Source organism: Ruegeria sp. AH7 (assembly GCF_056541325.1).
This window is the reverse complement of record NZ_JBQFYF010000007.1, coordinates 113,330-171,000: the sequence shown is the minus strand read 5'-3', so window position 1 is coordinate 171,000 and position 57,671 is coordinate 113,330. Positions and strand designations below refer to the sequence as shown.

The following is a 57,671-nucleotide window of genomic DNA, read 5'->3' as shown; positions in this document are numbered from 1 at the left end:
CTACCACACACTTCTATCGTGGGACGCATCCAAAGTGGTGGAATGTCAACATAAAAGCCGACTAGCGGAGCTTTCGCACTGTCGTTTGAGGGTTATATTTGAAACAAATGTGAGTAAAAAACCGGCGCCTGAAGCGCCGGTTTCTAAGCGTTTACTGTAGGCGACTGTGGCGGGATATCAGCCGAACACACGCCCCAATGCGCCATCGACCGCATCGGTGATCTGGTCGATATCATCCGCTGTAGCGATCAGCGCGGGCGAGAAGCACAGCGTGTTGTTCCGACCGGGGACCGAGCGGTTGGTGACGCCGATGATCACGCCCTGCGCCATGCAATCGGCAACCACGGCCTGTGCGAGTTTTTCGTCCACCGGCTCTTTGCTACCACGGTCTGCGACCAACTCGGCGCCCAGGAACAGGCCTTTACCACGGACGTCGCCGATGACCTTGTGCTTCTCCATCAGCGCCTGAAGGTTGCCTGTCATCCGGTCACCCATGGCCGCACAATTGCCCAGTAAGTTCTCATCCTCGATAATCCGCATGTTCTCGATTGCAGCCGCCGGACCAGCGGTGCAGCCCCCGAAGGTTGAGATGTCACGGAAATAGTTCATGGGGTCAGCCGCATCGTCCTTGAACATGTCAAAGACGTCTTCGGTGGTTACGAGGCAAGCAATGGCTGCATAGCCCGAAGCAACACCCTTAGCCATGGTCACAAAATCAGGCTTCACGCCGTATTGCTGGTAGCCAAACCAAGTGCCAGTCCGACCAACGCCGCAGACGACCTCGTCAATGTGCAGCAGCACGTCGTATTTCTTGCAGATCTCTTGTACGCGCTGCCAGTAACCTTCGGGCGCTTCGATCACACCACCTCCGGCGGTCACGGGCTCAAGGCACAGCGCACCGACGGTGTCCGGGCCTTCGCGCAGGATCACCTCTTCAATCTGATCCGCTGCCCATTCACCGAAATTCTCTTCGGGCGCGCCGTCCAGCTCGTGCTTGCGGTACTCCATGCAGTGCGGCACGCGGATGAAATCGGGTGCGAACGGTCCGTATTGCGCGTTGCGCTCATCCTGCCCGCCAGCCGACATCGCAGCCAGGGTCGAGCCGTGATAGTCGCGGTCGCGATACAGAATTTTGGTTTTCTTGCCGCCATAGCGCTTATGCGCAATTTGACGGATCATCTTAAAGGCTTTCTCGTTCGCCTCAGAGCCTGAGTTGGTGTAATACACCCGGCTCATGCCCGGCATCTTTTCAATCAGCTTTTCGGCAAAAAGCGCACCGGGAATCGAGCCCGCCGAATTGGCAAAATAGCATAGCTTCATCAGCTGGTCATAGACGGCCTTGCAGATCGATTCGCGACCATAGCCGACATTCACGGTCCAGACGCCACCGGAGACCGCATCCAGATGCTCTTTGCCTTTCTGGTCCCAGACACGCATGCCCTTGCCTTCGACGATGATGCGGGGATCATTGGTTTCAAAGGGTTTATGCTGGATCAGGTGATGCCAGATATGGGCGCGGTCAGCTTCTACCACGCGGGAAAGATCGTTTTCACTGAACGTTCCGTCCATGACATGTCCTTTCAATCAGGTGCGGTGTGTAGGATGTGGGCTAGGTCCCACAATAGCATGTGTTCAAGATGGCTCAGATCACCGCGAATGACCGATGGAATATAGGGCCAGATCACATGTTAGCATAAAGCCAGAACGCAGGTTTGGCGTATTTCTACGGGTTTGTCAGCGGCGCATGTTTGTGCTCAAGTCAGCCAACACGCGAATGGGGAGGATTGGCGTATGCAAGCGACCAACATATACGAGCGTCACCTGGATAAGACCCGCGCGAACTACACGCCGCTATCCCCGCTCAGTTTCATTCAAAGGACGGCGGCGGTGTATCCGGATTACCCCTCCGTCGTATATGGAGATCGCCGGTATACTTGGGCACAAACCTACAGCCGCTGCCGCAGGTTGGCCTCGGCTTTGGCGGTGCGGGGCGTTGGAAAAGGCGACACAGTATCTATCATCGCCGCGAATATCCCCGAGCTTTATGAGGCGCATTTTGGTGTGCCGATGGCAGGCGCTGTTCTGAACGCGATTAACACGCGGCTGGATGCGCCGATCATTGCCTTTATCCTGGCCCATGCCGAGGCAAAGGTTCTGCTGGTTGATCCAGAGTTCTCAGCGGTGGTCAAAGAGGCGCTGTCGCAGATCGAGCACGACATTCTGGTTGTCGACATCGAAGACCCCAGCTTTGACGGCGGCAAAAGACTGGCGGGTCTAACCTACGAGGCGCTGCTGGCAGAAGGTGACCCGGACTATGATTGGCAGTTGCCTGACGATGAATGGGACGCGATTACGCTGAACTACACATCCGGGACCACGGGTAACCCTAAAGGTGTGGTCTATCACCACCGTGGCGCTGCGTTGAACGCGCAGTCTGATCTACTCGATTGGGACATGCCGCGCCATTCTGTTTATCTGTGGACCCTACCGATGTTTCATTGCAACGGTTGGTGTTTCCCATGGGCGATGGCGGCGAATGCGGGGGTGTCAGTCTGTCTGCGCGCCGTTCGGGCAGAACCGATCTATGCCGCATTCCGGGATGAGAAGGTTACTCATTTTTGCGGGGCGCCGATTGTTTTGAATATGCTGGCACATGCGCCGGACCACCTGAAAGACTTCGACCATCAGATCAAGGTGATGACAGCAGGTGCGCCGCCCCCCGCCGCAGTCATCGAAGCAATGGAGGCGATGGGGGTCGAGGTGACTCATGTTTACGGTCTGACCGAGACATACGGTCCTTCGGTCGTCTGCGCTTGGAAAGAAGAATGGAATGCGCAAAGTCCCGAGGATCGCGCGGCGCTGAAGGTGCGACAGGGCGTACCCTATTCAGCGCTATCTGGGCTGATGGTAGCCAATCCCGAGACGCTGGAGCCTGTACCGGCAGATGGCGAAACCATGGGTGAGATCTTCATGCAAGGCAATGTGGTGATGAAAGGGTATCTGAAGAACGCGGACGCCACCGATGCGGCGTTCAACGGCGGGTGGTTCGCGTCAGGCGATCTGGGTGTGATGCATCCAGACGGCTACATCGCGCTGAAAGACCGATCCAAGGACATCATCATCTCGGGGGGAGAGAATATCTCATCCGTCGAGGTGGAGGACGTTTTGTACAAACACCCTGCGGTAATGGAGGCAGCGGTCGTTGCGCGCCCGGACGAAAAGTGGGGTGAAACACCCTGTGCCTTCGTCGAGCTGAAGCCCGAGGTCAGCACGACCGAAGCGGAACTGATAGCGTTCTGTCGGGACAACATGGCCCATTTCAAAGCGCCCAAAACGGTTGTGTTTGGAGCCTTACCAAAGACGTCTACCGGAAAGATCCAAAAATTTGTCTTGCGTGATCAGGCACGGGCGTTGGAGTAGGTCAATCAAAGAGCGATAGGTCGAACGGAAAAACCTCAGCCATTCACAAGGCGCGATCGCAATGATCGGCAAGGCGACCCCCGCTGTCAGGTTGGGTCAACACTTTCAGCCAATAACGATCTAAGTCGCCCACAGCATAACTCGATCAGACGTGCCGGCGACGAACCCCAATTGGCGGCTCAAGCGCAGGCGGGCAGCGAGGGATAAGCATCTGGCTTAATATTGCGTCACACCGCTCTAATGCTTGCTATCTAGTTGTATTGTTAGGTTTTGGTGGAGCCTAGGGGAGTCGAACCCCTGACCTCTTGCATGCCATGCAAGCGCTCTCCCAACTGAGCTAAGGCCCCATCTAGGTACTGCCGCGGCAGTGGACGGACGTTTATGAGACGGGGGCGGCGAGTGCAAGTCCAAAAATGGAAACGCGCCAAACTTTCCGTCTGGATCCAAGGGATGTCCCGAGGCCGCCTCAAGCCGCCTCGGGGAACAGATCAGTTTTCGTCTTCCGATGACATATCCTTGATGTCATCCAACGACACATCGTCGTTGTTGTCATCGTCATCATCCAGTAGATCGTCGTCAAGATCCACATCGACGTCTTCGTCATCGTCCAGAACCAGATCGTCTTCGGAGGCTTTCTCGCGCGCTTTGGCCGTTGCCGCATCTTCAGCATCGGCGGCGATCATCCGGCTTTTACCGGTTTCAAGCTCCACAACCTCGCCCGTATAGGGGCTGACGATCGGGTCTTTATTCAGGTCATAAAACCGCTTACCAGTGGTCGGGCAAACGCGCTTTACGCCCCATTCTTCCTTGGGCATGTCAAATCCCCTTGATATCAGGTGAGTCGTCTTAAAGATTCAGTTCACCTGCCACAGGCGGCGGGCACTGTCAAAGCCTTTGCGCGGAAGAGGATGGGATATGGGGGAACATGCGTTGCCGGGTACGCCGCCTGTGCCATTGACGCTGCGCAAATCGGCGCGGGCGCGGCGGATCAGCCTGCGGATTTCCCAATTGGATGGGCGGGTTACGCTAACTTATCCGCATGGCGTGCCCGAGACTGAGGCGCTGAGTTTCGCGCGTAGCAAAGAGGACTGGATCCGACAGCATCTGGAAGGTCAACCCGATCCAGAACAAGTGCGCGTTGGCAGCGTCATCCCGGTTGAAGGGCGCGAACATCGAATCGTAAGCACAACCGGCCGACGGGTTTTGTTGAGCGACAAAGAAGTTGCTGTTCCAGCCGGGTCAGAAGAGCGCCGCTTGGCCCGGTTCTTGAAGGAACTGGCGCGGGATCGGTTGACCGAGGCTTGCGATGACTATGCCGCCATGCTGGGACGCTCCTACAACAGCCTGACTCTGCGGGATACACGCTCGCGCTGGGGGTCCTGCAGTTCCGATGGGAGTTTGATGTTCTCGTGGCGGCTAATCCTCTCGCCGCCTGAGGTTCTGCACTATGTCGCGGCGCATGAGGTGGCGCATCTGGTTGAGATGAACCATTCGCCCGCGTTCTGGGCGCAGGTCGACCGCATTTTTGGACCCTATGACACACCACGCCGTTGGCTGCGCGAGTATGGAGCAACCCTGCATCTATACCGTTTTGATTCCGATGCGAGTTGACGCTGCGGTTTTTTGTGATCACATGAAGCCATGTTAGCGACACGTCCCTCAGATTCTCAAATCGCAACGCATGATCGGGTGTACCGTGCCCTGCGGTCCCGAATCTTGCACGGAGAGATTTCACCGGGTGAGGCACTGACCCTGCGGGGGATTGGTAAAGAGTTCGACGTCTCGATCACCCCCGCGCGCGAAGCGGTGCGGCGTTTGGCTGCCGAGGGTGCCTTGATCCTGTCCTCGTCTGGCCGCGTGTCGACACCGGAGCTGACGAATGACCGGATCGAAGAATTGGCGGCACTGCGGGCGTTGCTAGAGGTTGAACTGGCTAGCCGCGCCTTGCCGCGTGCGCATATCGCACTGATCGACCGTTTGCAGAGCATTAATATGACCGTCGCCGAGATGGTGACGAAACGAGATGCGGTGGGATATATCCGGTCCAATCTGGAATTTCACCGCACGCTTTATTTGCGGGCCCAAGCCCCCGCGATGTTGGCTATGGCCGAAACTGTCTGGCTGCAGCTTGGCCCTACGATGCGTGCGCTTTATGGCAGACTGCGCCGTACCGAGCCGCCACATTATCACAAGCTGATCATAGCCGCGCTCAAGGCCGGGGATGAGCCTGGTCTTCGCCTTGCCGTGCGTTCGGACGTGACACAGGGCTTGCGATTGCTGGTCAGTTAAGCGACGAACCGCCTACCTGTCGAATTCGTCCCGGTCCCTGTCTGTCGTTCTGGTTTGCGCGCGTGCTCTGCGCTAGGCTGAGGCAAATCACAAACAAGAGCAGATGTCAGACATGATCAATCGACGGACCTTTTCAATCGGCCTTGGCGCGGCGGTCTTGGCGGGGTGTAGCAGCGGGGTTGCTCCGGCACGGGCGCCCGCATCACGCATGCAATCTGTCCCGAATGCAGGATATGATACCTGGGTTGCTGGTTTCAAAACCCGAGCGTCTTCTCAGGGCATCTCGCAATCCACCCTGAACCGCGCCTTTCAGGGGGCAGGTTATCTGCCCGGCGTGATTGAGCGTGATCGCAATCAGGTCGAATTCAAACGCTCGCTGGAGGATTATCTGGCCATCGCCGCCTCGGATGAACGGATCAGCACCGGCCAGCAGATGCTGCAGCGTTACAACGGCACGCTTTCTCAGATCGAAGCACAATATGGCGTCGACAAAGAGGTGGTCGTGGCCGTTTGGGGACTGGAAAGCCGTTATGGCGCGCGGCGCGGGGATGTGCCGGTGATCTCGGCTACGTCAACGCTGGCCTATGACGGGCGGCGCGGTGCGTTCTTCGAAAAACAGCTGGTGGCAGCGCTGCGGATCATTCAGGAGGGTGATACCTCGCCCTCAAACATGACCGGCAGCTGGGCCGGGGCGATGGGTCATACACAGTTCATCCCGACCTCGTATCTGGCTTATGCGGTTGATTTCACCGGTGACGGACGGCGCGATATCTGGTCCGAGGACCCGACGGATTCGCTAGCCTCAACTGCCGCCTATTTGTCGCGAGCGGGTTGGGTGCGTGGTCAACCCTGGGGCGGAGAGGTCGGCACCGTATCGGGCACGCCCGTCGCGGTTTTACAGCCGCAGGTTCCGGGACCCCAAATCGCCGTGTTCCGCAATTTCAATGTGATCAAGCGGTACAACAACTCGGACAGCTACGCGATTGGCGTCGGGCACTTGTCCGACCGGATCGCCGGGGGGGCGCCGTTCAACGTCTCGTTCGGGCCGGATGCAACGGGTCTGACTCTTGAGGACCGGAAGGACCTGCAACGCCGCCTGACGGTAGCCGGGTACGACACGCAAGGCGCGGATGGGGTGATCGGCAAGAATACCGAGGCCGCGATCAGCGGCTATCAGCGCGCGAATGGCTTGGCCGTAACCGGCATGCCTTCGGTTGAGTTGTTGCGCCGTTTGGGCGGCTGACGAGTTACGCCGCCAGTCCCTTTGAGCCAATATCCAGGAACTTCTGACGGCGGTCTTTGATCAGGGCCGCTGCGTCTTTGCCGTCCAGCTCTTTCAGCATGGCAGCGATTGCCGCGCGCACCGACTCGACCGTCTCGGGGCGACCGCGATGGGCACCGCCCTTGGGTTCGGTGATGATGCGATCGCAGACGCCCAACTTGTAGAGGTCTTGCGCGGTTAAGCGCAGCGCTTCGGCGGCCTCACGCATCTTCTCGGCATCTTTCCACAGGATCGAGGCGCAGCCTTCGGGCGAGATGACCGAATAGACCGAGTGTTCCAACATCGCGACACGGTTTGCAGTGGCAAAGGCTACGGCCCCGCCGGACCCACCTTCGCCGATGATGACCGAGACCAGAGGCACGCCGATTTTAAGGCACATCTCAGTCGACCGGGCTATTGCCTCGGACTGGCCGCGTTCTTCTGCCCCTTTGCCGGGATAAGCGCCCGCAGTGTCGATCAGGGTGATTACCGGCAGGCCAAAGCGACCAGCCATTTCCATCAGGCGCACCGCCTTGCGATACCCCTCGGGGCGGGCCATGCCGAAATTTCGCTCGATCCGCGATTTGGTATCCGAGCCCTTTTCGTGACCGATCACCATCACTGGCTGATCATTGAACCGGGCCAGTCCGCCAATTACGGCCAGATCGTCGGCAAAGTTCCGGTCCCCCGCCAAAGGTGTGAATTCCGTGAACAAGGCATCGACATAGTCTTTGCAATGGGGGCGTTCTGGGTGACGCGCCACCTGACATTTCCTCCAGGGGGTCAGATCCGCATACAGCTCATCCAGCAGCTTGGCGGCCTTGGCGTCCAGTGCTGCGGCTTCTTCGGCCACATCCATCTCTTCATTGGCGCGGGCCAGCGCGCGCAACTCTTCCGCTTTGCCTTCAATCTCGGCCAAGGGTTTTTCGAAATCCAGATACTGGGTCATGCCGCCTCACCTGCGTGAATTTTCCTAGCTATATGCCGTGTGGTTGCCCCGGATGCAACTCAGCAAGATTTGTGGTTCAAGAATATGCAAATTCAGTCGGGCGAGGAAGAAAGGGAAGACACCGATGGTGACCCGCTACGAAGACCGAATGCTGCGCGTTCTGACATATATTCATGACAACCCCGCCGGGGACCTGTCGCTCGATGCGTTGGCCGATGTCGCCGCAATGTCGCGGTTCCACTGGCACCGCGTGTTTCGGGCGCTGACGGGCGAGACCTGCGCGCAAGCGGTGCGACGGTTGCGTTTGCATCGCGCCGCGACCTGGCTGTTACAATCCGACAGGCCGGTGCCACAGATTGCAGCCGAGATTGGGTATCCCAATCTCAAGTCCTTTACGCGGGCATTTTCTCAGGCCTATGGCAGCAGCCCTGCCACCTTTCGCAAAACGGGCCAAGTTCTTCCGTCGCATCCACATTTCAAAACTGGAGAATATCCCATGCATCCTGTGACGACGCGAACAGAACCCACCCGCCGCATTATTGCCCTGCCCCACAAAGGCGCTTACTCCGAAATCGGTAGAAGTTTCGAAGCCTTCGGCGCCCTGTGTGAATCCCGACAATTGTGGCCCCAGATGGGCCCGGTGATCGGAATTTACCTGGATAACCCTGAAGCAGTGCCCGCGGATCAGCTACGCAGCTATGCCGGCGCTGAATACCGGGGCGATGAAACGCCCGAGGGTATGGAAGGTATGAACATACCGGGTGGGAAAACAGCGGTACTGACGTTCAAAGGCCCATATTCCGGCATTCATGCGGCCTATGACAGCCTGTTCGGAAACTGGCTTCCAACCTCGGGCGAGGAACCGGCGGATCAACCATGCTATGAAGTCTACCTCAACGATCCACGCGAGACTGCGCCCGAGGATCTGCTGACGGAAATCTGTCTGCCGTTGAAGTGATCAGTTGGACCAAAGAACTGGATAGAGCGATGCGATCAACAGCGCGGCCATCGTCCAGTTAAACACCACCAACCGGCGCGGATTCGTCAGGAACCGCGCCATTTGTTGCCCCAGTACCGTCCACGTGCTGACCGAGGGCAAGTTGACCGCCCCAAAAACAAGCGCGACGATGAGGATGACATTCAGAGTCTGGCCCGGCGCATAGGCGGTTGTGGCAGTCAGGGCCATTGCCCAAGCCTTTGGGTTGACCCATTGGAACGCGGCCGCTTGCATAAAGGTCATCGGCGTACCGACCTCGGCACTGTTCTCAGTTGGGGCTGCATGCGCGATCTTCCAGGCCAGGTACAGAAGATATACGACCGAGGCGATTTTCAGCACCGTGTAACTGATGGGATACTGATTGAACAGTTGCACCAGGCCAGCGCCCACCAGCAGAACCATAAAGGTAAAGCCCAGACCAATCCCAAGCATATGCGGGATCGTCCGGCGAAATCCGAAATTCGCGCCCGACGCCATCAGCATCAGGTTGTTCGGCCCCGGTGTGATCGAGGAGACGAAAGCAAAGGCAATCATGGCGAGCAGGATATCGTAGGTCATCGGACGAATATTTGCGGCAACTTACGCAAATGAAATTGCGTTCTTGTGCGCTATTGCAATAACTTCACAATTAATGGCGAAAATTGATCAAATAAACCGTGATATATTGCGAGAGCTGACAGCGGATGGGCGCATTAGCAACCTGGAACTGGCGGATCGTGTTGGTCTGTCCCCTTCGGCCTGTTTGCGGCGTGTGCAGGAGCTTGAGAAGGCCGGGGTGATCTCGGGCTATCGCGCGGTCTTGAACCCGGTTGCGCTGGGCAAAGGTTTTGTCGCCTATATCGGCGTCGGATTGGGTGAACATACCAAAGCGGCCCAGGAAGGGTTCGAGCGTGCGCTGCAGCGTGCCCCCGAAGTTGTCGAATGTCACAACATCACCGGCACGATCGAGTATCTGCTGCGCGTAGAATGCGCCGACCTGCCATCCTACAAAACCTTCCATACCGAAGTGCTGGGCACGCTGCCGCACGTAACGTCGATCACCTCTTATGTGGTTATGGGGTCTCCCAAGGATCAGCGCGCTTGAGCTTGATATTGTGATCTATCACTCTCTTGCGAGGTAAAAAATCTCGTCATAGTGTTAACTCAATGACGACGCCGATGGGTCCAGCCCGAAGCAAGGCGCGCACAGGGAGATAAATATGAACTACATTCCAATAGGGGCAATGGCACCTGCCATCGCGCTTCTCGCTGGAGTTGCTGTCGCAGCCCCTTTGAAATTGCAACCCGCTGATCCGCAGCCCAGCCCCAAGGCAGGGCTGGATGTGAAATACGCGTGGGAGGGGAACCCCCCACGAAAAATTCAGAACCTGTCCAAAGTGGACTACCTTTTGAAAAAGGCCAAAGCAGGGCCACCCTTAAAGGGGTTGGACTATCGCGATACTGAAGACGGCGACCCAGTTCTCACGTTTGATAAGGCCTACAACGTTGCTGCCGACATTACTGGATACATCCGTTTTGATTCAGCTGGCGTCTATGAACTGGAAACATGGTCGAACGATGGGCTTGATGCGTGGATCGGTGGGCAGCAGATTGGGTATGTGAACGACCGCCAGCCATGCGAAGCCAATCAACGGACCGAGGTTGAAGTTCCGCAAGCGGGTTGGTACCCATTGAAGATAAAGTATTTCCAGAAATACGGGTCGTCCTGCCTGATGATGAAATGGGGCAAGCAGGGTGAAAGGTTCACCTGGACGCCAGATGATGTATTTGGCCGATAGTCTAATGATCTGTTGGAAAAAGGCGCCGCAATGGGCGCCTTTTTTTGTATTTGCTTAGCCGTTTGCGGCGATCAGTTCGGCCTGAGCCACGATGACTTCGGCCTGCTTGATCGATGCGATGTCGACAAGACGGCCTTTGTAAACGGTGGCTCCTTCTCCATTGGCTTTGGCCTGCTCCATCGCGGCCAGAATCTCACGCGCTTCCGAGACGGCTTCGTCCGATGGTGTAAATACCTCATTGGCCAGCGCGATCTGCTTGGGGTGAATCGCCCATTTGCCGACCATCCCCAGTGTGGCGGAACGTTTGGCCTGAGCGATGTAGCCGTCGTCATCGCTGAAATCGCCGAATGGCCCATCGACTGGCAGAACACCATGTGTGCGGCAGGCGGCGACGATAGCGGCTTGCGCCCAGTGCCAAGGGTCAGACCAGTGCTTCTCACCTTCGCGCAGCATATAGTAGTTCTCTTGCGTGCCGCCGATCCCGGTGGTCTGCATTCCCATCGATGCCGCGAAATCCGCAGCACCCAGGCTCATGGCCTGCATGCGTGGAGATGACGCCGCGATCTCTTCGACATGGGCAATGCCTGCGGCGGATTCGATAATGACCTCGAACGAGATCGGTTTGGTTCGGCCCTGTGCACGCTCGATGGCCGTGACCAGTGCATCAACTGCATAGACATCGGCCGCGCAGCCAACCTTGGGGATCATGATTTGATCCAAGCGGTCACCAGCCTGTTCCAGAACATCCACCACATCGCGGTACCAATAAGGTGTATCCAGTCCGTTGATCCGCACAGACATGTATTTCCCGCCCCAATCGATGGTGTTCAGCGCCTCGATCACATTGGCCCGCGCGACGTCTTTGTCAGAGGGTGCTACGGAATCTTCGAGGTCCAGATTGATCACATCCGCAGCAGACGCGGCCATTTTGGGAAACAGTTTGGTGTTCGAGCCCGGGCCAAACAATTGGCAGCGATTTGGCCGGGCCGGTGCGGCGGGTTGGATGCGAAAACTCATCGGGACCTCGTGCGAGTAAGGAAATTACGATTTTTCTTTAAATTGAGGTATTAAATTACACAGGCTGGCGCAACCGTGATTTTGCACCCGCGGCATTGCATGTGCAGAAACTGCGATTGTGGCGTCCGAAGCAGGTGATTAAAGTTTAATCACTTTAAAAAGTACGAAGATTATTGCATGTGAAATGCATCTTGCGCAAAAAAAACGCGCGGTAACGTGGCCGGGCTGGCGAATACGCGAAACGCTCGTTCGCGGGCTTCTCTAGCTTAAGCCGGAATCAAAGGAGTGCACCGCAATGATCGAGACACCGTATCTATTGTTTTTGGGCGATGCGCCCGACCTGTTGGCCGCAAAGGTTGCGATTGGTATCCGTGATTGGCGGCCGGAAAACGCGGTAGGCCAAATCCGGCTGGAGGGGTGTAAAGCTGACCTTGGATTGACGGAAATGACGCTGGCCGAAGGTAAGGCCGCTGGTGCCAAGACGCTTGTAATCGGGGTTGCAAACCGCGGTGGCATTATCAGCGAAACCTGGAAAGAGGTTCTGATAGCAGCGCTGGAGATGGGTTATGATCTGGCATCGGGCCTGCACAACCTGCTGCGGGATGAGGGTGATCTGGTGGCCGCCGCCCAGACTCATGGCTGCACTTTGCATGATGTACGGGTGCCGACTGTGGGTTATCCGATTGCTAACGGGAGAAAGCGTACTGGCAAGCGCTGCCTTGCTGTTGGAACCGATTGTTCTGCAGGCAAGATGTACACGGCGATGTCGATGGATGCCGAGATGCGCGAGCGCGGCATGAAGTCCACATTCCGGGCCACTGGTCAAACTGGGATTTTGATCACCGGTCAAGGCGTGCCTCTGGACGCGGTCGTTGCAGATTTCATGGCGGGATCGGTGGAATACCTGACGCCTGAGAACGACCCTGATCACTGGGATCATATCGAGGGGCAAGGATCTTTGTTCCATGTCTCCTATTCCGGTGTCACCATGGCGCTAATCCATGGCGGGCAGCCGGACGCATTGATCTTGTGCCATGAACCCACCCGGACCCATATGCGTGGTCTGCCAGAGTATTCTCTGCCGACACTGCAGCAGCTGCGTGACACCGCTTTGCCCTTGGCGCAGGTGGCAAACCCCGATTGTCAGGTGGCAGGTGTGTCGATCAACACACAGCATCTAAGCGAGGATGACGCAAAGGCGTATATCGCAAAGGTTGAGGCAGAATTAGGGCTTCCGACCACTGACCCCTATCGCTTTGGTGCGGGCAAGCTGGTGGACGCGCTGGCCGCTTTGTGATCTGAACATCCCGTCAGTGGCTCCCCACGTCTCTGGCGGGCGTTTTTCGAATAGATGAAGGAGCTTGCGCGTGCAGGTAGAGGTCTCTCGTGATGTGTTCCGACTGGCGCAGGTGTTCACCATCTCGCGCGGGTCGCGGACCGAGGCGAAGGTGCTGACGGTTCGAATTTCGGATGGAACCCATCAGGGCTGGGGCGAATGTGTACCTTACGCGCGCTACGATGAGACGCTGGACTCGGTTGAAGCCGAGATCGCGGGCCTGCCGACAGAATTCACGCGTGAGACGTTGATAGAATTGTTACCGGCAGGCGCCGCGCGGAATGCTGTGGATTGCGCGCTGTGGGATCTGGAGTGCAAACGCGCAGGCAAGCGGGCTTGGGAATTGGCTGGTCTGCCGGTTCCGGGTCCTGAGATCACGGCCTATACGCTGTCGCTGGCAACGCCCGAAGCGATGCAGGTTCAGGCGGCTGAGAATGCGCATCGTCCTTTGCTGAAGATCAAGCTGGGCACGCCCGATGATATGCCCCGGCTAGAGGCCGTACGGGCTGGCGCGCCGAAGTCGACCATCATCATTGATGCCAATGAAGGTTGGTCCGCCGAGGTCTACGCCGACCTCGCACCGCATCTGGTGCGGTTGGGTGTGGCGCTTGTTGAGCAGCCTTTGCCCGCAGGTGAAGATGACGCGCTGATCGGGATGGACAGGCCTGTGCCCGTTTGTGCAGACGAATCCTGCCATGATCGGGCCAGTCTGCCCGGACTGAAGGGTAAGTATGATGTGGTCAATATCAAACTCGACAAGACCGGTGGTCTGACCGAGGCTTTGCTGCTGCGCGAGGCGGCGTTGGCTGAAGGCTACAAAGTCATGGTCGGCTGCATGGTCGGCAGCTCTCTGGCGATGGCGCCTGCGACACTGTTGGCGCAGAATGCAATGGTCACAGACCTTGACGGCCCGCTTCTGTTGGCCGAAGACCGCGACACACCGCTTACTTTTGATGACGCCGGGGTGCATCCGCCGGAAGTGAGCCTCTGGGGCTGAGGAGACAACACATGACCCGCACTGTTTACGTGAATGGCGACTACTTGCCTGAGACCAAGGCCAAGGTATCGATATTCGATCGTGGGTTTCTAATGGCTGATGCGGTGTACGAGGTGACCAGCGTTCTGGACGGCAAGCTGATCGACTTCGAAGGTCATGCGGTGCGCCTGAAACGGTCACTGGACGAATTGCAGATGGCCGAGCCCTGTAGCAAGGACGAACTGCTGGAGATTCATCGTAAACTGGTGGAACTGAACGGTATCGAGGAAGGTTTGGTTTATCTACAAGTCTCACGCGGCAGCGATGGGGATCGGGATTTTGTCTTCCCGCCTGAGGATACCAAGCCGACCATCGTGCTATTCACGCAAAACAAGCCGGGTCTGGCAGACAGCCCTGCCTCGCGCAAAGGTGCAAAGATCATCTCGATCGACGACATCCGCTGGGGTCGCCGCGATATCAAGACCACGCAGTTGCTGTACCCCTCGATGGGCAAGATGATGGCCAAGGCCGCTGGGTGTGATGACGCCTGGATGATCGAAGACGGCTATGTGACCGAGGGCACCAGCAACAACGCCTATTTCGTGAAGAATGGCAAGATTGTCACGCGCCCGTTGTCCAATGACATCCTGCACGGCATCACCCGCAAGGCTGTTCTGCGATTGGCGGCTGAGGCGCAAATGGAAGTTGAAGAACGCCTGTTCACCGTTGATGAAGCCAAAGAGGCGGATGAGGCCTTTACCACCTCGGCCAGCGCCTTCGTCATGCCAGTAGTTGAGATCGATGGTGTCACTTTGGGCGACGGCACGCCGGGGCGTATCGCCAAGCGCTTGCGCGAGATTTATCTGGATGAAAGCCGCAAGGCCGCGATCTAATCAAAAAGACCCGCCAATCTGGCGGGTCTTACTCTATGAGTCTCAGTCTTTTTTGCCCACATTCTCTTCGAAGGCGGTATTGAATGCGGCCTGTTTTTCCGCGCTGGCCTCGGTCTGGTAATTGGCCTTCCACTCATCCATGGTCATGCCGTAGAAAACTTGACGAGCCTCGTCCTTGCCCATCTCGATGCCTTTTTCATTCGCAGCTTCCTGATACCAGCGTGACAGGCAGTTGCGACAGAATCCGGCCAGGTTCATCATGTCGATATTCTGAACGTCGGTCCGGTCTTCCATCAGGTGCTTTTGCAACCGACGGAAAGCCGCGGCCTGAAGTTCGATTTCGGTTTGCTTGTCCATTGTCTGGCTCCGGAATACAGGTTGCGATCTCTTTCTGACCTAGCGTTCTGGCGTCTTTGTTTCAACAAGCTCTGTGTCATGCCAGCTTCAGGGCCAGCCACGGGATGATGCAGAAGATCAAGGTCAGTATCTTGTAGTTGGCCAGAAACCGAAAATAGGCACGTCGCACGTCTGGGCGTTCCATCTGGAATATACGGCCATGAATACCGGCTATCCAGCCCTGCATCAGAACAATCATAAGGGTTGAGAACAGCAAAACCGCGATGTTGAGCAGCGCCATCCAGCCAAAGACAGTTGTCAGAAACTCCTGTGTCATGGTCACCTCCATCTGCCCTGAATATGGGGGCTAAATGGAGGTGTCACAATGACGTGGATCAAAGGTCGCTGGCCACCAAGGCGTCCTGCAGGATCACCGCTAAGCGATCGGCCCAGGCCCGTTGCCCGGTGTGGTCTGCGATCAGATCATTGCGCAGCTCGATCAGGGCGTTTGGCCGATTGTGGGCTGTCCCATGTTTGTCAATTGCATCACCGGGGAGGACGCCGGTGTAAGGTTCGTTTACACCAACGCACAGATCATCTTCGACCCCGAGCCTATCGATCAGTGGGCGCGAAAACCTCTCATCCGGTGTGTGCAAAACGCCGACATGCCAAGGACGCGGCTCGCGACCCCTGAGTTGTCGGGTGAACGAATGCATCGAAATGATGATGGCATCCGGTTTATTGACCAGCTTTTCAAGCGCATCGTGATACGGGCGATAGCATTGGTTCAAACGCCGCTCCCGTTCGGCTATGTCTGCATGACGATTGCCGGGGATGATTGAGCCGTCATAGAGTTTCATCAAAAGGGTCGGATCGTCCTCACCTCGGTTGGGGTCGATCACCAGCCGAGAAAAATTGGCCGCGATCACCGGGGCATTCAGATGCTCCCCCAGATGTTTTGACACCTCATAGGCGCCAACATCATAGGCGATGTGACGCTCCATATCTTCTCTTGGAAGGCCCAGGTCTCCGCCATTGATCTGTGGCGGAACAGTGTTGGTTGCGTGGTCGCAGGTGATCAGCCAACGGGAGGAGCGATCCTCGCCGTGCACAAAGTAAGGAGAATACGTCATAAGCCTGCCATCAAGTTTGCCGCAGGTGTAGGGCAGTTGCGTCAAAAAGGGAATTGCGCAATAAGCATCCCGACGACTGTTTGCGGTAACATTTTGTGACTGCCGAGGGACAAGGAGAGCACAAACAATGCGACGCCTTAGAAATGTAAAAATCGTGGCGACGCTGGGACCGGCGTCCAATGACTATGACACTATTCGCGCTTTGCACGAGGCCGGGGCAGATGTGTTCCGCCTGAACATGAGCCATGGCAGCCACGATGAGATTCGTGAACGGCACCGGATCATACGGCAGGTGGAAAAGGATCTGGACAGCCCGATTGCCATTCTTGCTGATCTTCAAGGCCCCAAGCTGCGGGTAGGTGTCTTCGCAAATGATGCTGAAGACCTTGCTGAAGGGGCAGCATTTCGTCTGGATCTTGACCCGGCTGCCGGGGATGGCGCGCGTGTCTGCTTGCCGCATCCCGAGATTTTTGCGGCGCTCGAACCGGGCGCGCATCTTCTGGTCAATGACGGTAAAATTCGCCTGATCGTCGATGAATGTGGACAGGATTTTGCGAACTGCACGGTTGAAATCGGTGGCACGATCTCGAACCGCAAGGGGGTGAACGTTCCGGACGTCGTGCTGCCCTTGGCGGCTTTGTCGGCCAAGGATCGTGACGATCTGGAATTTGTCTGCCAGCTGGGCGTCGATTGGTTGGCGCTCAGCTTTGTGCAGCGAGCCAAGGACGTGTTCGAAGCGCGCGCGCTGGCCGATGGCCGCGCCGCGATTCTGTCGAAGATCGAAAAACCTGCTGCGGTTGAAGCCTTTGATGACATTCTGGATGCCTCGGACGGCATTATGGTCGCTCGCGGTGATCTGGGTGTTGAACTGCCCGTTTCTGCGGTGCCACCGATCCAGAAGCGCCTCGTGCGCAAATGCCGTGGGGCAGCCAAGCCTGTGATCGTGGCAACCCAAATGCTGGAAAGCATGATCGAAAGCCCGATGCCGACACGCGCCGAAGTGTCCGACGTGGCCACCGCCATCTATGAAGGCACGGATGCCATCATGCTCAGCGCGGAATCTGCGGCGGGGTCTTACCCAATCGAAGCGGTGCAGACCATGAACAAGGTCGCTATCGAGGTTGAGGCTGATCCAACCTATACACAGATCATTGCAGCCTCTCGCACTGCAAAGGGCACGACTGTGGCCGATGGGATCGTAGCTGCTGCCCGTGAAATTGCCGAGAAGACTGAGATCAAGGCAATTTGTTGCTTTACACAAAGCGGCACCACCGCGTCACTGACAGCGCGGGAACGGCCCGGTGTGCCGATCATTGCCATGACCTCGCTGATGGGGACTGCGCGCCGGTTGTGCCTCAGTTGGGGCTGCAATTGCGTCATGACACCCGAGCTTGAGCGTTTCAAAAGCGCAGTGGTCAATGCAGCCCGCGCGGCCCGCGCCGGTGGATTTGCCTCAGAGACCGATCAGATCGTGGTTACCGCAGGCGTGCCTTTCAACGTGCCTGGCAGCACCAATATTTTGCGCGTGGCACCCTGCGACGAACGCCTGATCTACAGCACTGATCCCGAATAACGGGGCACGTCAGTTGCTTCAAAACGGCCCGCTCTGCCTTGCAGGGTGGGCCGTTTTACCAAGAATCTTCTGATTTCTAAGCGAATTTTGTCCGTTTAGGGCGAAACTTACAGATTGTATTTCATTTTCCGGTGGAAATTCCCGATAAAGGCCCTAGGGCGATCACTCAACATGTTCCAGGTTCCGGTCGCCCGCCGGGGGCACGGGCCCCGGATAACAACCATAAATGGAGGAACGAAATGACAAACAAAATTGTCATCGGACTGGATGGGACAGAGACCGGAGAACGCGCGCTCACCTTCGCCAAGGAATTGGCCAAAGGGATGGGTAGCTGCGAGCTTCTGGTGGCCTATGTCATCGAATGGTCGCCTTACACATTCCAGACCCCTGAAGAAAATGCCCAACGTCACAAACGGCGCGAGGAGGAGCTTGAACTGGCGACAACGCGCATCGTCACCCCTGCGGTGGACGGCCTGAAGGCAGCGGGCTTCACAGCTCAAGGCGTGGTGCGTCACGGAGACGTGGCAGAAACGCTGAATGCGATCACGGTTGAAAACAACGGCTCGCAGATTGTCGTTGGCCGATCCTCGGCCGACGGTATCAAAAAGCGCATCTTTGGCAGCTCGACGCAGAATCTGGTGATGCATGCCGACGTGCCTGTCACAGTTGTGAATTGAGGGGGCAGAACAATGAAAACTTTGAAACTACTTACTCTGCTTGTCGCATCCTTGTTCACGGCAAGCGCTGCTCTGGCGCAAGAGGCACCAGGATTAGATGATCGGATCAATCAGGCCTTTGCCGAATTAACAGGTCCATTCGTAAATACAATCTTCGCGCCATTCCCGGGAACCAGCTTTCCCTGGATCGTAGGTTGGCTGGTCGTCGCGGCATCGGTTTTCTCGCTGTATTTTGCCTTCGTGCAATTTCGCTTCTTCGGTCATGCGATCCGGCTGGTGAAGGGTGATTATTCGGATCCCAATGACGCGGGTGAGGTCAGCCACTTTCAGGCCTTGGCAACAGCTCTGTCCGGTACAGTCGGCCTTGGGAACATCGCCGGTGTGGCAGTTGCCATTGGCATCGGTGGACCGGGCGCAACCTTTTGGATGATTCTCGCCGGTCTTTTGGGTATGGCCTCAAAATTCACCGAATGTACGCTGGGGGTGAAATACAGAAATGAGTACGAAGACGGTACGGTTTCCGGTGGCCCGATGTACTATATGTCCAAAGGGTTCGACGAACTTGGCCTGCCAGGTGGCAAAATTCTGGCGATTCTGTTCTCGATCTTCTGTATTCTGGGCGCGCTTGGTGGCGGGAACATGTTCCAGGCCAATCAGGCTCACCAGCAGATCGCAGGCATCGTCGGCGACTATCCCGGCTGGATCACAGGCATTGTGTTCGCTGTGGTGGTGTTCCTCGTTATCGTGGGCGGTCTGAAGTCGATCGCGCGCGTGACCGAGAAAGTCGTGCCCTTCATGGGGGTCATGTATGTCGCCGCTGCTTTGGTGATCATCATCATGAACGCCGACATGATTGGCTGGGCCTTTGGTCAGATCTTTACAGGTGCCTTCACCGGGCTTGGTGTTGCAGGCGGCATGGTTGGTGCGCTGATTCAGGGCTTCAAACGTGCGGCGTTCTCGAACGAAGCCGGCGTTGGCTCTGCTGCGATTGCCCACTCGGCTGTTCGGACCAAGGAGCCGATCACCGAGGGCTTTGTGTCTCTACTGGAGCCATTCATCGATACGGTTGTCATCTGCACCATGACCGCTTTGGTGATCATCATCACCCAGCAGCTGCTCATTGATCCAGAAACCGGAAACTACTTGCTGAACGAAGCAGGCAGCGCGATTGCAACCGTTGATGGCAATACCGGCGTCAGCCTGACCTCGGCAGCCTTTGGCAGCGCCTTCAGCTGGTTCCCGTTCATCCTGGCGATTGCGGTGGTGCTGTTTGCGTTTTCAACCATGATCAGTTGGTCCTACTACGGCCTCAAGGCCTGGACTTACCTGTTCGGCGAAGGCCACACCAAGGAACTGGTGTTCAAGATCATCTTCTGCATCTTCGTTGTCATCGGTGCGGCGGCCAACCTTGGCCCGGTCATCGACTTCTCGGATGCGGCGATCTTTGCGATGGCGGTTGTGAACGTCTTTGCGCTCTACTTCCTGATGAAAGTGGTGCGGCAGGAGCTGGCCTCCTACGCTTCACGGCTGCAAAGCGGTGAGATCCGCAAGTTCGAGCACTAAGCAATCTCACCGGGGCGGCCTACGTCGCCCCGGTGCCTCTGACCGCCGTCGGAATCCGCGGATTCTGGTCAAAACCCCCTTGCCAGCATGACAGAACTTGCGTAAACGGCGCATCTGTTGCGTGACCGGCCGAGATGGCATGCCGAGTCGCGTTTGAAACCGAACCCGAGTGAAGGAGACGGAAATGCCTAAGATGAAGACCAAGTCGAGCGCCAAAAAGCGCTTTAAGGTGACTGCGACCGGTAAGGTCCTTGCTGGCCAGGCCGGCAAACGGCACGGCATGATCAAGCGGACCAAAAAGTTCATCCGCGACGCCCGTGGTAACACCACCCTGTCCGCCCCCGACGCAAAGATCGTCAAGGGCTACATGCCCTACGACCGCTAAGAGGAGATTAAGAGATGTCCCGCGTTAAAGGTGGAACCGTAACTCACGCCCGTCACAAGAAGGTCATCAAGGCCGCCAAAGGTTACTATGGCCGCCGCAAGAGCACCTTCAAAGTTGCCCGTCAGGCCGTCGACAAGGCCAACCAGTATGCAACCCGTGACCGTAAGAACCGCAAGCGCAACTTCCGCGCGCTGTGGATCCAGCGTATCAACGCTGCCGTCCGTTCGCATGACGAGGCTCTGACATATTCCCGCTTCATCAACGGCCTGAACCTGGCCGGTATCGAAGTGGACCGCAAAGTTCTGGCCGACCTAGCCGTGCACGAACCGGAAGCGTTCGGCGCGATCGTCGCCAAAGCTCAGGCTGCTCTGACCGCCTGACCCTCTGAACAGAGACAGTGAAAGAATGGCCGTCCCATTTGGGGCGGCCTTTTTTCTGTCCTCAGAGAAAGGTCGCAAGACACAGGTCTTAAGCTCATGATGCACTGAGTCCGCGCTGTGAAACGCACTGCCTGGCGGCGATGCGTGATCTGGTTCGGCAAGCAGACAGATCACCGGAGGGTAGAGACACAGCACGGTCAGTGCCCGAAGCTATGCCTCTCAGCCATCGCTCTCGCAGCTATGGTTAGTCTCTGCCAAAACGTTGATGCATCAAATGTGCTGATACGCGACGAGCGTTGCGCCCGAGGTTTGGGGTGCCAAAACAATTGCATGTGACCGGACGCTGAACTGATCTAGCGGTTGTATAAAATCTCATTTGCTCCTTTTTTCAGCATGAGTGAACAGGCAACCAACTGTTGCATGGAAATGAACTCATCGGGCTTGTGACCCTGTTCAGCCATGGACCCTGGCCCGCAAACAACCGTCTCCACCCCAAGTTCGGATAAAATCCCCGCCTCGGTTCCAAAGGCAACGTGGGTTGTGCCGCCACCACACTAGGATTGTACCAGTGAGACCACCGGCACAGAGCCTGCGATCGACAGCCCGGGATATCCTGCCAACCTCTCAAGTGTGATTTGAGCGGCTGGTGGAAAGCTCGCTATAACCGCGTTGGCTGCTTGCTGTAGCTGTGCCTCGAAGCTATCCGGGTCATCCTCTGCCAAATGTCTGAACTCAAACAAAAGTGTTGCTTTGTCGGGCACCAAATTTAGAGCTGCACCGCCTAAGAGCTGCCCCACATGAAAGGTGGTGTAGGGCACATCATAAGCGTCGTCACGGCTTCCGGTTTGTCGAACCGTTTGCTGCATCTGGCGTATCTTTTCGACAAAACCAACAGCCACATAAAGTGCGTTGACAAAGTGGGGTGCCAGCGCAGAGTGGCCGGCCTCACCACGAATGTCGGTTCGGTATGCGCGCTTCCCCTTGTGGCCAATCGCCACCTGCATCTCGGTCGGCTCGCCCACGATGGCCAATTTCGGACGTCCCAGTAGCGGAAGCAATTGGCCTTTCATACGCGAAATCCCGACACATCCGATTTCTTCGTCATAGGAAATCAAGAGCTTCAAAGGCGCTCGAAGGTCGTGGTGTTGCACGGTATCAGCAAAAGCCAACATTTCCGCCAAAAAGCCTTTCATATCAGTCGTTCCACGCCCGAACAGCCGACCACCCTGCCGTGTCAGTTTGAAAGGGGGAGCGCTCCAAACCTGACCATCGACCGGCACAACGTCAGAATGCGCAGAAAGTAGTAGCCCCCCTTCAACTGACGGACCAATTTCGGAAAAAATACCCGCCTTCGGCTCGTTCGCGTCTGCAATGCGCTGCACGCGGAACCCGCGAGAACGCAGAAAGTCCTCAACAAAGGCAATCATGGCGAGATTTGAGCGATCACTCACCGTTTCAAACGCAATCAATCGCTCCAGCACCTCCAGTGAAAGCGTCACGTTAGCGCCTCCCCTCTTATGCCTTCGAAGGCGCCAGAACTGGCCTGATTCTGAGCGTAGTCGATAAACGCCCGCACGGTGCGGGATTTGTCCGCGCCATGTGTGGTCAAAAGGCCCATGCGCAATGACCGGACGGGCCCTGAAATCGGAACGCAGACCAGAGGGCTGCCATCCGGCGAAACATCGCTTTGCGGCCGCACATTGGCAATTGAATAGCCAAAGGCGTTGCCCACCATTGACCGCATCACGGCCATGTCGCGCGTCCGTTCTACGATCCGGGGCTGCAAGGAAGAGGCTGTGAACAAAGACAAAAAATAGTCGGTGCTGATCGGCAAGTCGAGCAGAACCATCGGCAAGTCTGCCAGATCAGCCATCGACACAGATGTTCGCTGAGCCAGCTCGTGCCCAGAATGCAGCAATGCAAAGGGATAAAGACGCACAAGCCCGATGAAGTTGAGGTCCGTCGGGATGTCCATGTCATAGGTGAGCGCAATGTAGATCTCGGAACGTTGCAACGCATTCAAGATCTCTGCCTGGTTCAGTTCTCGTTGGATAACCCTGACATCCGGATAAACGGTTTCAAACCCGCGCCGCATCCGTGGCAGGACCAGTTGCGCGAAGGTGAGCAAGCAGCCCACCGCCAGAGGGCCGCGCGCAATGCCAGAGATTTCGGCGGCAATGCTTGTGATTTCCCGTGCGCCATTTAGGACCTGGCGCGCTTGTTCGAAGACTCTTTGTCCGCGTTGGGTCAAAGAAAGGCCCTGAGCGTGCTTGATCCTCCCCGCCCTGTCGGCACCTTGAATGGTCGCTGTTTCGAGACAGTCTCTCCCGGCTTTGGTTGTTCGACTACCTTCTTCGGTTCCAAGTTTCGTAAACACCAAGATAGGTTCGCTCACCTATTAGGTGCCCTTACGCAACTTCGAATTGAATTGAAACAGTCAACCCAGGTGAATTGTTTGTGGCCGTTAAGAGCGATGAATGGTGGTCTGCGATCGCTTTCACCAGCGCCAAACCCAAACCATTCCCAACACTATTCCGTTCACTTTCTAGTTTATAGAAGGGAACAAAAAGCTTACCAAGTGTGTTCTCGGGGACGCCAGGGCCATCGTCAACAACCGAAAGCGTAATGGTGCTTTCTTCTTGTTCTACAGTTAGGAGAATTCTGGAATGTTCCGGACAATGATCAATAGAGTTCTGCAAGAGGTTTGCACAGAGCTGTTTCAGCATACCCTCATCGCCTTCGATAAGCGTGCGCCCTGCTTGGTTCTCCGCAAATCTAAGGCTTTGTCCTTTCACTTCCGCCAGTGGGATCATGTTCTCAACTGCTTCTCTACCTAGTCTATTCAAATCCAGATAGCTGAACGCCTTGGAACTGTTGCCTTCTTCGATGCGATTGATCCGCAAAACTGTTTCAAAGGTCCATTTTAGACGATCAAGTTCCGATTGAATTTGGTCAATAGCTTCGACAGAATGACCATCCGATTGCAGTGAATCCTTAGCTTGCTGAAGTGTGATGTAAGCATGGGTGAGCGGGTTCTTCAGATCATGCGCAATGGCCGCGGCGGCTGATCGTGTTGTTGACATCAAAGCACTCAGGTTGTCGAGATGGCTGTTCATTAGCCTTGAAACCCGGTCGATCTGGTCATTGTTCTTGCCGACCGGAAGCCTCGCCTTGACTTCCCCTCTTGAGACTTTGTTGAGTGTCTTCGCCATTTGATCAAGTTTGCGATATGTTCTTATGCTGGTGATGTAGCCAACCAACAGCGTGCACAGCGTTGCTCCTAATCCGATTGCAACCAAAGACCAAGCCAACGATCGAAGTGTGCTTGTTACAAATGCAAGATCGCGACCAACCACGATTACGAAGCCACGGTAGGTTTGCACATTTACACGATGGATACGTTTTTCACCCCCCAGGTTAATGCCATCATCCTCAATCTCTCCCCAACCGCGAAAGGATGGGTATTCGTCGATGTTTCCTGCCAGACGCTTCCCCTGTTTGTCGAACAGGCCAATCAAACTCGTGTCAAACGGCAACCAGAGTGTCGCGTCATCAATCGCTTGTACAACGTCGGAATCGTTGTCGTTGTCGTCCAGAATTTCCTGAATGAAACGCATTTCATCGATTAACAACGAGTCCATTTCACGCTGCAAATCGCCACGAATTCTTTCAAATGTTAAGAATGCCAATGCTGCAACCGAAAAAAGTATGACCACCGCTGCATACAACGCGGTAGTAAAAGCTGCTCCAGATACAATGTTTGAGCGTTTCATTTTTCTTCAGTCCGGTTTTTGTGTCGTCACCATTTGGTTCGGCTAGCGACGAACCTGTTCTGGCGGATCAAGTATGTGATCTGAGGGTTTTAGCTGCATTTTCAGTCGAAAAATGGGGAATTTGGCCGAATGTGTTGCAACACTAGCGATGCAGACCCAACGAAGTTCAGTAAAGTCGATGCGTTGGCGTCCATACAAGCTGCACTCGATTGCGCACAGCGAGCCACTTTTGACAGTCAGCTCACAGCCGGCTTCCGGAAGCAACAAAAAGCCAAGTTTAAGCGAACTTACAACGCGCCCTTCCGAGGGGGAGGAAGGGCGCGGTGCTTTGACTGAGAGAGGCGTGCTTACGAGTGAGTGGTCCGTGTCTTCACGGTACCGGTAATACCCTCAAGGAGGGGTACGAGTGCTTCCTCAGTCGGGTATTCGCATTCAGTTCCGAACCTGACGGCATCTTTTGCAACGTGATCTTTCCAGCGGGTTTTCACCATCCTTACGTTTTTGAAAGGGTTTTGCGATCTTCCCTGCGAACACCGAGTGATTTGCATTGATCATTCACTCTTTGTGCAGTGCCCATGATCTTCGATTGGTGTGGCACTATGAGTGGACAACTCATAGGTCATGGTTGGGAAGTGGAGCACCAACGTCCAGACTTCGTCAGGCTTGACGTGGATGAATGTCACGCCGTCCAGACCGTGTGCGACCGAGGCTGTGCCTTCTGTATCCTGCACTATCAGTCGCGCTTCTGAGAGGTCAGTATCCTGAAAAACCTGAACTACTTCTCCGTTTGTTTCTGACGTGCATTGGAATACTGTCTCGCCCGCCGTCGCAGCACTCGCAGGCAAGAGCGCCATTAGGAATATTGCATTTTTTATCATTGTGTTTCCGATCAAAGAGGTTGAGCTTTCAGGTCTGAGTGGTACTGGTGATGGTTAGAATTCTGAGCTGCACAAGTCTTCCGCTTGTGTTCAGGCCGCAATCGGAGGCTTTCCGAAGCTCACACATACCCGCAGGCCCGGTTTGTTGTTTTCTGCGGTGATAAGTGCGCCGTGCTGCATCGCGATAGCCTTAACAAGCGATAGGCCAAGTCCATTTCCGGCGTCGTTTTTTGGGTGGTCAGCTCGGAAAAACGCGTCAAAAATCTTGGTGATTTGTGGGTCCGGAACCCCCGGTCCATTGTCTTCAACAACCAGCTGTATCGCTTCAGTCGTGGCCGTAAGGGAAATCCTGATCCAACACCCAGAAGGGCAAAACCGGAGTGAGTTATTCACAAGATTGACGAGCAGCCGTTTAAGCATGTTTTCGTCGCCTCGTATCAAAATCGTGTCAGCGTTGTAGTCAGCGGTGATGTGTTTACCTGCTTCTTCCGCAACCGGATGAAACGCCTCTGCCACATTCTCAACGAGCGCACTTAAATTGACGGTTTGGAAGCTTACTTCATGGCCGCCTGCCTCGATCTGAGATACTTTGAGTACTGTGTCGAAGACAGTTCTGATGCGCCTAAGGTTTTTCTCTAAATCGCCGAGGCCTGGACGCGGGTCGCCACCATATTCAACTTCGCTATACACCTTTTGTAGCGCCATGAACCCGTTCGTTAGTGGGCCCCTCAAATCGCGGGCAATTGTGACTGCAGCGGTTTGAGAACAGTTGGGTGAGCTCGAAATCCAATCGAGACGTCGGTTGATCATATGGCAAATTCGATCGCATAGGTCGCTTGTATCTGACACGGGAAGACGAAAATTGACATCTTCTTGAAAGACTTGGTCGAGGTTTCGCTCAATCCATTGGAGTTTTCGGATGTTTTGAGCACTGAAGTAGTAGCCAAGACCCAGGACAGCGGCAGTTATCGAAAGCGTCAGCAGCAACAACCCTCCCCAAAGGGTTTTCAAAGCCTGATTAACTGTTGTCAGGCTACGGGCGACCACTGTGCGATACCCAAGATACTCTGATACATGGAGAAGATAGACAGGGGCGGTCCCACCGATTTTCAAAAAATCTGGATCGACTTCGTGCCAACCTATCGTTTCGGGTGTTTTCGCAATTGATCCAGCAAGTGCTGAACCGTTCTGGTTAAACAGCGCGACGACGTGAAGCCCAGTTCGATTGGGACTATTCAAATGTTCAATTGCTCGCTGAACTGCGTCCGAGCCGCCGTCCTGTAAGATCTCATGAAGCAGGAGCTCTTCGTCGAGGATTTGTTGCTGGAGATCACTGCGAAGCCTGTCTGCAAGCGCTAAGTAGGCAGCATAGCCAAACATAGCAGTTATGATCCAGACTATCAATGCCGCGAAACAAGCTGATCGGAACGGGGCACCTGAGAGAATGCTAAAGCGGCCCATGAAGGCTGTATCCAACGTTTCGAGACGTGTGCAAAAGTGGCGTCTCGAAGGGTTTGTCGATCTTCGACCTCAAGCGACTTATATACGTCTCGATCACGGTCGAATTTGGATCAAAGTTGTAGTCCCAGACTTGCTCCAAAAGCATGTTGCGTGTCACGATCCGACCGGCATTCCGCATCAAAACTTCCAACAGCGCAAATTCACGAGGTAACAACTCTATTTTAACGTCTTGCCTTTTAACCACTCTGCTAAGCAGATTCATCGTTAGATCGTGGACGTGAAGCTCAGTTGAGGCAATGCTGGTCGGCTGTCGTCTGATAATGCTGTTTAGGCGCGCCAGAAGTTCTGAAAAATGAAAAGGCTTAACCAGGTAATCATCCGCCCCTTCGGTCAAACCCTCAACTCTGTCCTGAACGTCGCCTATTGATGTGAGGAACAAAACTGGAGTCTGTTTCTTCGCTGCCCTCAGGGCCTTGAGAACAGATAGACCATCCATTCCAGGCAACATACGGTCTAAGACTATGGCCTCACATTCGTTGTACAAACAATACGAAAGAGCATCTCGGCCATCATCATACCACTCCACACTGAAGCCGTTCGCTCTCAGCCCGGAGTTGACAAAATCGGCGGTCTTTTTGTCGTCTTCTGCGACGAGTATTTTCATTTTAAGACCTCCGACTCTATCGTTGGATCCGTTTATCGCAGTTACCAATGCGGGGTAAACTGAACTCAGCCATAACGGGATGGCTAAGTCCATTTGGCATTTCGTTACAGACTAGAGGCTGAGCGTTTCTTCGACAGCTTTTACTTGTAGTCGGGCGAGACCCAGATTGGCGGTCTTCTTGTCTAGCGCGACGTACACAAAAATGTTTGGGTTTTTGTCCAGTGGACGAACCAGGTGAAACTGTTTGCCAAGCGTGATCAGAATGTCTTCGATAGTATCGTTAAGCTTCAAAGCTTCAATTGCCTGAAGTTTGGCACGGACGACTTCAACATTTGCTGCCCCTGCGGTATCAAGATCAAACTTGGAACCGCCCTCTGTACCCAGAGTAAGGCCAGTATCACTGTCGACGAGGCACGCCCCCAGAAGACCTTTGATTTCACTTAGTTTGGAAATGTCCAACGACATGCTTGGCTCCTTTTTGGCCTTGGAATTGTTGGTCTGAACCACACCAGACGCTTTATTGTCTGGGCCGGCTCCGTTGTTTGCGGGTGGAATGGTGATTACGTGCCTTTGAACCAGGCCAAATCTCTCGTTAAATCTGGCCAGCACTGAGGTGGCCTCATCTTTGGGTCTCGACATTTACAATCCAATTCTCGTTGTGATCGTGGAAGTAGAACGTCGAACTGGGTGACTGTTGTTTCGAACTGCTTGGGCGTGAAGAAACACCTGATCAACCAATCTTTCATCCAAACAAGGAAGAACTCTTTTCCTTTGATGGGGAAGACACTTGGGTTCTGATGTGACTTTCAAAATTGTTGCACTTGGGTCTCGGGAGCTGTTCTGGCCTCTGTGCAAAAAACTCAACGCGACAACGCAGGCTGGGGCCATGTATTGGGCAGTGTTGGTTGAAAGAGCCAATACACTTTCCGGACCCATAAGGAATGCGGGCCACAAATGTCCGAGTTCGAAAAGAACGCCAACCAGAACAGGTAGAACAGAACTCAGCATCAGACCTTCGCCTCGTTACCAAACAACTAAGTGGTCCGTAGAGTATCCAGAGTTTTAACCAACCTTTCAGAAAGCTTAAACATTTGTAAGAATTGATTTTTTACGTTGACGGAAAATAGAAGCTTCAGCGCAAATGGTTCATCAACCGGCCTTGCGAGTATTCAGACGCCGACTGTGGCTTAACGTTGAAACAACTTGGTAGGCCCCCTAAGGGCGAGAGCAAGCAAGCTGTTGGTCTATTGAAGAAAGTCGCCAGACTTCCTGACAAATTACGCGATGGCACAACCAGCTAAGAAGCTGGCATGATTTGGTCAAGCTCCGCAAAAACGATTGAGAGGCCTCTGCAATTTTATCGGGTAGAAGTACTTGATGCGAAAGCATTGAATACTCACAGACTGGAAATGAACTGGCTGAAGGTCCGCAACGGCCCGACCAAAGTTAAACATTTGGGACTCGATCACTCACGCCGCTGCAAAGTATAGCCAATTGATCATCTGGTTAATTTAGTCTGCGGACACGATGGCTTAGACTCCACGCCGAATGCCTGCAAGGCACTACATAGCGTCGCCAAAATTCATCTGACGTTCATCAGAAAAATATCAGCGTTTCATCCGAGCACGCTAACTTGAACTACTGAGATAGAAAAACTTGGCTCTCAAGGAACATTCGTCGGTTAAAAGGATATCTTTGTTGTTAGATCGACGCGAGGCGGCGACGTGCAGAAAAAGGACATTCAACCATATATACTGCTCGTTCGTTTTTGCCCTTATCCTGATAATCGGCCTTGGTTTATCGGCGAAGGCCTCTGCACAGACAGCAAGTTTTCGCTCTGTCGATACAAATTCCGATGGCGTTCTCAGTTTCAATGAACTCGTGGCTGCGTTCGGGGAAGCAGGCGCACGCAGGTTGATTGAGGATATCGATCGTAATGGCGACAACCGGATTTCAATCAGAGAACTGCGGCAAAGCTCGGACGACAAGAATGATGATCGAAACGGACGCGGAGGAGAGCGAGACGACGACCGTGATGACGACGAAGGAGATGATAACGGCGATGACAATGATGGGGATGATGGAGGCGATGACGATTGATCGTCGACGAGCCATTGCCAAACGTTAAATTCACCTCACCCGTCTCTGCCAATACGGGTTCAATCCTGGGTGAAGCTACCACTAAGCTAAGTTTGCGCTCAAAACTGCCGCCCGAACAATGCTTTCATCTGCTGTTCATTCAATCGCATAAGGTCCCTTCATACGCCTTTGCAACCTTTCTCACACGGTGCTGACAAAGTGAAACCATGGACACGTCAGCCACGGAGCAAAGCATGAAACAGTTTCCCCCAATCCCCCTCAATGCCTGCGAAATCGCAAAATGGGCATTCACGACTCGCCGCGTTGATCGGTCGGATGTCCACGGCTTCAGCACACAGATGAACAGTGCTAAACCAGGTGATCTGATCCTTTGCGAGATCGTCGAGATCGGGCACCATAAGAAAATACAGTTGGCCGAGCGGCGGGTCTCAACCAGCTATCCGGGTGACTTTGTAGTTCTATGCCTGGGCGATCGATATGCGCCGGACCAGTTCCTTGCGAGTGCTGTTGTCGACGATGATCACATAGATCTGGTCGCAGGTGGCGGTGTTGTTGGTCGGGTGGATGCCGCACATACCCGCATGGAGGACCCCACGCGGTTGAAACCCCTAGGCCTTCTTACCAACGCCCAAAACCGGGTGATCAATATCGCGGACTACGCTCTGCCCCAATTGCCAGCGAATGACCAAGTAACTGTTATCGGCGTTTTTGGGGCATCGATGAATTCCGGCAAGACAACCGCTGCATCAAGCCTGGGCCATGGCTTGATGCGCTCGGGTTACTCAGCGTCGGGTGTCAAAGCCACAGGTACCGGGGCATTTGGTGATTTCAACAGTTTTGAGGACGCAGGCGCGCCCGCACTTGATTTTACGGATGTCGGAATGGCGACAACCTATCGGATGCCTCTGGACAAGATCGAAATTGGTTTCGACACTCTGGTTGCCACAGCTGCATCGCGAGGGTCTGAGGTGGTGGTCGTTGAAATCGCGGACGGTGTTTTCCAGCAGGAAACGCGCGCAATTCTGCGATCATCGCGCATCCGGGACCGTTTGGACGGCATACTGTTTGCAGCGCCAGACGCGCTTAGCGCATTAGGTGGCGTCACCGTGCTGAAACGGGTTGGCTTAAGTCCATTTGCGATTTCCGGGAAAGTAAGTTGCTCACCCCTAGCATCGGCCGAAGCGCTTGAAGCTACCGGGTGCCCGATCCTTTCGCGTGAAGACCTGTGGTCGCCTGCAATGATCGCCAAGCATGTTGCACCCCTGATGCGGCATGAACCAGAGAACGTGGCCGCATGACCCCCCTCCCCAGACTGGCCACTCGGGACCGCATCATTGATGCGGTCCTCGTGGTATCAAGCAGCGTCTTTCAGGCGATCGCGCTGGCCTATGCTGCTTTCGCAACGCGGGACGCGTTTGGGGCGATTCACGCGGGACATGTGCTTGCCATCGAGACCATATTGCAATTGGCCGTCTCTGGCGTGATCGGCGCCGCGTGTTTGTTTCTTTCTCGATATCGCGCGGAAGCGCTCGGCCAAAGCTATGCGATCTGCTTGCGGCGTGCGTTGTATCAGCAAATCGCGCAACTTCCCAAGTCGCGCCATGAGAAACGCCGGGTTGGTGCGCTATCTCTCAGGTTTGTTGGTGATTTGTCAGCAGCCCGGCTGTGGTTTGGGCGCGGTTTACCTTGCGTCTGCTCTGCAGCAGTTGTGATCCCGGGCGCTGCATTCATTCTTTATAGTCTTGATCCGGCGATTGCGGTCAGTGGTCTGGCAGCGCTTGTTTTCTCACTTCTGCTGGCAGCGGCGATGGCCTGGCATCTTGAGCATAGACACCGAAGGCTGCGCCGGCGCCGGGCCAACATCGCGATCTCCATGATCGAACGGATTGCGATTGCCCCCGAACTCGATCTGATGGGTCGGACTGACCGCGAATTGCAAAAGCTAGACAAGCAAGGTGCGTCACTGCGCAATGACGCGCTGGCGCGCCGCGGTCGAGTGGTCAGCCTTCAGGCGATTCTGCAATCGGGTGTGGCTTTCGCGAGTCTCTGCATGCTTTGGCAAGCCAGCCAAACAGACAATGCCCCTGCGATCGTTGCGGCCGGTCTTGCGGTGATGGCGCTGATCGCTCTGCCGTTGCAGAACCTCGCCAGCGCATGGGATTATTACTGCGCTTGGCGTGTCGCGCGCGAGAAAGCGCAACGGCTTCTTTCGGAACCGACGGTCAAGCGAGGTTTTGCAAAACAGACCAATGCCAAGGTCATTGAGGTTAATGGGAAGATTGACGAAACGCCTGTCACATTTGTTGCCAGATCGAACAAGATCTCAGAGTTGACGGGGCCAAGTGCCAACACGCTCGCGCGATGTATCGCTGGATTTGACACTTGTGAGGGCATCGAAGTGCGATATGGTGAGCAGCAAATTCTACCGAAGATCGCGTTTGTTGGAGACGCCCATATCGGGCTTCAGGGCAGTCTGCGCCGATCCGCAACCCTGATGTGCCAAAAGCGGCCCAGCAACAGCAGGATCGCGAAAGTGATACAGGAGCTTGGCCTTTCCGACTTGCTTATGACCCCCGAAGGTCTCGATCAGCGGATTTCGGAAAACGGCCACGGGTTGACCTCTGATCAGACTTTGCGGCTGGATCTTGCGCGCGCTATTCTGGGTAAGGCGGAAGTTGTTGTGATCGCCTCGATCAGATGGGCTGCCTGCCGACATCACAAGGATGAGCTGCTCGCAACTTTTCAAAGGCTTTCCTCGGCAACGATCATATTGGCCGATGCCTCCGCCCCTTCTAATATGCATGAGAACTCAAGGGTCATTTGATATGCGCTCCTCCACCCTGTTTGGAATATACGCTGCTGTTCTTGTCGGGTTTCTGGGCGGGCTTGCGGGGCTGACCCTCTACAGTCTGGAAAAAACCCGCTGGTGGGATGCTCGGATATTGCTGGCCCAAGAGTCTTATGGACTCCATCTCCGGCTCGAGGCAGACCTTTATCGCCTGTTCAAACAACATGGCGACGCGCTCCTGATCGGCGATCGGGATGACGGCGCTCGGGAAGCAGAGCTGCAAGTTAAAATCGCGAAAACTCTCGAAGACATTCGAAATGTCATCGCACGCGAAATCCAAATGGTTGGTGACGAGGAAATCGAAGAACTGGAACTGCTCGATCAGATTGAAGACGATATTGAATCCGTGAACGCAGCCATTGCCAGCCTCACAGCAGAAGGCAGCCCGGTTGAAACCTTTGTTCGCATCGAACGTCTGGCAGCCCTTCTGGACGGAGACATCGATGACGAACTTAACCGAAAAATCAAATCCGCGCTTGATGAAGAGATCGAAGAAGTCGAAGACGTTCTGACAGAGGCCACGGCTTTCCGGGAATGGAACAAACGATTGGTCTACATGATTGTGGCAGCTGCCATTGGAGTGCTTCTGGTGGCCCTCGTGTCATTCAATCGTCAGATCAGGAAGCCTTTGATCCGACTTGCCGAAGGTATCGGCCACCTGCGCAGGGCCGATTACTCTAAGCCTGTGAGGCTTGGTGGCAGTCGCGAGTTCAGGGAACTCGGTACCGTTCTGAATAGCATGGCCGAAGGTTTGGCCGCACGTGAAGCCAGCCGCGCGGAACAAAAAAGACAACTTGAACAAACCGTCGCGACAAGAACGTCCGAGCTCCAGCAACTCATCGACAAACTTGAGGCCGGGGAAGAAAACCGCAAACAGCTGATGGCCGACATAAGCCACGAATTGCGCACGCCATTGGCGATCATACTTGGAGAGGCCGATGTCACATTAAGGACAACTGACAAGCTGTCCGAAGAAGTCTCAGATTCCCTGGCCCGTATCCGGGATTCTGCCAAGCACACCAATCAGATCGTCGATGATATGTTGACGGTGGCACGGTTCGAGGCGGGTCAGCTGCGCCTTGATCGCCGGAAGACCGACTTGCGAAAGATATTGCACGATGCCATCGCCATGTTCCCTGAGCCAGTTCAGTTCGAAACACCTAATGACAAAGTTCTTGCATCCGTTGACGAAGTCCGCCTGCGCCAGTCCCTTCTGGCATTGCTGCAGAACGCACGGCGCTATGGCGGACCAACGATAGAAGCCAAGCTGGATGAAGGCCTCGCTTCTTGCACAATTACGATCGAAGACAACGGGCCCGGTTTAAGCGCCGCAGAAAAGTCCCAGGCATTCAACCGCTTCTATCGGGGGTCGAACGCCTCGGGCCAAGGGATCGAGGGCAGCGGTCTTGGTCTTCCCGTCGTCAAATCAATTGTCGAGGCCCATGGCGGAACCGTTGATCTTCAGGACCGTCCCGAGGGTGGCTTAAAAATCGTCTTAACACTTCCCAAAGGCCCCAGGATGAAAGTTGTACAAGCCGATACGTGGCGAGAGACGGGCTGATGTTCTTTTGTTTTTCTGAATTTCTGTCTTCAGAGCTGAGGAAGCCATAATCCCTTCGGCATTGAGATGGATTGATACGGCTAGTGAGTTGAGGCATGGCATGAATATACTACTTGTTGAAGACGAGATTCGCGTTGCCGACTTCATCCGTCGCGGTTTGTCCGCAGAAGGATGGACCGTCGATCACGCCTCAAGTGGCGAAGATGCGCTTGAGCACGCGACCACAGGCGAATACGATGTCATCCTTTTGGATCTGATGCTGCCGGGAATTCAAGGGCAGGATGTCTGCCGCAAGTTGCGCGCCCGTAAATCCAAAATCCCCATCCTTATGCTGACCGCATTGGACAGCCCCGAAGAACGGGTCGAAGGATTGAAAATCGGCGCTGACGACTATCTTTCGAAACCCTTTGATTTTGACGAGCTCATCGCTCGCGTTGAGGCGTTGCACCGGCGCGCCAATAGCTATGCCAGCGATCTCGGAGGCACCGTCATCAAATGCGGAACCCTGAGCTTTGACAGACGCTCCCTCCACGTGACCGTGGCTGGTGAGGAGGTTCAGTTATCTAAAAAAGAACGCGATCTTCTTCTGCTTTTTTTGACCAATACGGGTCGGGTTCTGTCCCGAGAGCGTATCCTCAATTCCGTATGGGGCATGAACGAAGATCCATTAACCAACGTCGTCGACGTTTACGTTGGCCGCCTACGGCGCAAAATTGGACTGGAGGGTCAGCGGATCGTCACCCTCAGAAATGTTGGGTATAGGATGAGTTGAATAGCACACCGAGAGCTTTGACTGTAAGTTTAGTTGGCCTCGACAAGATCCGCAGCCAGAAGTTGGTCACTTTTTTGTTCAGAACTGACATTCCCGGCAATCAGACGAGTTAAGGCATCGCCCTCCTGCGATTGGACTCATCGCCACCTCGCTAAAAAAAGGCGCAAAAAGTGGCGAGCCAGACTACTTTCGTTAGTGCTGCTCAAAACTCTCTTGTCTGCTCCAACGGCTGCTGTGAGTACTCTGTGCAGGCATCAGTGCCAGAGGCAGCGTTTCCTGTTCATTTTGGCAGTACCGACACTGTCCACACGTGGATCCAAGCCAAGGTACGCCGACTCGCTGTCCGGTCTCTAAACCGGTAACAGAACCACCTTTTTCCAGGATACGTCCGACAACTTCATGCCCTGGAACCAACGGAAGTTTAGGGGGTTTCAGGTCCCCATCCACCACGTGCAGATCAGTCCGACAGACACCACAGGCTTCAATCTTGATCAAAATTTCATGTTTGCCTGAAGGCGGGATATCAATGTCTTCAGGATGAAGTGAGCAACTATGACCCCTTAAAACCATTGCAAGTGTCATGATACTGTTCCTTGTAATGGACCGTTCGATCACATTCGAGAGTCCCCATGTTTAGAATTACTTAGAAATCAGGCTAATACAAATCCACATAAGCGCTGACGTGAAACCGCCTCTCGGACTAAGGTTATTGTAGCACGCGGCAATGAGAGCGTGGCTTGATCCAACGCAAGGCCCTCGGCCCGGTCGCCCAATAGACTCACCGTCGAACCCAATAACATCGCGCCGAATCATGAAGAAGTACTCATTCGTTTATCTGGCACTGGCTGCGCTCGTGATCGCAGGTGCGCTGCTGTATTCCATTGTCTCAAATAGCGGTGACCAATTGCCGGTTGGATTCGTTCAAGGAAATGGGCGGATTGAAGCAGAGCAGGTAGAGATTGCACCCACTATTGCTGGTCGTGTCGAGAATGTCCTCGTGGCTGAAGGCGCTATGGTTGCCATCGGTGATGTCCTGGCAGAGATGGATATAGATGAGCTATCCGCTGCGCTGGATCGGGCCAAGGCAGAGGTGGCCCTTGCGCTTCAAACGCGGGCAGAAGCAGAGGCGCTGGTTTTGCAACGGCAAAGTGAGCATCGCCGTGCCGCCCAAGAACTCGAACGCGCAAAAGCACTCCTAACGGGGCAAAACATCTCTGAAACCGTTTTTGAAGAACGCGAAACCATCCATCAAGTTGCCACCGCAGTTTTGGGTGCCGCCAAGGCACGCGTTGCAACCGCAGAAAGCCGGATCGCCGCTGCCGAGGCCGAAGTTCGCCGGATTGAGGCGCAGATTGAAGACAGTTCCTTGCTGGCACCAATGCCGGGGCGTGTACTTTATCGATTAGCAGAACCCGGCGAAGTCGTCGGTTCGGGCGAGCCGATCCTGACCCTTCTCAGTCTCGAGAATGTGTATATGGAAATATTTCTTCCAGCGCGCGAAGCCGGACTGTTGCCTATCGGCGCCGATGCTCGCATCGTGCTTGACGCTTTGCCCGAATACGCCACGCCCGCATATGTCAGCTTCGTCTCTCCTGAGGCACAGTTCACGCCCAAACAGGTCGAAACCCTTGATGAACGCGAGCAATTGGTCTTTCGCGTCCGCGTCCGTATCCCTCAGGACCTGGTTGAAAGCCGGATCGAACATGTAAAAACGGGCCTGCGTGGGATTGCCGTTGTCCGGATCGACCCTGCCAGCGCTTGGCCCGAGGTGCTTGAACAGCGCATCCCGCAAGAGCTGTTCGAATGAATGCTACAGTCGCCGCGTCAGAGTTCCGCATCGCCGGTGTGACGCACAGGTATCGCAAACACATCGCGCTGAATTCTGTATCCTTGGAACTACCGACCGGACAGCTTGTCGGCTTCATTGGACCGGACGGGGTAGGTAAGTCCACATTGCTTGGGTTGATCACTGGTGCAAAGAAACTGCAATCCGGGTCAATCAACGTTCTAGGCGGTGCAATAGATGAACCTGCTCATCGTCGACGTATATGTCCCGCGATCGCATTCATGCCGCAAGGTTTGGGTCGGAACCTCTATTCAGAACTGTCGGTACGCGAAAACTTGGAATTCTTCTCGGGCCTGTTCGGCCAGGGGCACAATGAACGTGATGTACGGATCGCCGCGTTGCTATCGGCGACGGGGCTTGCGCCTTTTGAGGATCGCTTGATGGGCAAACTCTCTGGCGGGATGAAACAGAAGCTGGGCCTATGCTGTGCATTGATTCATGACCCCAAGCTCCTGGTTCTGGACGAACCAACAACCGGGGTCGATCCGTTGTCACGTCAACAGTTCTGGGCATTGATTAGCGCGATCCGAGCGGAAAACCCTAAGCTCTCTGCCCTGGTTTCAACGGCCTATATGGAGGAGGCCGAAGGCTTTGACCGGATCATTGCCATGGACGCAGGTCGCGTCATCTTTCAGGGCAAACCCGCCGAATTGAAGCGCAACGATAAGGATTTCGAAACCGCATACCGACGCCTGCGGGCCGATGGGGCGTCTGGTTCAGAGCCAGACCAGACAACCGTTCGACAGATCGAAACGGATCCGGTGATCACTGCTCGCGGGCTGACACGGCGCTTTGGCGATTTCACCGCCGTGAACAACGTCGACTTTTCAATCAATCGCGGAGAGATTTTTGGATTTCTGGGATCAAACGGCTGCGGCAAATCCACGACGATGAAGATGCTGACAGGGTTGCTGCCGGCCAGCTCAGGTGAGGCATCGCTGTTCGGCAAACCCGTTGACGCCCGGGATCGAAAGGTGCGCCGCGAGATTGGGTATATGAGCCAGGCTTTCTCGCTGTACGGCGAATTGTCGGTACACCAGAATCTGCAGTTGCATGGTCGCATTTTTGCAATCCCGGACCGTGATGCGCGCATTTCGGAGTTGACGGAACGCTTCGGACTGGCCGCACATCGTGATACCTTGGCGACCTCTTTGCCCCTTGGGATCAAACAGCGCCTATCTCTGGCTGTTGCAATCATCCATCGCCCGCGTGTGCTGATTTTGGATGAGCCAACCTCCGGGGTGGACCCCGAGGCACGAGATACGTTTTGGGCATTGCTCGTTGAATTGTCGCGAAAAGACGCTGTAACGATCTTTGTCTCCACCCACTTCATGGCAGAGGCAGAACGATGTGACCGGGTTTCGTTCATGCACGCAGGCGAGGTCTTGGCCGACGGCGCACCAGCCGAACTGATCGCCGCCGAAGGTGCAGACAGCCTTGAGGAGGCCTTCATCTCAATTCTAGAGGCGGCGGAAAAACCAGCGCCAGTTGCAGCGCCGAAAGTTGATGTAGCGACCAGTTCCGAACATGTGGGCGGGAGTGTCGGGCGTGCACTGGTTTATACAAGACGCGAGGCCGTCGAAGTGGCGCGCGATCCTGTTCGCCTTGCCTTTGCGTTTCTTGGGTCTGCCATTTTGATGTTAGTTTTCTGCTTTGGCATTACGCTAGACATTGAAGAGCTGGATTTTGCAGTTCTGGACCTTTCTCAGGGTCCTGAAAGCCGGGCTTATGCGACTGAGTTAGCGGGGTCATCCTACTTCAAACCCACGCCCCCGTTGAACGGCGCTGTGGAAGGGCGCAATCGGCTAAAAGCCGGAGACGTTTCGCTGGTCATAGAGTTGCCGCCGGACTTTGGCCGTAAGCTGCGCACAGGAGAGCCGACACAGGTCCTCGCGACAGTCGATGGTGCCATTCCGTTCAAAGGCGAGACGGTTGAAGGATATGTCGCGGGGCTGCATCAGACCTTTCTGGATGAATACGCCCGTAACACCGGGCAACGTGACTTCGAGATTGCCCGGATAGAACCACGATTTCGCTACAATCAGAGTTTTGAGAGCATTGCAGCAATGGCCCCGGCCATGCCGGCGATTCTGCTTATCATGTTGCCAGCCGTCTTGACGGCGGTCAGCGTCGCGCGTGAGCGTGAACTGGGATCTGTGGTGAACTTCTATGTAACGCCGACGACTCGCCTCGAATTCCTGATCGGTAAGCAAATCCCCTACATTGTAATTGCGTTCGCTAACTTCCTGTTGCTGGCAGCGATGACCATTTTCGTCTTCGGTGTTCCGCTCAAAGGCGACCCAATTGCGCTGGCTGTTGGTGCGTTTTTATATGTCTGGGCTACGACGTCCTACGGATTGCTGATTGCTACAATGACATCCAGCCAGGTGGCGGCGACATTTGCGACGGCCATCGCTTCGGTTGTGCCGACCATCCAGTTCTCGGGCTTGTTGCAACCCGTTTCGACTTTGGAAGGGGGCGCGCAGTTCATCGGCTCGCTCTGGCCGTCTTCTTACTTTCTTCACTTGAACGTCGGTGCGTTCACCAAGGGCTTGGGTTGGGAAGCTCTTGCACCGGACATTTTGGCGCTTGCCTGTTTCGGGCCGGTGCTCACACTAATCGCCGCCCTTTGCCTCCGCGCGCAGGAGAAGTGAATGCAACGCCTCTATTGCATATTCTGGCTGGGGCTGAAGGAAATGATGAGCCTGCGCCGCGATTGGGTGATGATGGCCTTGCTGGTCTGGTCGTTCACGCTGGCTCCGATCATGGAGGCAACAGGCGTTGCAAGCTCGGTGAACAACGCCTCGATCGCATTTGCAGATGAGGATAACTCTCCCTTGTCGCGCACCCTTGCCACGGCGTTTTTCCCGCCGGAGTTTCAACCGGTCGTGCAAATTGAACCGGGGACTGGCCCAACGCATATGGATGCCGGGCGGTTTATCTTTATTGTCGCCATTCCGCCGGGGTTCGAAAAAGACCTGCGTGCCAGGCGCACGCCAGAGATTCAGGTTCTGATAGACGCCACGGCCATGGAGCAGGCAGGTATCGGCGCCAACTACATCACCAATATTCTGAGCGCCGAGATCCATCGCTTTGCAATCGGGGTCGATCTTGTGGATCCCCCCTTAGTCAATGTCATTCTGAGAAGCGCCTTCAACCAAAACAGAGATACAGTGCGTTTTGCAGGCATCGTTGCGCTGATCGGTCAGATCATGTGGCTCACGACCATCCTGACGGGTGCCGCCATGATCCGGGAGAGAGAGCACGGAACAATTGAGCATCTGCTGGCCATGCCCCTAACCCCGCTCGACATTGCGATGGCCAAGATCTGGGCCAATGCCGCCGTTGTCCTGATCGCTGCCGGGTTATCGTTGACTTTCGTCATGCAGGGCTCGCTGGACATTCGAATTGCCGGGTCAAAAACACTGTTTCTTTGTGGAACGGCGCTGTTTCTGTTTACAGCCACAGCGCTTGGGGTCTTTCTGGCTACGATCGCGCGCTCGATGGCGCAGTTTGCGCTTCTGGTCATGCTGATTGTCCTGCCAATGCTTATGCTATCCGGAGGGGAAACACCTGTCGAAGGGCAACCAGCTTGGCTGCAAGCCGGAACGTTGTTTCTGCCGTCGCGCCACTATATGTCAGCCAGCCAAGCAATCGTTTTCAAAGGTGCTGGCGTTGAAACGGTCTGGCCGGAATTCGTTTGGATGACTGTTTTGGGTTTGGCACTGTTAATGACAAGCCTGTTTATGTTCCGAAGGTCGGTCGCTCAGATGAGCTGATGTGAACCATTCGCGTACGCCGTCTTCAGGTATATTGGGAACGACAGTGGGCAAATACCGCGCGAATTTGATCTCGGTTAATGTGAATGCGCCTGAGGGCATGGTAAAATTGGTTCACCGTCTTCTTTCTAGAGAGTGTTCAAATGCCCACAAAATCAGTCAAACCCGAGACACAGGAGGCCCTGACCGACGTGCTGAAGTCCATGCGGGGCATGATGTCTATGAACCCCGCGGTCGCGCCACAGATCGAACAGTTTTGGAAAGCGCAGGACCATCTGCTGAGCGAGGCGGAGGAATATTCCCGTCTTTGGTTCAAACGCCGCCACGACGCTGCACGTACTGCGCTGCAAACAGCCCGGGAAACCACGAGTGGCAAAAACCCAGATCCGGCCAAAACGATGCGGGCGGTCACCGAATGGCAACGGCATTCCATGGAACGAATGGTGGAAGATGCACGTGAGTGGTTCGAAATGGTGTCGCGTTGTGCAAAATACGTGAGCGAGACAGAAGCAGACGCCATCGGCGAAAGCGTGGAAGCTGCCTACAAGGCCGCGGGCAAATCCAAAAGCTAAAACCGACTAAACCCGTTTGACGAAGCCCGTCTTTTGCAAGCTGGTGCTATGTGGCCTTGCACGTGTCGCTGGCCAAGCTGAGTGACCATTATTGCGATAGCACTCTCGCAGTATTGCGTGTTTATCCAAACGTGATTGAACGTGCAAAGCAGGGACCTAGCACTCAGGTCTGATAAATGTAAGTGCCCGGCGCCTTGGGCAGCTTGTCGACCGCCTTTCGTTTCCCACCCATCAGCGGGGGCGCAACTTTACCAGACGAACGTTTTTTTATCCAATCCGCCATCGCGGGCCACCAGGACCCTTGTCTTATTTCCGTCGCCTCCAGCCAATCATCTGGTGAGGTATAAAGCGCGTCCGCCGGTCTGTGGCCCTGACGATAGTGGCGGTTCTTGTGCCCCGGCTCGCTCAGGATACCGCCATTGTGACCGCCATTGGTCAACACGAAGGTGAGGTCGCCGTCGGTAAACAATCGTATCTTGTAAACTGAGCGCCACGGAGCGATATGGTCCGACTCTGTTCCGACCACAAACATGGGAACACGTATATCTTTGAGCGCGACAACCCGTCCTTCGACAGCAAACCGTCCGGCGCTCAGCCGGTTTTCCAAAAACAGTCCGCGCAGATACTCGGAATGCATCCGCGCAGGCATCCGGGTTGTGTCATTGTTCCAGACAGTCAGGTCTGTTGGAAGATCGTCTTCACCCAAAAAATAGCGCCTTACTGCCCGCGCATAGATCAGGTCTTCGGCGCGGATTGTTGTAAAAGTCCGAGACATCTGAGGGCGGTCCAAACAGCCCTGCAACCACATCAGATCTTCAACAAAAGCGACTTGGCTGTCGTCGATAAACAGCAATAATTCACCGGCCTCGGCAAAATCAACCTGCGCTGCCATAAGTGTGACGCTGGCAAGCCGGTCATCGCCATCACGTTGCATCACCGCAGCTGCGATCGCCAAAAGTGTGCCGCCGAGACAATATCCATTGATATGTATTTTTTGACCCGGGACGATGCTTTCTATGGCGTTGATCGCGGCCATCACTCCGTTGAGACGATAATCCTCCAGACTAAGGTCAGCTTGATCGGCCATCGGATTGACCCAGGACATCATAAACACGGTAAAGCCTTGCTCGACGAGATAACGCACCATGGAGTTTTCCGGAGAAAGGTCGAGCACATAGAACTTCATGATCCAGGCAGGCACAAAAAGGATTGGCTCGGCCTGCACGTTCTTGGTGCGCGGTGCGTATTGAATCAGTTCGAACAGCTTATTGCCAAAAACGACCCTGCCGGGAGTTGCGGCAAGGTCTTTGCCAACCTCATAACCCTGAGGGGCAGGTTCGTGTTGTTGCGTTATGGTATGGGCAACATCTTCAAGGAAATGAGTACTGCCCTCTATCAAATTGCGACCACCGGTCTGGATGGTAAGATTGATGATTTCCGGGTTTGACCACGGGAAATTAGATGGGGAGATAAGATCAAGGGCCTGGCGGATCTGAAACTGAGCTCGTTCCGCGTCGCGCGGCGCGATGCCCGGCATTTCGTCCGTTGCTGCCTGCCACCAATCCTGTGCACTCAGAAAAGCTTGCTGCCATAGCGAAAATGGCACCTTCTGCCAGCCGGGTGCACTGAAGCGGTGGTCTTGCTTGCGTGGCTGAAACGGCGGAGCAGCTTTTGCTCCGATCGCCATCTCGCAGGCATAAACCCAGAGTTTTGCGATATCGCGCGCGGCGCGCTCTGTCAGTTCAAGCTGGCGCCCGGGGGAACGACCCAGATGCAGGGCCCAATCCATCCAAGTGGCCATAATCGAATGCGGCGATACACCGGCGGTGGCACGGGCAAGCGCCGCACGCGTAGCGCGGTCAAGTTTCTCATAGGGGTGTCGGGGGGTATTCTGCCCAGTGTCTGCCGCAGGAATCTTGCCTTTAGCAGACAGCTTGTTAGGAGATACTTCTGTCATCTGGGTTCTCCAATCTGGGCAAAATGCGATGAAGCTGCGATCCTAAACCTTCGCGGCCACCAGACTCGGAGCGACCAGGCAACCGCCCATCTTCATTGGACGTATTTGTTGCCGCCGCACGGAGGCGGCGCCCCCTCTTGCAGTAGCGGCAAGCGTCCAGCAAACCGCATTACTATGCATCTTTCTCTATTTCGGCAGCATAAAGAACTCTTCCAGCACAATCTTGCCTTCCTCAACGGAATAAATGGCAATCTCGCTAAGAGTCATGCTTTGTCCCGTGTCTTTCTGCACGACCTCGGCGTGGAAACGCACCCCAAAGCGATTGGGAGGGTGAACATAGGGGCCGTCTGCAGTAAGATTCTGTATTTCATGCGTTTTCAGCCAGTCTTCTCGCTTCGCTTTGATGGCATCGCGACCCTTTGAAATCCGAAACTGCCGTACCGGAGGCACAACCGCCTCTACGGATTGAGCGTTTTCAGCGTACATCGCGTCAACGCTTGTTAAGCCTTTGCGATCACGCATCGACTGAACAAATGCCCGGCCTATTTCAACTAGCGCTTCCATGAGAGATCTCCTGCTGTGTTGATGACTGTACCTCTGTGCGCTGTGTTCAACCTTGACGAAGATCAAAATGGAACAACCCTGAGCATCGGATTGTACGGCCTGCGCCCCCTCCATTCACGCGATGGAATCGAAGGATGCCTTTGGAGCCGGAACGTCAACGCATTGCGACACAACGCACGCAATCCGAATTGCACAATGGAAGCTGAAAAAACGTGCGCACATTAAACCCGTATCTTTGATTTGAACCAAATCAAATACGGCCAAGGCAGGACCACGTACAAAGGAATCGCTCAACTATGAGAGTCTGTCGTTGCGGTGCGACTAGGCCATCGCTGCGAGGGCGCATCAACCCCAAGTTCACTGCAGCAACGACATCGCGCAGACGTGTCTTAAAAGGAGTCTGAAATGCCAGAACGCCTTAAAGTTCTGCCTGGAACATCTGGGGCCCTGCCGCACACGCAAGAAAGTGTTGATGTGCTGAAGAACCTGCAAACAATGTCCACCGGGCTTACATCAGAACAAGCTAAACTCCGTCTTGAGGAATTCGGACGCAACGAGCCGCCGCCGTCAAACAGACAAAATGTGATCCTACGGTTCCTGGCACACTTCCACAACGTTCTGATCTACGTGCTTGTCGGCTCAGCAGCTATAACCTTTTTGCTGGGGCATTTGGTGGACACTGTCGTCATTCTTGCCGTTGTTCTGGCCAATGCCTGCATCGGGTTCGTGCAAGAGGGTCGGGCTGAAAAGGCAATGGATGCGATCCATCAGATGCTCGCCCCAAAGGCTGCAGTTTTACGTGATGGGCGACGGATCGCTATCGATGGTGCCGAAGTTGTTCCCGGCGACATCGTTCTGCTCGAAGCTGGTGACAAGCCCCCTGCCGATATTCGCCTGATCGAAGCGCATGGCATGAAGGCACAAGAGGCTATTCTGACAGGCGAGTCCGTTGCCGTTGACAAAAAAGACATAGCAACTGACGCGGACGCAACGCTTGGCGACCAGCGCGGCATGGTGTTTGGCGGCACGTTGATCACGGCCGGTCAGGGACGCGGCGTTGTGACAGCAACAGGCACGCGGACCGAGATCGGGCGCATTAGCCGGATGATCTCTGAGGTCGAGACACTCTCGACGCCGCTGGTACGCCAAATGGATACCTTTGCGCGCTGGCTTACACTTTTCATACTCGCCGTGGCCGCGATCCTTCTGGCTTTCGGTTACTTCGTGGCTGAATACAGTTTCATTGAATTGTTCATGGCTGTTATTGGTCTTTCGGTTGCCGCAATTCCCGAGGGGCTTCCTGCGGTCCTGACCATCACTCTGGCGATCGGTGTGCAGTCTATGGCACGCCGCAATGCTATTGTGCGACGCCTTCCGGCAATCGAAACGATTGGCTCAGTCTCGGTAATCTGTACAGACAAGACCGGCACCCTGACCCGCAACGAAATGTTGGTGACCAATGTTGCTGTAGGAGGTCATTTCTTCGACATTAAGGGCGACGGCTATGATCCCGCCGGTGCTATTGTCGACGATGGTTCGGAACCGATACAGACTCTGCCGCCGACCCTGCGGGATTTGGCAACCGTCGCGCTCTGCTGTAACGACGCGACGCTTGAACAACGGTCTGGTGTTTGGGATGTAAACGGTGACCCGATGGAGGGTGCGCTTCTATCCTTCGCCGCAAAGGTCCTGGGCCCTTTGGGCGCGGCGCGGGCATCTTGGAACCGCCGCGATGTTCTACCCTTCGATGCGCAACGGCGTTTTATGGCGACGCTGGATCAGAGTGAGGCCGGAGCACGTAAGGTTTTTGTCAAAGGCGCGCCCGAGACGCTGCTGTCTCTTTGCGAAACGCAGCTGGACGCCGATGGCAGCGCGCAGCCAATTGACCACGAAAAATGGTCCGCGATCGAAGATCGCTTTGCTTCGGCAGGGTGCCGGGTATTGGCGTTCGCCTTCCGTCCTGCACACGAAGGTGAGACATGTCTAACGTCGCAGGACTTTTCGGATGATCTGGTCTTCCTTGGGCTTGTTGGCCTGATCGATCCGCCACGCAAAGAAGCGAAACAGGCGATTGCCGCCTGTCAGGACGCAGGTATTGCGGTCAAAATGATAACCGGTGATCACGCCGGGACAGCCGCAGCAATCGGCAAGGACATTGGTCTGGTGCACGCCGGCAACATTCTGAGCGGTGCACAGATCGACAAATTGGACGATACCGCACTATCAGTCGCGGCTCTGCAGACGGATATCTTCGCTCGCACGAACCCGGAACATAAGCTGCGCCTAGTCCATGCGCTGCAGGCGCAAGGCCTGACGGTTGCCATGACAGGCGATGGCGTCAACGACGCACCGGCGCTGAAACGCGCCGATGTTGGCATTGCCATGGGCAGAAAAGGATCCGAAGCCGCAAAGGAAGCCGCCGACGTCGTTCTCGCTGATGATAACTTTGCAACGATCGCTGCAGCGGTACGCGAAGGTCGAACGGTGTTTGACAACATAAAAAAGGTAATCAGTTGGCTGCTGCCTACGAGCGGAGGTGAAGCACTGGTTGTCATCGTCGCACTTTTGCTGGGACTTACACTACCCGTTTCGCCAATACAGATACTGTGGATCAATCTCATAACTGCCGTAACACTTGGCATTGCACTCGCTTTTGAGCCGACCGAAGAAAGCACAATGCTTCGATCGCCCCGGCCACGAGATGCACCGATCCTGGGCGGCAAGTTGGTCTGGCATATCATGCTTGTCTCCGGTCTGTTTTTGGCCGGGGTCTTTAGCATTTTCACCTATGCCTTAAAGCAGGGTTATTCGCTGGAGCTAGCGCAAACGCTGGCGTTAAACACATTGGTGGTAATGGAAATTTTCCACCTTTTCTTTGTACGCAACATCTATGGAACATCTTTGACTTGGAAGGCAATCCGAGGCACGCCCATCGTTTGGGCCTGTGTGGTAACCGTCTCTGCAGCTCAACTCGCTGCAACATACGTGTCGGGTTTTCAGAATGTACTGGGGACCGCTGCTGTCAGTCTTAAGGATGGCCTCCTCATTATTGGCTTGGGTATTGCGCTGTTTGTACTGCTTGAGTTGGAGAAACAACTCGCCCTCACCTTGGGGGCGCGGCATCAGAAGATGTGCAATAATCGGGCTCGCTAGTGCGCAGACAGATTTACTCTTTCAAGAATGCCGTCACAGATGCTTCCAATGCGGCCCAATCCGTAAACTCCTGTGTGCCATCTCGCGGATCAACATTCCGGTCCTTCAAAACGACATGACGGATGATTTCTTTTTCAAAGTAGTCATAGCTATCGGGACGCACCGCGCCGGCGACCAGGGCGGTCACGTCTGGTTTAAAGAATGTTCTCAGCAGCATTTCAGCGAGATAGTCCTGAGCCCCCTCCAGACCCTCAGGAGAGGCAGCCTTAAGGCTCACCGAGAGCATAAGCGACTTTCGGGCTCCAAGAGCTTCCCGTTGTACTTCTATGAATGTCTCGAATGGCTTGGGATGCCGTCGCTCGTGGACTGAGGCCACAAGAACGACCTTATCCACGCCTTCAAAGGATACATCACCCATCATTTTGCCGGTATCAAGCAGCTTCGTTTCAAGACCGACTTCCTTGGCAATTCCTTCGACGAAATGCGCAATCTTGGCACTTTGGCCTTCTACGGTACCGTAAGCAACAAGCACGGTCATACCGACCTCCCCAAACGGTCTGAAACGCATGCATGATATCAGTACTACTTTCTAATAGCGTTGATCTTGATCAATGGGCCCTAGTTGATGGCGTTCGAATTTATCGACGTTCTAAGAACAATTTGCGGTGAAAAGCTCTGTTTCGTCCCCAAGACAGGAACGGCTTGCCAACTCAATGAGTTTCAAAATCAGTTTGGATCATCCGGAAGTGGATGCAGCAGCACATTCAAGTTTGCAGTCAAAAGCGTTGTTTTGAGTAACTCTTGGGAAAAGAAGCCGGTCAATCAGAGGTCTGTTGGCCGTCTGGCAAGAGTATCAAATTGTTGTCTGTGTCTTCAGAACCTACAACTAGTGAGGTCAAACAAGACACACTCAACGGGTTACGTGAACCGCACACTTTGCATGATGAACAACCCTATTCGCAGTCGAACCAAGAAAGATGTTCTCAAAGCCAGGTTTATGCGAGGCTATGGCAATGCAGTCTATGCCATTGTCGCTCGCGAAGTCGACGATTGCTCTGCCCGGATGACCTAAAATCAGCTGGGCTGTTGCTCCCGGCAGTTCCAGTGTTTTCTGATGCAACTTCTCCTGAAGCTCGCGGTGGGTTTTCTGCAGCACCTCCTCTGGAACCTGAGAGGCGACGTATGCAGGAATTGGGTCCTGCACATGAAGTATCGTAAATTCAGCATCTGCATCGGCCAAGAGTCGTGCGGCTTCAAAGGCGGACTGAGTGTCGTGGTCGCTATCCAGCGCCACAGGGACCAGGATACTTTTATACATTTGAATTCCTCTCCACTAACAGCGATGACTGCTCATCGACCTCTTGGTTGTTAACCTCTCAGATTGGCTCTAAGTGCGTGAACATACCGACCTTCAATGCAACTACTGCATTATCACCAATCTATTTTTTAACGCATAGCTCTCCCCGTCGGTAGCCTATGCAAGGAGGCGGAAAGTGGTCCCGCTCCACTTATGACGAGTTACTCCACCTGTATCGTCTCGAGAAAAGACAGCAAATTCGCCAGTCGCACACCGACAATCATCTGCTGGTCATCCGAAAGAGAAAGCGCAATATGTTGATCGGAGTCGAATACCGGTCCGAAAATAGGCATTTCTCCTCCATGAGCGAGCAGGGGCGACCGTCCATCAATCATGCGGGCGATCAACTCTGTTGGGAATACACCGTCGTTTTGCGCCGACAATTTGGTGAGATCGGGTGTTCTGATTGCTAGCATTTCTGCCATCGGTCCGTTCCCAGTCGCTTCAAACCCGTGGCATTGCCAGCAATAGGTTCGATACAGGTCGTTTCCGCTCTGAACGCTGACTTCTTGTGCCTGAACGGCACCAGAAGCAATGAGACCCAATACAATCCCTCGTAAGATCAGCAAATCCTCCTCTTTTTCACATGACTTACTCAACAGCAGTTTAAGCGATATCGCCCAAACGTTGCTTTGATTTCGCTCAAAGTGGACACGTCACCTACGATTTTTTGGAGCTGATTTAGCTATGCGACTAGCTTTGTCCAACGACGTTGAATGTCTCGGCGCAATACGCGAAACGGACAGGTTGCGCTGCGATCCAAATGGCCTGAGCAAAACCCAATCTGATGAACTACAAGCTCTCGCCTATCGCATCCCAAAACACAGTACCGCAACGCATATTGCTGCAACCACGATCCAGATTGCTAGGGAGACCCGACGACGCAATGGCATTCGGTTGAGTGGATCAATCATAGTCAAACTTTTCCGAAAGAATGCGGTCCGAGGCGGTGCCGCGCGCAATCAGATGATCTTCGACAACGTCCATCATGATCGCCGGTCCGCAGAGCACAAAAAGCCATTGCGAGTACTGATCAGGAGTCAATACACGATCAAGCAATGGACCATCTATCACGCCGGTTTCGCCGTCCCAGTCTTCAGGCGGCTCTGAGAGCGTGAACACCACGTTCTCCCCAGCCAACTCGTCACGATTCACGATCTGGTCTACCTTTTGGTTGCCGTAGATCAATTGGGCATCTCTTGAGCCGACGGCCAGTCGGTTTTGACGCAAGATACTGAGCATCGGAGCTATTCCGACGCCTCCCGCGATCAGCACGACTCCGGGCTCCTGTCGCCCATCGATAGTGAGACTACCATGCGGACCATCCAGATAGCAGAGTGTACCCGGTTCTATTTGCTCCAGTGAACCCGTAAAGTCTCCGAGCTCTTTGATTATGAAAGAAATATCTTGCCCTCCGGACGGAGCGGAGCTTATCGAGAAAGGGTTTTCTTGCAGTGAAAAGACACTGTTACCCACATTCAGCCAGACAAACTGGCCCGCCTTGAAGATCAGCCCATCGTGGCCAACAGGACTGATCACAAGTTCCCACTGTTTAGGGGTCAGTCTGCGTACCGCCTCCACTTTCCATGGCCGGCGGCGCTGTCTTAGCGGTTCGACCAGATAAACAAATAGAAGTGAACCCACGGCAATCGCTGTCATAACAACCCACATACCAATTATCAGCGGATGTGACGTGTAGCGTCCCGCGGCGATGGTGTGATGTAGTAGCAATCCTGCTAGCAACAAAGCACCGATCCCGTGAGCGAGGCGCCAAGCTTCATATTTGCATCCTTGGCTCGTTCGGCTGACAGCGGACAACACCAAAGCGGGTAACAAAAGATACGCGAAGATCCCTGTTGCGAGGGCCGTCAGGTCTGTTGTGAGTGTCAGTTGCCGTGTTTCGTCCCAGGGGCGCGGGCCCCCAGAAACTGAGCCTTGGTAGAACAGCGGATGTACAATGGCAAAGGCCAGAGCGACGCGCGCCATAACCTGGTGAACCCTCATTGTAACGTCCATACCAATACCGGACGAAATGCGTCTGAAACGACCCGATAGGATGAATTCGACAAGTATTATTGAAAAGGCCAGCATACCCAGTCCGGAGGCAATTTCCTGGTGCCACCGCCGGGAGGGCCAACTAAGCGCGTAAGAAAGCCCAAGCGGCAACAGGAGCACGGCCAAATAGGCAGAAATTAGGACCAGGACCCTCATCGAAGCTGAGTTCTTAGAACAGCGGAGCCTATTGAAACGAAATCACTTCGCCACAATGCCGCTCTGACAAACTGGGCATTCATGCACTTACAATCCGCAATACAAGACAAAGAAAAACCCTTGCAAAGCCCCCCGATACCCGGAGTAGATAACACATAAACTTCACATAAATTTCGCAACGACTTGACGTGCAGAATGGAACGCGAGTTATTCTTGGGCCTCCATTCTTCAGCCAATCTATGCATTTCTGTCCATTACGATTGAATTCTTCCACATCGCATGCTTGGGAAAGCCGAACCTACTAACCGAGCCGAGTATTTTTTTGAGTTAGGCGCGATAGACCAGTCACAATTGAGTACGCTTTGTTAAGAGACTCAATTGCCTCAACAGATAGCCTTACAGTTGCTGCGAAGCACCAGTTACTCTTCCTTAGTTCGCGGAAGGTGGAATGTAGCAATCTGTGGCATCCAACGTCTTAACTGGGTCTTCCGGACCACATTGCTCCCCGGTTATCGGATATGTGTCGCTGCTTCTTTCGCAAGCACCAAGCGGAATGGGACACGTCAAAACGAACAGGGCGGCAACAGTTTTTAGCATAACAGACCTCCATTATTGCTCTCTCAAGTAAACCCAGAACCGCGAAAGATTCTATGACTTGGATCAATGGATTCGGTGATTTGCCTGTGGTTTAAAAAAACAGAAATTCAAGAACAAGTTCTCAAAATCAGAGGTTATGTCTTGATCCGAAGCCTAAGCAGTGCGCCAAACACGGCGACAGGTTCGGCCAGACCACTGATTTCAACTGAACCGAAACTTTGTAGCCGATCGATACCCGAAAGAGCGTCATTGGTCGCGGCATCCAAAAGCACCGCCGCTGCGAGCGATTTGCAATTGACCTCTAGCCTTGAGGCAAGATTGACGGGATCTCCGTACACCGTGAACGACTGGCGGGTGTCAGACCCGATCGTGCCTGTGACCAGCTCTCCGCTTGCGATGCCAATTCGGATTGAAAGCCCATGCCTGGCAGCGGTCAAGTGCAAGGCTTCCGCAGCTCTTACCGCCGCGTCCGCAGGCCTCTCGACTTTGACTGGTGCGTTGAATGTGACAAGAAACCCGTCGCCAAGATAAGAAATCACGATCCCATTTTCGGCTGAAACATCCTCGGTCGCGTCCGTGAGGAAGGCATCCAGACGTCTGATCACTTCGTCGGGGGAATGTTGTGAGGAATACTTGGTGAACGCAGCAATATCCATCACGAGCGCCGTACCAAATGATTTCTGAGGTTTCAGCGGAGCGTTGTCATCAATAAGCTTCTTTGCGATTTCTTCCGGCAGGTATTTGCCAAGAAGGTTCGAAACATGTTGTCTCTTTGCGCGTTCCCGACCGCGCTCTAGATCAGCTTCAACTTGCGCAAAGAAAACTGCTCGGGATCTGAACACAGCAATTGCTAAAATGCACGTCGCAAACAGCAGCATTCCGGTTTCTTCGATGCGATTGCCGCGACCAATGAAGTCAATGGAAAGAAATACAGTCTCATAGGTTTGGCGGGTGGCCATCGCAGACATATCTGCCCATGACAGCGTCCGCTCCATTGGTAAAGTAACCCAAAAGAATGCCGCCCACCATCCAAGCACGCAAAGGCCCCCAGTCCAGAGCACGAGACGCCAGGAAAGGCTGAGGCAAGCCAATGCGACCATCGGAAAAAGGTAGTATATTCCATAAGCGCGGAACGCGATGATCTGTGGCACGTCGTCGGCCCTGCTGATGGGGACGAGCGCAAAAAGTGAACAGATCGCCAGTGAATCCAGTGAGTAAACGGCATATTTGATCCACGGCCTGTCATAGCTGGTACCAATCAACACGAGATGGGTGACACCAATGGCAGTGAACGCGAACAACGCGAAAGTCGTGACTTGGCGCGTACTGAATTCAGGAAACAACAGTGTTGAACCCAAGTACCAGAAAAATGCTGCAGCGGTGATAGAGGTGCGACAGGCAATCGCCAAGCGTAGTCCGCGCTGCTCGGCCTTTGTGAGTCTTCTTTCGGACTCCAGTGTGAATTTTTGCGCGTCGATTTCGGTCAAATCTGGCTCCGCCGAATAGGAGTTAAGTCAAATACACTCGTCGCAGGTTACAGAGGTTTCTGTTTCCAATGTGAATAATACCAAAGTGTATCGTGACTGACATTCATGCCTTCCTGACCAACGCACGAGAAAACGCAGATGAAGCGCACCCGTTTTGACCCAAACTCCTCTGAGGACCAAAACAACCTAGCAAAAAAGGCCTGACTTGAGACCGCGTTGAGAAACAATAGCCTCTGTGTGGTTGTAACCGGGCTAACCAAGGCAGAACAGCGACGTAACTTTTATGCGGAGAAAAACACTCAGTTTTGCAGGTATTCCCAAGCTTGAGATATGACAACTGACCCTTCACCCACCGCAGAGGCAACGCGCTTGACCGACCCGGCGCGTACATCGCCCACGGCAAAAATGCCGGGACAAGACGTCGCGAAAGTTGATCCGGCATTGGCCTCGTTGCCCGTGACCACAAAGCCGCGTGCGTCCAACTGGCAGCTCTGTGACAGCCATTCGGTATTGGGTGCAGCCCCAACCATCACAAATGCGGCGCTGCAATCGAGTGGCCAGTCTGATCCGTCATGCTCAATGATGACCCTGGACATGGATTTGTCCCCAAGAAGTGTCTTTAGCTGGGACTTGTAGTGGATGGTGATCGCCGGATCCGCCTCTAACCTTGACAGCAGGTAATCGGACATCGATGCAGCCAAGCTGTCTCCTCGCACCAGCACATGGACATGTTTTGCTGATCGCGACAGGTACATCGCTGCTTGCCCCGCAGAGTTTCCGCCCCCAACCACGACGACATCGGTGCCCTTGCAATAGCGCGCTTCCATCTCGGTTGCAGCATAGTAGATGCCCAAACCCTCAAAGTCCTTCAGTCTTTCCAACGGCAGACGCCGGTACTGGACCCCCGTGGCGACTACGACCGAGCGTGCCCTTAGCTTTTGCCCATCATCCAGCGTTACACAAAACACGCCATCGGATTGACGTTGCAATTGTTTGGCCCGTTTTGGGCGAACAAATCGGGTGCCAAACTTCATGGCTTGGACTTCCCCTCGCCATACAAGGTCTGCACCCGAAATGCCTGTTGGAAAGCCCATGTAGTTCTCGATCCGACTGGATGTCCCAGCCTGCCCCCCAACCGCGAGGTCCTCCACAACAATCGCAGACAGCCCTTCCGCACCAGCATAGACCGCAGCCGCGACCCCGGCCGGACCACCTCCAACAATCAAAACATCTATGACCTCTCGACAATCGTAAGACTGTTCGAGCCCGAGCAATCGGGCGACCTTGGCTGGGGTCGGGTTGTCAACCACCAGGCTGTCACCAAAGATAACCGCGGGCTGATGGCCTGTCAGGTGACAGGACTGCGCGACCTCACATGCGGTCTCAGAACCCAAATCCATCGTTTGGAATGGGATCTTGTTTCGGATAGCAAACTCTTCGATTTGACGGATATTGCGATTCAGGTCAGCGCCAATCAGTTTCAGAGAGCTGTCGTTGTCTTCGATTTGACGTCGGCGACGTGCGGAAAAAACAGTGATGATGATATCTGACATTTCCGGAATGCGCGACATAGCGTCCAGCATCTTCTCGCGCGGCACAGAGATAGCGTGCGTGTCCTCTCGCGCCCGCATCGGCAGCGAGTAAACCCCGCCGCTGAGAAACGCGATCTCTCCCAGAAACTGCGTCGGCCCAAGAGACGTCGGTAGATAAGCCTCTCGCGTTTGAGGATCAATTACCTCAACCCGACCGTCGACAATGTAGATAAACTGGTCCATTGGATCACCGACCTCGGCGATCATCTGGCCTGCTTCAAAACTCACTTCGGTGCCCAACGCTTTCAAGGTTTCGACATGGCTCTGGTGCAAAGGCGTTCGCGTCATTTCGCGAAGGTCGGCAGCTAGGCTTTCCATGTGCAGTTCTCCTGATGATCGGCGCTGTTACAAGACCTAGCGGCTATTTCAAGATTTTCACCCATTCATTCGACACTGACGCTTCCGCCACAGACCTGCGGACGTTTTGTATCCTGCTTCCCGCGCACTGAACGTTTCAAGTGCGTCTGTCACTGCACCATTGGCTTACGTCGTGGCTTGTCGCATCGGGAATAGCGTGCGCATGGCAACGTAGAAAACAGGTGTAAAGAACAGCCCGAGCAAAGTTACGCCGGACATGCCAAAAAACACCGCCGTTCCAAGCGCCTGTCGCATCTGAGAACCGGGGCCGACTGCGATCATCAAGGGCACAACGCCGAGAATGAACGCGAATGCAGTCATCAGTATTGGCCGCAAGCGCAGTTGGCTGGCTTCGACGGCGGCATCAATAGCTGACAACCCACGTTCTTCCTGCGCTTGCTTGGCGAACTCCACGATAAGAATGGCATTCTTTGCAGCAAGCCCCACAAGAACAATCAATCCAACCTGCGTCAGGATATTGTTGTCCATACCTCTGAACATAACCCCCAGCATTGCGCCCAGCACTGCGAGAGGAACAATCAAAATAATAACCATCGGAAGCGTCCAGCTTTCGTAGAGCGCCGCGAGAAACAGAAAGGCAAACAGCACCGAAAAGGCGAAAATGTAAGCTGCCGTGTTGCCCTGATTGCGTTCCTGCAGGGCGAGTTCGGTCCACTCGTATTCCAGACCGGGTGGCATGACTGCCTCTGCAAGGGCTTCCATTTCAAGCAATGCCTGCCCCGTCGACACACCGGGCGCTGGCGACCCCTGAACCGGCACAGACACCTGTTGATTGTAGCGCTGAACCAAGGCGGGGCCGGCGGTTTCACGGACGGTAACTAGGGTGCCCAACGGAACCAAGGCTCCTGTTGCGGAACGAACTCGCAGACTTCGAATATCACTTTGGTTCAGACGGAATGGCTCGTCCGCCTGCGCACGCACCTGAAAAAGACGACCGAAAGCATTAAAATCGTTCACATAGGCAGACCCGAGGTTGATTGAGAGAGCTTCGAATATTTCGCCAATCGGGACGTTGAGCATTTGTGCCCGAACGCGATTGATCTCAAGATACAGCTGTGGCGATCCGGACGAAAAGGTCGTGAAAACGCCCTGAACTTTATCCGACTGGCTGGCACTGCCCATCACAGCATAGGCAGATTGCAACACGCGGGACATGTCTGCGCTTTCAAGTTCCTGAAGCTGAAGCTTGAAACCGCCACCAGTGCCAACCCCACGGACCGCCGGAGGTGCAATGGCGATGATAAAGGCTTCGCGCAGGGCCTGCATCCGGCCAAAAAGCTGGCCCACAATGGCACCTGCTGTCAGCCCGTTTTCCTGTCGGCTTTCAAAGCTCTCGAAGGTGGTGAAAATCACACCTTGACTGCTTGCATTGGTAAACGTCGCCCCGGAGAAGCCCGCAAATGCCACGGCGTTTGTGACCCCGGGCGTTTCCAATGCTATCTCAGTCGCTTGCTTGATGATATCGTCGGTCCGGTCCAGTGCTGCACCATCTGGCAGTTGCACCACAACGATGGCGTACCCCTGGTCCATTTCCGGTATGAACCCGGTCGGCACTTTTGTCGTGATCCAGTATGTTCCGCCCATCAATCCGGCAAAGACCAGCAGAACAATGCTGCGGATCCCGGTTGAACCAGACAGTGCGCGCACGGTCCGACCATAAGCGGACGCCATTGCATCAAACCCTCTGTTGAACCCATTGCTGAGCGGGTCTGTGACGAAGGCCAAAGGGTTTCGTGTTGGTGCACTGGAGTTTGGCCTAAGGATCACGGCGGCCATCGCCGGCGAAAGGCTGAGTGAGTTGATAGTCGAAATAATTGTTGCGACGGAAATCGTGACAGCAAATTGCCTGTAGAACTGGCCGGTAATACCGGGCACCAGAGCGGCTGGCACAAAGACAGCAATCAGAACCAGTGTCGTTCCGATGATTGCATTTTGGACTTCATCCATGGTTCGGGCGGACGCATCTTTCGGAGACATGCCGTTTTTGATGTTTCGTTCAACGTTTTCGACCACAACGATGGCATCATCCACGACGATACCAATAGCCAGAATGAGCCCGAAAAGCGTCAGCAAATTCAAAGAGTATCCAAGCGCCAGCATCACAGCAAATGTCCCGATGAGCGATACGGGAATAGCGATCAACGGTATGATGGCCGTTCGCCAGCTCTGAAGAAAAACAACGATCACGACAACAACCAGCAATACCGCTTCGAACAAAGTTCGATAGACCGCGTTCACCGAGGCTTCGATGAATTCTGTAGGGTTGTAGACTACCTGATACTCAAGCCCGGATGGGAAATCCTGTGACAGCTCTTCGACAACGGCTAAGATCTCATCCGCCGACGCCAATGCGTTCGATCCCGGTCGCTGAAAAATACCTAGGGCCACAGCCGGTTTGTTGTTCAGGTACGAGTTGGTCACGTAGGAGCGCGCTCCGATCTCAACCCGCGCCACATCCCTAACTCGTACGACGCGCCCGTCGTCAGTCGACTTAACGATAACGCGACCGAATTGGCGTGGATCTTCCAATCGACCTTGCGTTGTTAGCGTTACCTGAAAGGCGCTGTCGGTGGCATTGGGCGGTGATCCCAAGGAGCCACCCGAAACCTGAACGTTTTGTTCGCGCAGCGCCGCAACGACATCTCCTGACGTCAGCCCAAGTGAGCCAAGCCGGTCCGGGTCCAACCACACGCGCGCCGAAAACTCCCGTTCACCGAAAATAATCAGATCGCCAACACCATCAAGACGCACAAGGCGGTCTCTGACACGCGAACGGGCGTAGTTGGATACATAAAGCTGGTCAAAGGTCTCATCGGGCGAGAGCATATGGATGACCATCATGAGATCGGGTGAAGACTTGTTGGTCGTGACGCCGAGCGCCCTGACCTCCTGCGGAAGGCGCGGTTCAGCGATAGCAACGCGGTTTTGGACAAGAACCTGGGCAGCATCGAGATTGGTGCCCAGTTCAAACGTTATCGTCAGCGACATAGACCCGTCAGCCGTCGAATATGACGACATGTAGAGCATGCCCTCAACACCGTTGATCTCTTGCTCCAACGGGGTCGCGACCGTGGCGGCAATTGTCTCAGCGTCTGCTCCGGGGTAGCTCGCCCTGACCACAATCGATGGCGGCGCGATTTCCGGGTACTGCTCGACGG

Annotated in this window: 51 protein-coding genes and 1 tRNA gene (2 of these 52 running past the window's edge); 26 read left to right on the top strand and 26 right to left on the bottom strand. The window is 54.7% G+C overall.

The features are described 5' to 3' along the window. A protein-coding gene (locus tag ACR0JX_RS16775) for a GFA family protein (RefSeq protein ID WP_480544926.1) crosses the window boundary here: on the top strand, window positions 1–65 show its 3' end. 328 nt of this gene lie to the left of the window's left edge; only the last 65 of its 393 coding nucleotides appear in the window; its start codon lies beyond the left edge, outside the window; the stop codon is at window positions 63–65. Between the two features lie 112 nt (window positions 66–177). Here the strand turns inward: ACR0JX_RS16775 and ACR0JX_RS16770 are convergent, their stop codons facing one another. Next, the gene (locus ACR0JX_RS16770) at window positions 178–1,569 is read right to left on the bottom strand and encodes an aminotransferase class III-fold pyridoxal phosphate-dependent enzyme (RefSeq protein WP_170531481.1); all 1,392 of its coding nucleotides are present in this window, start codon (window positions 1,567–1,569) and stop codon (window positions 178–180) included. Window positions 1,570–1,791: 222 nt separating this feature from the next. On the opposite strand from ACR0JX_RS16770, the gene ACR0JX_RS16765 reads away from it, so the two are divergent. Beyond that, window positions 1,792–3,420 (top strand): acyl-CoA synthetase, encoded by a 1,629-nt coding sequence (locus tag ACR0JX_RS16765; RefSeq protein WP_480544925.1) that lies wholly within the window; start codon window positions 1,792–1,794, stop codon window positions 3,418–3,420. A 271-nt stretch (window positions 3,421–3,691) separates the two neighbouring features. Here ACR0JX_RS16765 and ACR0JX_RS16760 read toward each other — a convergent pair. After that, window positions 3,692–3,767: transfer RNA gene (locus tag ACR0JX_RS16760), tRNA-Ala, on the bottom strand. A 141-nt stretch (window positions 3,768–3,908) separates the two neighbouring features. Further along, entirely contained in the window at window positions 3,909–4,235 is a 327-nt protein-coding gene (locus ACR0JX_RS16755; protein WP_480544924.1) for a TIGR02300 family protein, read from the bottom strand. A 100-nt stretch (window positions 4,236–4,335) separates the two neighbouring features. Between ACR0JX_RS16755 and ACR0JX_RS16750 the strand changes: the two genes are divergently transcribed. From ACR0JX_RS16750 to ACR0JX_RS16740, 3 genes are all read left to right on the top strand, one after another. Beyond that, window positions 4,336–5,031 (top strand): M48 family metallopeptidase, encoded by a 696-nt coding sequence (locus ACR0JX_RS16750; protein ID WP_480544923.1) that lies wholly within the window; start codon window positions 4,336–4,338, stop codon window positions 5,029–5,031. A 30-nt stretch (window positions 5,032–5,061) separates the two neighbouring features. Beyond that, on the top strand, window positions 5,062–5,709 hold the full coding sequence (locus ACR0JX_RS16745; RefSeq protein WP_480544922.1) for a GntR family transcriptional regulator: 648 nt from the start codon (window positions 5,062–5,064) through the stop codon (window positions 5,707–5,709). 112 nt (window positions 5,710–5,821) lie between these two features. After that, complete coding sequence (locus tag ACR0JX_RS16740) at window positions 5,822–6,952, top strand: lytic murein transglycosylase (protein ID WP_480544921.1); 1,131 nt, start codon at window positions 5,822–5,824, stop codon at window positions 6,950–6,952. Window positions 6,953–6,956: 4 nt separating this feature from the next. On the opposite strand, the gene ACR0JX_RS16735 is transcribed toward ACR0JX_RS16740, so the two are convergent. Further along, a complete protein-coding gene (locus tag ACR0JX_RS16735) occupies window positions 6,957–7,919 on the bottom strand; it encodes an acetyl-CoA carboxylase carboxyltransferase subunit alpha (protein WP_480544920.1) in 963 nt (320 codons plus the stop codon). Between the two features lie 124 nt (window positions 7,920–8,043). Between ACR0JX_RS16735 and ACR0JX_RS16730 the strand changes: the two genes are divergently transcribed. Beyond that, window positions 8,044–8,877 (top strand): AraC family transcriptional regulator, encoded by an 834-nt coding sequence (locus tag ACR0JX_RS16730; RefSeq protein WP_480544919.1) that lies wholly within the window; start codon window positions 8,044–8,046, stop codon window positions 8,875–8,877. Here the strand turns inward: ACR0JX_RS16730 and ACR0JX_RS16725 are convergent, their stop codons facing one another. Further along, complete coding sequence (locus ACR0JX_RS16725) at window positions 8,878–9,474, bottom strand: LysE family translocator (protein ID WP_480544918.1); 597 nt, start codon at window positions 9,472–9,474, stop codon at window positions 8,878–8,880. A gap of 73 nt (window positions 9,475–9,547) precedes the next feature. On the opposite strand from ACR0JX_RS16725, the gene ACR0JX_RS16720 reads away from it, so the two are divergent. Together ACR0JX_RS16720 and ACR0JX_RS16715 are read left to right on the top strand one after the other, a co-directional pair. Next, window positions 9,548–10,000, top strand: a complete 453-nt coding sequence (locus tag ACR0JX_RS16720) for an Lrp/AsnC family transcriptional regulator (RefSeq protein WP_353013236.1) — start codon at window positions 9,548–9,550, stop codon at window positions 9,998–10,000. Window positions 10,001–10,115: 115 nt separating this feature from the next. After that, window positions 10,116–10,694 carry a PA14 domain-containing protein gene (locus tag ACR0JX_RS16715; protein ID WP_480544917.1) on the top strand — a complete coding sequence of 193 codons (579 nt, stop codon included), beginning with the start codon at window positions 10,116–10,118 and terminating at the stop codon, window positions 10,692–10,694. A gap of 54 nt (window positions 10,695–10,748) precedes the next feature. On the opposite strand, the gene ACR0JX_RS16710 is transcribed toward ACR0JX_RS16715, so the two are convergent. Then, the gene (locus ACR0JX_RS16710) at window positions 10,749–11,711 is read right to left on the bottom strand and encodes an L-malyl-CoA/beta-methylmalyl-CoA lyase (RefSeq protein ID WP_480544916.1); all 963 of its coding nucleotides are present in this window, start codon (window positions 11,709–11,711) and stop codon (window positions 10,749–10,751) included. Window positions 11,712–12,006: 295 nt separating this feature from the next. Here ACR0JX_RS16710 and dgcN point away from each other — a divergent pair, with 295 nt between their 5' ends. From dgcN to ACR0JX_RS16695, 3 genes are all read left to right on the top strand, one after another. After that, the gene (gene dgcN, locus ACR0JX_RS16705) at window positions 12,007–13,008 is read left to right on the top strand and encodes an N-acetyltransferase DgcN (RefSeq protein ID WP_480544915.1); all 1,002 of its coding nucleotides are present in this window, start codon (window positions 12,007–12,009) and stop codon (window positions 13,006–13,008) included. Between the two features lie 70 nt (window positions 13,009–13,078). Then, window positions 13,079–14,044, top strand: coding sequence for an N-acetyl-D-Glu racemase DgcA (gene dgcA / locus ACR0JX_RS16700; RefSeq protein WP_480544914.1), 966 nt, complete (start codon window positions 13,079–13,081; stop codon window positions 14,042–14,044). An 11-nt stretch (window positions 14,045–14,055) separates the two neighbouring features. After that, on the top strand, window positions 14,056–14,916 hold the full coding sequence (locus ACR0JX_RS16695; RefSeq protein ID WP_480544913.1) for a D-amino-acid transaminase: 861 nt from the start codon (window positions 14,056–14,058) through the stop codon (window positions 14,914–14,916). A 42-nt stretch (window positions 14,917–14,958) separates the two neighbouring features. On the opposite strand, the gene ACR0JX_RS16690 is transcribed toward ACR0JX_RS16695, so the two are convergent. The 3 genes from ACR0JX_RS16690 to ACR0JX_RS16680 all read right to left on the bottom strand — a co-directional run bounded on the left by ACR0JX_RS16690 (window position 14,959) and on the right by ACR0JX_RS16680 (window position 16,385). After that, window positions 14,959–15,273: a DUF1244 domain-containing protein gene (locus tag ACR0JX_RS16690; protein WP_353013224.1), complete on the bottom strand. Its 315-nt coding sequence runs from the start codon at window positions 15,271–15,273 to the stop codon at window positions 14,959–14,961. Window positions 15,274–15,349: 76 nt separating this feature from the next. Further along, the gene (locus tag ACR0JX_RS16685) at window positions 15,350–15,589 is read right to left on the bottom strand and encodes a DUF6868 family protein (RefSeq protein WP_353013223.1); all 240 of its coding nucleotides are present in this window, start codon (window positions 15,587–15,589) and stop codon (window positions 15,350–15,352) included. A 58-nt stretch (window positions 15,590–15,647) separates the two neighbouring features. Further along, entirely contained in the window at window positions 15,648–16,385 is a 738-nt protein-coding gene (locus ACR0JX_RS16680; protein WP_480544912.1) for an N-formylglutamate amidohydrolase, read from the bottom strand. A 127-nt stretch (window positions 16,386–16,512) separates the two neighbouring features. Between ACR0JX_RS16680 and pyk the strand changes: the two genes are divergently transcribed. The 5 genes from pyk to rplT all read left to right on the top strand — a co-directional run bounded on the left by pyk (window position 16,513) and on the right by rplT (window position 20,963). Further along, window positions 16,513–17,958: a pyruvate kinase gene (gene pyk, locus ACR0JX_RS16675; RefSeq protein ID WP_480544911.1), complete on the top strand. Its 1,446-nt coding sequence runs from the start codon at window positions 16,513–16,515 to the stop codon at window positions 17,956–17,958. A 239-nt stretch (window positions 17,959–18,197) separates the two neighbouring features. Beyond that, window positions 18,198–18,635: a universal stress protein gene (locus ACR0JX_RS16670; protein ID WP_170531537.1), complete on the top strand. Its 438-nt coding sequence runs from the start codon at window positions 18,198–18,200 to the stop codon at window positions 18,633–18,635. Between the two features lie 12 nt (window positions 18,636–18,647). Next, window positions 18,648–20,198 (top strand): alanine/glycine:cation symporter family protein, encoded by a 1,551-nt coding sequence (locus tag ACR0JX_RS16665; protein ID WP_480544910.1) that lies wholly within the window; start codon window positions 18,648–18,650, stop codon window positions 20,196–20,198. A 184-nt stretch (window positions 20,199–20,382) separates the two neighbouring features. Beyond that, entirely contained in the window at window positions 20,383–20,583 is a 201-nt protein-coding gene (gene rpmI, locus ACR0JX_RS16660) for a 50S ribosomal protein L35 (RefSeq protein WP_010443552.1), read from the top strand. A 14-nt stretch (window positions 20,584–20,597) separates the two neighbouring features. Beyond that, on the top strand, window positions 20,598–20,963 hold the full coding sequence (rplT, locus tag ACR0JX_RS16655) for a 50S ribosomal protein L20 (RefSeq protein ID WP_152457001.1): 366 nt from the start codon (window positions 20,598–20,600) through the stop codon (window positions 20,961–20,963). Window positions 20,964–21,517: 554 nt separating this feature from the next. Here rplT and ACR0JX_RS16650 read toward each other — a convergent pair. The 7 genes from ACR0JX_RS16650 to ACR0JX_RS16620 all read right to left on the bottom strand — a co-directional run bounded on the left by ACR0JX_RS16650 (window position 21,518) and on the right by ACR0JX_RS16620 (window position 28,378). Continuing rightward, entirely contained in the window at window positions 21,518–22,462 is a 945-nt protein-coding gene (locus ACR0JX_RS16650; protein WP_480544909.1) for a M20/M25/M40 family metallo-hydrolase, read from the bottom strand. Next, window positions 22,459–23,214: a LysR substrate-binding domain-containing protein gene (locus tag ACR0JX_RS16645; RefSeq protein ID WP_480544908.1), complete on the bottom strand. Its 756-nt coding sequence runs from the start codon at window positions 23,212–23,214 to the stop codon at window positions 22,459–22,461. Before ACR0JX_RS16645 ends, ACR0JX_RS16650 begins: the two co-directional genes overlap by 4 nt. A gap of 157 nt (window positions 23,215–23,371) precedes the next feature. After that, entirely contained in the window at window positions 23,372–24,736 is a 1,365-nt protein-coding gene (locus ACR0JX_RS16640) for a sensor histidine kinase (RefSeq protein ID WP_480544907.1), read from the bottom strand. A gap of 551 nt (window positions 24,737–25,287) precedes the next feature. Further along, window positions 25,288–25,467, bottom strand: a complete 180-nt coding sequence (locus ACR0JX_RS16635) for a hypothetical protein (RefSeq protein ID WP_480544906.1) — start codon at window positions 25,465–25,467, stop codon at window positions 25,288–25,290. Between the two features lie 237 nt (window positions 25,468–25,704). After that, on the bottom strand, window positions 25,705–26,994 hold the full coding sequence (locus tag ACR0JX_RS16630; protein ID WP_480544905.1) for a sensor histidine kinase: 1,290 nt from the start codon (window positions 26,992–26,994) through the stop codon (window positions 25,705–25,707). 67 nt (window positions 26,995–27,061) lie between these two features. Then, window positions 27,062–27,739: a response regulator gene (locus ACR0JX_RS16625; RefSeq protein ID WP_480544904.1), complete on the bottom strand. Its 678-nt coding sequence runs from the start codon at window positions 27,737–27,739 to the stop codon at window positions 27,062–27,064. A 111-nt stretch (window positions 27,740–27,850) separates the two neighbouring features. Next, window positions 27,851–28,378, bottom strand: coding sequence for a roadblock/LC7 domain-containing protein (locus tag ACR0JX_RS16620; protein WP_480544903.1), 528 nt, complete (start codon window positions 28,376–28,378; stop codon window positions 27,851–27,853). 1,059 nt (window positions 28,379–29,437) lie between these two features. On the opposite strand from ACR0JX_RS16620, the gene ACR0JX_RS16615 reads away from it, so the two are divergent. The 5 genes from ACR0JX_RS16615 to ACR0JX_RS16595 all read left to right on the top strand — a co-directional run bounded on the left by ACR0JX_RS16615 (window position 29,438) and on the right by ACR0JX_RS16595 (window position 35,020). Beyond that, the gene (locus ACR0JX_RS16615; protein ID WP_480544902.1) at window positions 29,438–29,839 is read left to right on the top strand and encodes an EF-hand domain-containing protein; all 402 of its coding nucleotides are present in this window, start codon (window positions 29,438–29,440) and stop codon (window positions 29,837–29,839) included. A gap of 233 nt (window positions 29,840–30,072) precedes the next feature. Further along, window positions 30,073–31,137 carry a P-loop NTPase family protein gene (locus tag ACR0JX_RS16610; protein ID WP_480544901.1) on the top strand — a complete coding sequence of 355 codons (1,065 nt, stop codon included), beginning with the start codon at window positions 30,073–30,075 and terminating at the stop codon, window positions 31,135–31,137. After that, a complete protein-coding gene (locus tag ACR0JX_RS16605; protein ID WP_480544900.1) occupies window positions 31,134–32,663 on the top strand; it encodes an ABC transporter transmembrane domain-containing protein in 1,530 nt (509 codons plus the stop codon). The genes ACR0JX_RS16610 and ACR0JX_RS16605 overlap by 4 nt, the downstream gene beginning before the upstream one ends. Window position 32,664: 1 nt before the next feature. Beyond that, window positions 32,665–34,248, top strand: a complete 1,584-nt coding sequence (locus ACR0JX_RS16600; protein ID WP_480544899.1) for a sensor histidine kinase — start codon at window positions 32,665–32,667, stop codon at window positions 34,246–34,248. Between the two features lie 100 nt (window positions 34,249–34,348). Further along, window positions 34,349–35,020 carry a response regulator transcription factor gene (locus ACR0JX_RS16595; RefSeq protein ID WP_480544898.1) on the top strand — a complete coding sequence of 224 codons (672 nt, stop codon included), beginning with the start codon at window positions 34,349–34,351 and terminating at the stop codon, window positions 35,018–35,020. Window positions 35,021–35,212: 192 nt separating this feature from the next. Here ACR0JX_RS16595 and ACR0JX_RS16590 read toward each other — a convergent pair whose 3' ends face one another. Next, complete coding sequence (locus ACR0JX_RS16590; RefSeq protein WP_480545029.1) at window positions 35,213–35,590, bottom strand: alcohol dehydrogenase catalytic domain-containing protein; 378 nt, start codon at window positions 35,588–35,590, stop codon at window positions 35,213–35,215. Window positions 35,591–35,831: 241 nt separating this feature from the next. On the opposite strand from ACR0JX_RS16590, the gene ACR0JX_RS16585 reads away from it, so the two are divergent. The 4 genes from ACR0JX_RS16585 to ACR0JX_RS16570 all read left to right on the top strand — a co-directional run bounded on the left by ACR0JX_RS16585 (window position 35,832) and on the right by ACR0JX_RS16570 (window position 41,217). Further along, window positions 35,832–36,827, top strand: a complete 996-nt coding sequence (locus ACR0JX_RS16585) for an HlyD family secretion protein (RefSeq protein ID WP_480544897.1) — start codon at window positions 35,832–35,834, stop codon at window positions 36,825–36,827. Further along, entirely contained in the window at window positions 36,824–39,520 is a 2,697-nt protein-coding gene (rbbA, locus tag ACR0JX_RS16580; protein ID WP_480544896.1) for a ribosome-associated ATPase/putative transporter RbbA, read from the top strand. Before ACR0JX_RS16585 ends, rbbA begins: the two co-directional genes overlap by 4 nt. Beyond that, the gene (locus tag ACR0JX_RS16575; protein WP_480544895.1) at window positions 39,521–40,645 is read left to right on the top strand and encodes an ABC transporter permease; all 1,125 of its coding nucleotides are present in this window, start codon (window positions 39,521–39,523) and stop codon (window positions 40,643–40,645) included. A gap of 143 nt (window positions 40,646–40,788) precedes the next feature. Continuing rightward, window positions 40,789–41,217 carry a phasin family protein gene (locus tag ACR0JX_RS16570; RefSeq protein WP_480544894.1) on the top strand — a complete coding sequence of 143 codons (429 nt, stop codon included), beginning with the start codon at window positions 40,789–40,791 and terminating at the stop codon, window positions 41,215–41,217. Between the two features lie 163 nt (window positions 41,218–41,380). Here ACR0JX_RS16570 and ACR0JX_RS16565 read toward each other — a convergent pair whose 3' ends face one another. Further along, a complete protein-coding gene (locus tag ACR0JX_RS16565) occupies window positions 41,381–43,174 on the bottom strand; it encodes a PHA/PHB synthase family protein (protein WP_480544893.1) in 1,794 nt (597 codons plus the stop codon). Window positions 43,175–43,360: 186 nt separating this feature from the next. Beyond that, complete coding sequence (locus tag ACR0JX_RS16560; RefSeq protein ID WP_480544892.1) at window positions 43,361–43,738, bottom strand: SnoaL-like domain-containing protein; 378 nt, start codon at window positions 43,736–43,738, stop codon at window positions 43,361–43,363. Between the two features lie 405 nt (window positions 43,739–44,143). Between ACR0JX_RS16560 and ACR0JX_RS16555 the strand changes: the two genes are divergently transcribed. Next, window positions 44,144–46,891, top strand: coding sequence for a cation-transporting P-type ATPase (locus ACR0JX_RS16555; RefSeq protein WP_480544891.1), 2,748 nt, complete (start codon window positions 44,144–44,146; stop codon window positions 46,889–46,891). A gap of 13 nt (window positions 46,892–46,904) precedes the next feature. Here the strand turns inward: ACR0JX_RS16555 and ACR0JX_RS16550 are convergent, their stop codons facing one another. From ACR0JX_RS16550 to ACR0JX_RS16520, 7 genes are all read right to left on the bottom strand, one after another. After that, window positions 46,905–47,429 carry a flavodoxin domain-containing protein gene (locus ACR0JX_RS16550; protein WP_480544890.1) on the bottom strand — a complete coding sequence of 175 codons (525 nt, stop codon included), beginning with the start codon at window positions 47,427–47,429 and terminating at the stop codon, window positions 46,905–46,907. Window positions 47,430–47,801: 372 nt separating this feature from the next. Further along, entirely contained in the window at window positions 47,802–48,209 is a 408-nt protein-coding gene (locus ACR0JX_RS16545) for a universal stress protein (RefSeq protein WP_480544889.1), read from the bottom strand. A 200-nt stretch (window positions 48,210–48,409) separates the two neighbouring features. Further along, the gene (locus tag ACR0JX_RS16540) at window positions 48,410–48,817 is read right to left on the bottom strand and encodes a c-type cytochrome (protein ID WP_480544888.1); all 408 of its coding nucleotides are present in this window, start codon (window positions 48,815–48,817) and stop codon (window positions 48,410–48,412) included. Window positions 48,818–49,154: 337 nt separating this feature from the next. Then, on the bottom strand, window positions 49,155–50,339 hold the full coding sequence (locus tag ACR0JX_RS16535) for a ferredoxin reductase family protein (protein WP_480544887.1): 1,185 nt from the start codon (window positions 50,337–50,339) through the stop codon (window positions 49,155–49,157). Window positions 50,340–51,190: 851 nt separating this feature from the next. Next, a complete protein-coding gene (locus ACR0JX_RS16530) occupies window positions 51,191–52,543 on the bottom strand; it encodes an adenylate/guanylate cyclase domain-containing protein (RefSeq protein ID WP_480544886.1) in 1,353 nt (450 codons plus the stop codon). A 299-nt stretch (window positions 52,544–52,842) separates the two neighbouring features. Further along, a complete protein-coding gene (locus ACR0JX_RS16525; protein WP_480544885.1) occupies window positions 52,843–54,453 on the bottom strand; it encodes an FAD-dependent oxidoreductase in 1,611 nt (536 codons plus the stop codon). A 165-nt stretch (window positions 54,454–54,618) separates the two neighbouring features. Further along, on the bottom strand, window positions 54,619–57,671 hold the 3' portion of the coding sequence (locus tag ACR0JX_RS16520) for an efflux RND transporter permease subunit (RefSeq protein ID WP_480544884.1). 91 nt of this gene lie beyond the right edge of the window; 3,053 of the gene's 3,144 nt are visible here — the last part of the coding sequence; its start codon lies beyond the right edge, outside the window; it ends in the stop codon at window positions 54,619–54,621.

Bases quoted from the DNA above. Each gene is read 5' to 3' on its own strand.
- ACR0JX_RS16770 (WP_170531481.1), bottom strand. From the start codon at position 1,569: ATGGACGGAACGTTCAGTGAAAACGATCTTTCCCGCGTGGTAGAAGCT.
- ACR0JX_RS16765 (WP_480544925.1), top strand. From the start codon at position 1,792: ATGCAAGCGACCAACATATACGAGCGTCACCTGGATAAGACCCGCGCG.
- ACR0JX_RS16755 (WP_480544924.1), bottom strand. From the start codon at position 4,235: ATGCCCAAGGAAGAATGGGGCGTAAAGCGCGTTTGCCCGACCACTGGT.
- ACR0JX_RS16750 (WP_480544923.1), top strand. From the start codon at position 4,336: ATGGGGGAACATGCGTTGCCGGGTACGCCGCCTGTGCCATTGACGCTG.
- ACR0JX_RS16745 (WP_480544922.1), top strand. From the start codon at position 5,062: ATGTTAGCGACACGTCCCTCAGATTCTCAAATCGCAACGCATGATCGG.
- ACR0JX_RS16740 (WP_480544921.1), top strand. From the start codon at position 5,822: ATGATCAATCGACGGACCTTTTCAATCGGCCTTGGCGCGGCGGTCTTG.
- ACR0JX_RS16735 (WP_480544920.1), bottom strand. From the start codon at position 7,919: ATGACCCAGTATCTGGATTTCGAAAAACCCTTGGCCGAGATTGAAGGC.
- ACR0JX_RS16730 (WP_480544919.1), top strand. From the start codon at position 8,044: ATGGTGACCCGCTACGAAGACCGAATGCTGCGCGTTCTGACATATATT.
- ACR0JX_RS16725 (WP_480544918.1), bottom strand. From the start codon at position 9,474: ATGACCTACGATATCCTGCTCGCCATGATTGCCTTTGCTTTCGTCTCC.
- ACR0JX_RS16720 (WP_353013236.1), top strand. From the start codon at position 9,548: ATGGCGAAAATTGATCAAATAAACCGTGATATATTGCGAGAGCTGACA.
- ACR0JX_RS16715 (WP_480544917.1), top strand. From the start codon at position 10,116: ATGAACTACATTCCAATAGGGGCAATGGCACCTGCCATCGCGCTTCTC.
- ACR0JX_RS16710 (WP_480544916.1), bottom strand. From the start codon at position 11,711: ATGAGTTTTCGCATCCAACCCGCCGCACCGGCCCGGCCAAATCGCTGC.
- dgcN (WP_480544915.1), top strand. From the start codon at position 12,007: ATGATCGAGACACCGTATCTATTGTTTTTGGGCGATGCGCCCGACCTG.
- ACR0JX_RS16695 (WP_480544913.1), top strand. From the start codon at position 14,056: ATGACCCGCACTGTTTACGTGAATGGCGACTACTTGCCTGAGACCAAG.
- ACR0JX_RS16690 (WP_353013224.1), bottom strand. From the start codon at position 15,273: ATGGACAAGCAAACCGAAATCGAACTTCAGGCCGCGGCTTTCCGTCGG.
- ACR0JX_RS16685 (WP_353013223.1), bottom strand. From the start codon at position 15,589: ATGACACAGGAGTTTCTGACAACTGTCTTTGGCTGGATGGCGCTGCTC.
- ACR0JX_RS16680 (WP_480544912.1), bottom strand. From the start codon at position 16,385: ATGACGTATTCTCCTTACTTTGTGCACGGCGAGGATCGCTCCTCCCGT.
- pyk (WP_480544911.1), top strand. From the start codon at position 16,513: ATGCGACGCCTTAGAAATGTAAAAATCGTGGCGACGCTGGGACCGGCG.
- ACR0JX_RS16670 (WP_170531537.1), top strand. From the start codon at position 18,198: ATGACAAACAAAATTGTCATCGGACTGGATGGGACAGAGACCGGAGAA.
- ACR0JX_RS16665 (WP_480544910.1), top strand. From the start codon at position 18,648: ATGAAAACTTTGAAACTACTTACTCTGCTTGTCGCATCCTTGTTCACG.
- rpmI (WP_010443552.1), top strand. From the start codon at position 20,383: ATGCCTAAGATGAAGACCAAGTCGAGCGCCAAAAAGCGCTTTAAGGTG.
- rplT (WP_152457001.1), top strand. From the start codon at position 20,598: ATGTCCCGCGTTAAAGGTGGAACCGTAACTCACGCCCGTCACAAGAAG.
- ACR0JX_RS16640 (WP_480544907.1), bottom strand. From the start codon at position 24,736: ATGAAACGCTCAAACATTGTATCTGGAGCAGCTTTTACTACCGCGTTG.
- ACR0JX_RS16630 (WP_480544905.1), bottom strand. From the start codon at position 26,994: ATGTTTGGCTATGCTGCCTACTTAGCGCTTGCAGACAGGCTTCGCAGT.
- ACR0JX_RS16625 (WP_480544904.1), bottom strand. From the start codon at position 27,739: ATGAAAATACTCGTCGCAGAAGACGACAAAAAGACCGCCGATTTTGTC.
- ACR0JX_RS16620 (WP_480544903.1), bottom strand. From the start codon at position 28,378: ATGTCGAGACCCAAAGATGAGGCCACCTCAGTGCTGGCCAGATTTAAC.
- ACR0JX_RS16610 (WP_480544901.1), top strand. From the start codon at position 30,073: ATGAAACAGTTTCCCCCAATCCCCCTCAATGCCTGCGAAATCGCAAAA.
- ACR0JX_RS16605 (WP_480544900.1), top strand. From the start codon at position 31,134: ATGACCCCCCTCCCCAGACTGGCCACTCGGGACCGCATCATTGATGCG.
- ACR0JX_RS16600 (WP_480544899.1), top strand. From the start codon at position 32,665: ATGCGCTCCTCCACCCTGTTTGGAATATACGCTGCTGTTCTTGTCGGG.
- ACR0JX_RS16595 (WP_480544898.1), top strand. From the start codon at position 34,349: ATGAATATACTACTTGTTGAAGACGAGATTCGCGTTGCCGACTTCATC.
- ACR0JX_RS16590 (WP_480545029.1), bottom strand. From the start codon at position 35,590: ATGGTTTTAAGGGGTCATAGTTGCTCACTTCATCCTGAAGACATTGAT.
- ACR0JX_RS16585 (WP_480544897.1), top strand. From the start codon at position 35,832: ATGAAGAAGTACTCATTCGTTTATCTGGCACTGGCTGCGCTCGTGATC.
- rbbA (WP_480544896.1), top strand. From the start codon at position 36,824: ATGAATGCTACAGTCGCCGCGTCAGAGTTCCGCATCGCCGGTGTGACG.
- ACR0JX_RS16575 (WP_480544895.1), top strand. From the start codon at position 39,521: ATGCAACGCCTCTATTGCATATTCTGGCTGGGGCTGAAGGAAATGATG.
- ACR0JX_RS16570 (WP_480544894.1), top strand. From the start codon at position 40,789: ATGCCCACAAAATCAGTCAAACCCGAGACACAGGAGGCCCTGACCGAC.
- ACR0JX_RS16565 (WP_480544893.1), bottom strand. From the start codon at position 43,174: ATGACAGAAGTATCTCCTAACAAGCTGTCTGCTAAAGGCAAGATTCCT.
- ACR0JX_RS16560 (WP_480544892.1), bottom strand. From the start codon at position 43,738: ATGGAAGCGCTAGTTGAAATAGGCCGGGCATTTGTTCAGTCGATGCGT.
- ACR0JX_RS16555 (WP_480544891.1), top strand. From the start codon at position 44,144: ATGCCAGAACGCCTTAAAGTTCTGCCTGGAACATCTGGGGCCCTGCCG.
- ACR0JX_RS16550 (WP_480544890.1), bottom strand. From the start codon at position 47,429: ATGACCGTGCTTGTTGCTTACGGTACCGTAGAAGGCCAAAGTGCCAAG.
- ACR0JX_RS16545 (WP_480544889.1), bottom strand. From the start codon at position 48,209: ATGTATAAAAGTATCCTGGTCCCTGTGGCGCTGGATAGCGACCACGAC.
- ACR0JX_RS16535 (WP_480544887.1), bottom strand. From the start codon at position 50,339: ATGCTGGCCTTTTCAATAATACTTGTCGAATTCATCCTATCGGGTCGT.
- ACR0JX_RS16525 (WP_480544885.1), bottom strand. From the start codon at position 54,453: ATGGAAAGCCTAGCTGCCGACCTTCGCGAAATGACGCGAACGCCTTTG.